Origin of the sequence: Coprococcus sp. TM115-187 (assembly GCF_027679115.1) — a bacterium.
GTDB lineage: Bacteria > Bacillota > Clostridia > Lachnospirales > Lachnospiraceae > Allocoprococcus > Allocoprococcus comes.
In genome coordinates, this window is record NZ_JAQEKS010000019.1 from 220 (window position 1) to 57,778 (window position 57,559).

General features: G+C 41.2%; 49 protein-coding genes and 1 riboswitch. Of the genes, 35 read left to right on the plus strand and 14 right to left on the minus strand.

From position 1 onward, the window contains the following. Nucleotides 1–68: 68 nt before the first annotated feature. On the minus strand, nucleotides 69–671 hold the full coding sequence (gene thrH, locus PGW42_RS11620) for a bifunctional phosphoserine phosphatase/homoserine phosphotransferase ThrH (RefSeq protein WP_270202981.1): 603 nt from the start codon (nucleotides 669–671) through the stop codon (nucleotides 69–71). Between the two features lie 481 nt (nucleotides 672–1,152). Between thrH and PGW42_RS11625 the strand changes: the two genes are divergently transcribed. After that, nucleotides 1,153–2,322, plus strand: coding sequence for an iron-containing alcohol dehydrogenase (locus PGW42_RS11625; RefSeq protein ID WP_270202982.1), 1,170 nt, complete (start codon nucleotides 1,153–1,155; stop codon nucleotides 2,320–2,322). A gap of 54 nt (nucleotides 2,323–2,376) precedes the next feature. Then, nucleotides 2,377–2,562 carry a MerR family transcriptional regulator gene (locus PGW42_RS11630; RefSeq protein ID WP_270202983.1) on the plus strand — a complete coding sequence of 62 codons (186 nt, stop codon included), beginning with the start codon at nucleotides 2,377–2,379 and terminating at the stop codon, nucleotides 2,560–2,562. On the opposite strand, the gene PGW42_RS11635 is transcribed toward PGW42_RS11630, so the two are convergent. Together PGW42_RS11635 and PGW42_RS11640 are read right to left on the minus strand one after the other, a co-directional pair. Continuing rightward, the gene (locus PGW42_RS11635) at nucleotides 2,537–4,435 is read right to left on the minus strand and encodes an HD domain-containing phosphohydrolase (RefSeq protein WP_330677040.1); all 1,899 of its coding nucleotides are present in this window, start codon (nucleotides 4,433–4,435) and stop codon (nucleotides 2,537–2,539) included. The two genes, PGW42_RS11630 and PGW42_RS11635, sit on opposite strands and share 26 nt — an antisense overlap. Before the next feature lie 113 nt (nucleotides 4,436–4,548). Next, nucleotides 4,549–5,409, minus strand: coding sequence for a hypothetical protein (locus tag PGW42_RS11640; RefSeq protein WP_270202984.1), 861 nt, complete (start codon nucleotides 5,407–5,409; stop codon nucleotides 4,549–4,551). 273 nt (nucleotides 5,410–5,682) lie between these two features. Between PGW42_RS11640 and PGW42_RS11645 the strand changes: the two genes are divergently transcribed. The 6 genes from PGW42_RS11645 to PGW42_RS11670 all read left to right on the plus strand — a co-directional run bounded on the left by PGW42_RS11645 (nucleotide 5,683) and on the right by PGW42_RS11670 (nucleotide 10,464). Continuing rightward, complete coding sequence (locus PGW42_RS11645; RefSeq protein WP_008368677.1) at nucleotides 5,683–6,177, plus strand: NUDIX hydrolase; 495 nt, start codon at nucleotides 5,683–5,685, stop codon at nucleotides 6,175–6,177. A gap of 122 nt (nucleotides 6,178–6,299) precedes the next feature. Continuing rightward, nucleotides 6,300–6,752, plus strand: coding sequence for an AfsR/SARP family transcriptional regulator (locus PGW42_RS11650; protein ID WP_118198615.1), 453 nt, complete (start codon nucleotides 6,300–6,302; stop codon nucleotides 6,750–6,752). A 275-nt stretch (nucleotides 6,753–7,027) separates the two neighbouring features. Continuing rightward, nucleotides 7,028–8,536 (plus strand): SpaA isopeptide-forming pilin-related protein, encoded by a 1,509-nt coding sequence (locus PGW42_RS11655; protein ID WP_270202985.1) that lies wholly within the window; start codon nucleotides 7,028–7,030, stop codon nucleotides 8,534–8,536. Continuing rightward, on the plus strand, nucleotides 8,533–9,360 hold the full coding sequence (locus PGW42_RS11660; RefSeq protein ID WP_270202986.1) for a class C sortase: 828 nt from the start codon (nucleotides 8,533–8,535) through the stop codon (nucleotides 9,358–9,360). The genes PGW42_RS11655 and PGW42_RS11660 overlap by 4 nt, the downstream gene beginning before the upstream one ends. 21 nt (nucleotides 9,361–9,381) lie before the next feature. Continuing rightward, nucleotides 9,382–9,879 carry a hypothetical protein gene (locus tag PGW42_RS11665; RefSeq protein WP_270202987.1) on the plus strand — a complete coding sequence of 166 codons (498 nt, stop codon included), beginning with the start codon at nucleotides 9,382–9,384 and terminating at the stop codon, nucleotides 9,877–9,879. An 81-nt stretch (nucleotides 9,880–9,960) separates the two neighbouring features. Then, complete coding sequence (locus PGW42_RS11670; protein ID WP_118218577.1) at nucleotides 9,961–10,464, plus strand: NUDIX hydrolase; 504 nt, start codon at nucleotides 9,961–9,963, stop codon at nucleotides 10,462–10,464. A gap of 115 nt (nucleotides 10,465–10,579) precedes the next feature. Here PGW42_RS11670 and PGW42_RS11675 read toward each other — a convergent pair whose 3' ends face one another. Further along, nucleotides 10,580–13,114 (minus strand): GAF domain-containing hybrid sensor histidine kinase/response regulator, encoded by a 2,535-nt coding sequence (locus tag PGW42_RS11675; protein WP_270202988.1) that lies wholly within the window; start codon nucleotides 13,112–13,114, stop codon nucleotides 10,580–10,582. 183 nt (nucleotides 13,115–13,297) lie between these two features. Here PGW42_RS11675 and PGW42_RS11680 point away from each other — a divergent pair, with 183 nt between their 5' ends. From PGW42_RS11680 to mgtE, 9 genes are all read left to right on the plus strand, one after another. Further along, nucleotides 13,298–14,782 carry a C69 family dipeptidase gene (locus PGW42_RS11680; RefSeq protein ID WP_117557277.1) on the plus strand — a complete coding sequence of 495 codons (1,485 nt, stop codon included), beginning with the start codon at nucleotides 13,298–13,300 and terminating at the stop codon, nucleotides 14,780–14,782. 58 nt (nucleotides 14,783–14,840) lie between these two features. After that, the gene (locus PGW42_RS11685; protein ID WP_055155489.1) at nucleotides 14,841–15,881 is read left to right on the plus strand and encodes a LacI family DNA-binding transcriptional regulator; all 1,041 of its coding nucleotides are present in this window, start codon (nucleotides 14,841–14,843) and stop codon (nucleotides 15,879–15,881) included. A gap of 203 nt (nucleotides 15,882–16,084) precedes the next feature. Continuing rightward, complete coding sequence (locus PGW42_RS11690; RefSeq protein WP_117824424.1) at nucleotides 16,085–17,587, plus strand: sugar ABC transporter ATP-binding protein; 1,503 nt, start codon at nucleotides 16,085–16,087, stop codon at nucleotides 17,585–17,587. Beyond that, entirely contained in the window at nucleotides 17,580–18,536 is a 957-nt protein-coding gene (locus tag PGW42_RS11695) for an ABC transporter permease (RefSeq protein ID WP_022219944.1), read from the plus strand. The genes PGW42_RS11690 and PGW42_RS11695 overlap by 8 nt, the downstream gene beginning before the upstream one ends. A 17-nt stretch (nucleotides 18,537–18,553) precedes the next feature. After that, a complete protein-coding gene (locus PGW42_RS11700) occupies nucleotides 18,554–19,531 on the plus strand; it encodes a sugar ABC transporter substrate-binding protein (protein ID WP_117824425.1) in 978 nt (325 codons plus the stop codon). 73 nt (nucleotides 19,532–19,604) lie between these two features. After that, nucleotides 19,605–22,007: a glycoside hydrolase family 3 N-terminal domain-containing protein gene (locus PGW42_RS11705; protein ID WP_270202989.1), complete on the plus strand. Its 2,403-nt coding sequence runs from the start codon at nucleotides 19,605–19,607 to the stop codon at nucleotides 22,005–22,007. A 14-nt stretch (nucleotides 22,008–22,021) separates the two neighbouring features. Continuing rightward, nucleotides 22,022–24,385: an alpha-xylosidase gene (gene yicI, locus PGW42_RS11710; RefSeq protein WP_270202990.1), complete on the plus strand. Its 2,364-nt coding sequence runs from the start codon at nucleotides 22,022–22,024 to the stop codon at nucleotides 24,383–24,385. 565 nt (nucleotides 24,386–24,950) lie between these two features. After that, on the plus strand, nucleotides 24,951–25,136 hold the full coding sequence (locus tag PGW42_RS11715; RefSeq protein WP_195502196.1) for a hypothetical protein: 186 nt from the start codon (nucleotides 24,951–24,953) through the stop codon (nucleotides 25,134–25,136). 360 nt (nucleotides 25,137–25,496) lie between these two features. Beyond that, nucleotides 25,497–26,906 carry a magnesium transporter gene (gene mgtE / locus PGW42_RS11720; protein ID WP_022219946.1) on the plus strand — a complete coding sequence of 470 codons (1,410 nt, stop codon included), beginning with the start codon at nucleotides 25,497–25,499 and terminating at the stop codon, nucleotides 26,904–26,906. Nucleotides 26,907–27,042: 136 nt separating this feature from the next. Here mgtE and PGW42_RS11725 read toward each other — a convergent pair whose 3' ends face one another. From PGW42_RS11725 to thiS, 5 genes are read right to left on the minus strand one after another with little or no spacing between them, the layout of a single operon-like run. Continuing rightward, entirely contained in the window at nucleotides 27,043–27,606 is a 564-nt protein-coding gene (locus PGW42_RS11725; RefSeq protein WP_117836143.1) for a thiamine phosphate synthase, read from the minus strand. Beyond that, on the minus strand, nucleotides 27,599–28,813 hold the full coding sequence (gene thiH, locus PGW42_RS11730; RefSeq protein WP_022219951.1) for a 2-iminoacetate synthase ThiH: 1,215 nt from the start codon (nucleotides 28,811–28,813) through the stop codon (nucleotides 27,599–27,601). Before thiH ends, PGW42_RS11725 begins: the two co-directional genes overlap by 8 nt. Before the next feature lie 12 nt (nucleotides 28,814–28,825). Further along, nucleotides 28,826–29,602: a thiazole synthase gene (locus tag PGW42_RS11735; RefSeq protein ID WP_118198621.1), complete on the minus strand. Its 777-nt coding sequence runs from the start codon at nucleotides 29,600–29,602 to the stop codon at nucleotides 28,826–28,828. Between the two features lie 26 nt (nucleotides 29,603–29,628). Beyond that, nucleotides 29,629–30,270, minus strand: a complete 642-nt coding sequence (gene thiF / locus PGW42_RS11740; protein ID WP_008368611.1) for a sulfur carrier protein ThiS adenylyltransferase ThiF — start codon at nucleotides 30,268–30,270, stop codon at nucleotides 29,629–29,631. Nucleotides 30,271–30,276: 6 nt separating this feature from the next. Beyond that, nucleotides 30,277–30,474 (minus strand): sulfur carrier protein ThiS, encoded by a 198-nt coding sequence (gene thiS, locus PGW42_RS11745; protein ID WP_008368609.1) that lies wholly within the window; start codon nucleotides 30,472–30,474, stop codon nucleotides 30,277–30,279. 468 nt (nucleotides 30,475–30,942) lie between these two features. Next, nucleotides 30,943–31,047, minus strand: a riboswitch (TPP riboswitch). A gap of 339 nt (nucleotides 31,048–31,386) precedes the next feature. On the opposite strand from thiS, the gene PGW42_RS11750 reads away from it, so the two are divergent. The 11 genes from PGW42_RS11750 to PGW42_RS11800 all read left to right on the plus strand — a co-directional run bounded on the left by PGW42_RS11750 (nucleotide 31,387) and on the right by PGW42_RS11800 (nucleotide 43,267). Further along, nucleotides 31,387–33,081 carry a carbon starvation CstA family protein gene (locus PGW42_RS11750; protein WP_270202991.1) on the plus strand — a complete coding sequence of 565 codons (1,695 nt, stop codon included), beginning with the start codon at nucleotides 31,387–31,389 and terminating at the stop codon, nucleotides 33,079–33,081. 179 nt (nucleotides 33,082–33,260) lie between these two features. Further along, entirely contained in the window at nucleotides 33,261–34,220 is a 960-nt protein-coding gene (locus tag PGW42_RS11755) for a sugar-binding transcriptional regulator (RefSeq protein WP_117557289.1), read from the plus strand. A 96-nt stretch (nucleotides 34,221–34,316) separates the two neighbouring features. Further along, nucleotides 34,317–34,967 (plus strand): deoxyribose-phosphate aldolase, encoded by a 651-nt coding sequence (deoC, locus tag PGW42_RS11760; RefSeq protein WP_117557291.1) that lies wholly within the window; start codon nucleotides 34,317–34,319, stop codon nucleotides 34,965–34,967. 295 nt (nucleotides 34,968–35,262) lie between these two features. Then, nucleotides 35,263–36,288: a LacI family DNA-binding transcriptional regulator gene (locus PGW42_RS11765; protein ID WP_195368797.1), complete on the plus strand. Its 1,026-nt coding sequence runs from the start codon at nucleotides 35,263–35,265 to the stop codon at nucleotides 36,286–36,288. A gap of 360 nt (nucleotides 36,289–36,648) precedes the next feature. Then, nucleotides 36,649–37,572 (plus strand): ribokinase, encoded by a 924-nt coding sequence (gene rbsK / locus PGW42_RS11770; RefSeq protein WP_270202992.1) that lies wholly within the window; start codon nucleotides 36,649–36,651, stop codon nucleotides 37,570–37,572. A gap of 31 nt (nucleotides 37,573–37,603) precedes the next feature. Then, nucleotides 37,604–38,044, plus strand: coding sequence for an RbsD/FucU family protein (locus tag PGW42_RS11775; RefSeq protein ID WP_173688332.1), 441 nt, complete (start codon nucleotides 37,604–37,606; stop codon nucleotides 38,042–38,044). A gap of 69 nt (nucleotides 38,045–38,113) precedes the next feature. Continuing rightward, nucleotides 38,114–39,190, plus strand: coding sequence for a substrate-binding domain-containing protein (locus PGW42_RS11780; protein ID WP_330677038.1), 1,077 nt, complete (start codon nucleotides 38,114–38,116; stop codon nucleotides 39,188–39,190). A gap of 97 nt (nucleotides 39,191–39,287) precedes the next feature. Beyond that, nucleotides 39,288–40,796 carry a sugar ABC transporter ATP-binding protein gene (locus PGW42_RS11785; protein ID WP_270202993.1) on the plus strand — a complete coding sequence of 503 codons (1,509 nt, stop codon included), beginning with the start codon at nucleotides 39,288–39,290 and terminating at the stop codon, nucleotides 40,794–40,796. An 11-nt stretch (nucleotides 40,797–40,807) separates the two neighbouring features. Continuing rightward, complete coding sequence (locus PGW42_RS11790; RefSeq protein ID WP_117557297.1) at nucleotides 40,808–41,773, plus strand: ABC transporter permease; 966 nt, start codon at nucleotides 40,808–40,810, stop codon at nucleotides 41,771–41,773. A gap of 224 nt (nucleotides 41,774–41,997) precedes the next feature. Next, nucleotides 41,998–42,135 (plus strand): hypothetical protein, encoded by a 138-nt coding sequence (locus tag PGW42_RS11795; protein ID WP_022219980.1) that lies wholly within the window; start codon nucleotides 41,998–42,000, stop codon nucleotides 42,133–42,135. 196 nt (nucleotides 42,136–42,331) lie between these two features. Beyond that, nucleotides 42,332–43,267, plus strand: a complete 936-nt coding sequence (locus PGW42_RS11800) for a GTP-binding protein (protein WP_118218595.1) — start codon at nucleotides 42,332–42,334, stop codon at nucleotides 43,265–43,267. A gap of 142 nt (nucleotides 43,268–43,409) precedes the next feature. Here PGW42_RS11800 and PGW42_RS11805 read toward each other — a convergent pair whose 3' ends face one another. Genes PGW42_RS11805 through PGW42_RS11825 form a run of 5 tightly spaced genes read right to left on the minus strand, consistent with a single transcriptional unit; the run spans nucleotide 43,410 to nucleotide 48,656 of the window. Then, complete coding sequence (locus tag PGW42_RS11805) at nucleotides 43,410–44,948, minus strand: serine hydrolase domain-containing protein (protein ID WP_270202994.1); 1,539 nt, start codon at nucleotides 44,946–44,948, stop codon at nucleotides 43,410–43,412. Between the two features lie 24 nt (nucleotides 44,949–44,972). Next, nucleotides 44,973–45,971, minus strand: coding sequence for a dipeptidase (locus PGW42_RS11810; protein ID WP_270202995.1), 999 nt, complete (start codon nucleotides 45,969–45,971; stop codon nucleotides 44,973–44,975). Between the two features lie 13 nt (nucleotides 45,972–45,984). Next, nucleotides 45,985–46,578, minus strand: coding sequence for a helix-turn-helix domain-containing protein (locus tag PGW42_RS11815; RefSeq protein ID WP_117836131.1), 594 nt, complete (start codon nucleotides 46,576–46,578; stop codon nucleotides 45,985–45,987). 36 nt (nucleotides 46,579–46,614) lie between these two features. After that, nucleotides 46,615–47,778, minus strand: coding sequence for a MalY/PatB family protein (locus PGW42_RS11820; protein WP_270202996.1), 1,164 nt, complete (start codon nucleotides 47,776–47,778; stop codon nucleotides 46,615–46,617). A 23-nt stretch (nucleotides 47,779–47,801) separates the two neighbouring features. Continuing rightward, complete coding sequence (locus tag PGW42_RS11825; protein ID WP_270202997.1) at nucleotides 47,802–48,656, minus strand: M55 family metallopeptidase; 855 nt, start codon at nucleotides 48,654–48,656, stop codon at nucleotides 47,802–47,804. Between the two features lie 221 nt (nucleotides 48,657–48,877). Between PGW42_RS11825 and PGW42_RS11830 the strand changes: the two genes are divergently transcribed. From PGW42_RS11830 to PGW42_RS11860, 7 genes are all read left to right on the plus strand, one after another. Then, a complete protein-coding gene (locus PGW42_RS11830; protein WP_117824448.1) occupies nucleotides 48,878–50,614 on the plus strand; it encodes a peptide ABC transporter substrate-binding protein in 1,737 nt (578 codons plus the stop codon). Between the two features lie 68 nt (nucleotides 50,615–50,682). After that, complete coding sequence (locus PGW42_RS11835; RefSeq protein ID WP_117824449.1) at nucleotides 50,683–51,600, plus strand: ABC transporter permease; 918 nt, start codon at nucleotides 50,683–50,685, stop codon at nucleotides 51,598–51,600. Between the two features lie 15 nt (nucleotides 51,601–51,615). After that, the gene (locus PGW42_RS11840) at nucleotides 51,616–52,953 is read left to right on the plus strand and encodes an ABC transporter permease (RefSeq protein ID WP_117824450.1); all 1,338 of its coding nucleotides are present in this window, start codon (nucleotides 51,616–51,618) and stop codon (nucleotides 52,951–52,953) included. Between the two features lie 14 nt (nucleotides 52,954–52,967). Further along, entirely contained in the window at nucleotides 52,968–53,999 is a 1,032-nt protein-coding gene (locus PGW42_RS11845; RefSeq protein ID WP_173825205.1) for an ABC transporter ATP-binding protein, read from the plus strand. Further along, nucleotides 53,989–54,966, plus strand: coding sequence for an ABC transporter ATP-binding protein (locus PGW42_RS11850; protein WP_008373311.1), 978 nt, complete (start codon nucleotides 53,989–53,991; stop codon nucleotides 54,964–54,966). Before PGW42_RS11845 ends, PGW42_RS11850 begins: the two co-directional genes overlap by 11 nt. A gap of 26 nt (nucleotides 54,967–54,992) precedes the next feature. Further along, nucleotides 54,993–56,174 carry a MalY/PatB family protein gene (locus tag PGW42_RS11855; protein ID WP_117836124.1) on the plus strand — a complete coding sequence of 394 codons (1,182 nt, stop codon included), beginning with the start codon at nucleotides 54,993–54,995 and terminating at the stop codon, nucleotides 56,172–56,174. Between the two features lie 18 nt (nucleotides 56,175–56,192). Next, nucleotides 56,193–57,470, plus strand: a complete 1,278-nt coding sequence (locus PGW42_RS11860) for an L-cysteine desulfidase family protein (protein WP_117836122.1) — start codon at nucleotides 56,193–56,195, stop codon at nucleotides 57,468–57,470. Nucleotides 57,471–57,559 lie beyond the last annotated feature (89 nt).

Genomic DNA, 57,559 nt, shown 5'->3' on the forward strand with positions numbered 1-57,559 from the left:
TTCAGACGTAAAAACTGAAAACCGGTAAGGTTTTTTACGCATATCGCCATGCAATATGCAATTATCTTTTATTTCATTGCATCTTTAATTGCGCCAAGCAGCTCTTCATAGGTTTCATATGCCGGGATCTGCGGATAATCCGTTTTGATCTTGTCGGTTGAACGGAATAAGAATCCTGCCTTACTTGCCTGGATCATACCCAGATCGTTGTAAGAATCCCCACTTGCAATTGTTTCAAATCCGATGGACTGCAGTGCCTTCACGGTTGTTAGTTTGGAATTTTCCACACGCATCTTGAAGTCTGTGATCTCACCATTTTCCGCAATTTCCAGACTGTTGCAGAAAAGTGTCGGATGATCAAGCTTTTCCATGAGCGGCATTGCAAATTCGGTGAAGGTATCACTGAGAAGGATTACTTGGGTGAAGGAACGTAGCTCATCCAGGAAGTCTTTTGCGCCCGGAAGCGGATCAATCTTGGAAATTGTTTCCTGAATTTCTTTGATTCCGAGACCATGCGCTTTTAAAGTATCCAGTCTCCAACGCATCAGTTTGTTATAATCAGGTTCATCTCTTGTGGTTCTTTTCAGTTCTGGAATTCCACTTGCTTCTGCAAATGCAACCCAGATTTCCGGTACAAGTACTCCTTCGACATCCAGACATGTAATATACATATGTTAACCCTCCTGTACTTTCTGTTTTTTGCTTTCTATCATACCATATATCTGTTTATTTTGCATGTTTTTTTAAAATTGAAGTAACTGTTCAGAGCCAACCTCCAAAATGCTACGCATTTCGTCAGTGTGGCGTATCCGCCAAATAAAATTTCAAAAACAGTCTTAAAAATGCAAGCATTTTACACCTGTTTTATGAAATTTTGCTTGGCTCTGAACAGTTACAAATTGAATAAAAACTGCTGGAGAGAAACCTGTATAAACTACATGATGGCATGGAAAACCATGTAAAGAAGTCATTAGGGAAAATTGCGGGTTCCATTTTGGAATGTGTGCAAACCGGAAAGATGTTGACGATAAATTTTTTCAGGGACTATAATATAAGTATCTGTGGAAAAAGAGGGATGTTTCGGAATAGATCATTGAAAAAAGAAAATCTGCCGAAACATATTTTGCTTAAATTACATAAAGGAGAAAAAGGATGAATAACTTTATTTTTGAAAATAAAACGAAAGTATATTTCGGGAAAGGGTGTGTCGGCGAATACCTGCCGGAAATCGCTGCGACGCATGGAGACAAGGTTCTGCTTGCCTATGGCGGCGGTTCGATCAAGAAAAATGGAGTTTATGAGGAAGTCACAGCGGCACTTGAAAAAGCCGGGAAAACGATCATTGAATTTCCGGGGATCATGGAAAATCCGACTTATAAGAAGGTGCTGGAAGGCACAAAGCTGGTAAAGGAAAAACAGGTGGACTGGATCCTTGCAGTCGGCGGAGGCTCGGTTATGGACTGCAGCAAGGCAATTTCCATGGCAGCGGTCAGTGAGAAAGATGTGTGGGATGAGTACTGGGCGAAGAAGGGTGTTATGGATTTTGAACCGATGCCGCTTGGTGTGATCGTAACAGCGTCCGGAACAGGCAGCGAGTGCAACGGGGGAGCAGTCATTACCAATGAAGAGGTCATGATCAAGACAGACCGGGATTATCCGAAATGCAATCCGGAATTTGCATTAATGGATCCGACTTACACTTATACTGTTCCGACAAAACAGATGGTGGCAGGAAGCTTTGATATCCTGTCTCACGTTATGGAGACTTATTTCAGTGAGCCGGACGAGGATAACGTATCAGATGATATTTCGGAAGCTCTGATGCGCGGCGTGATAACAAGTCTTCGTGCGGCATTGGTAAATCCGGAGGATTATACAGCAAGAAGTAATCTGATGTGGCTGTCTACCATGGCGGAGAACCGGATCATCAAGCTCGGCAAAAAATGTGATTTTGAATGCCATCAGATGGAGCATCAGATCAGTGCTTATACCAACTGCAGTCATGGATGTGGACTTGCTGTGCTGCATCCGGTTTATTATCGGCATATCTGTCAGGCAGGCGCAAAGAAATTTACCCGGTTTGCGGAAAATGTATGGAAAATTCCGAGAAATGGACGTACCGATGAAGAGATGGCTGAAGCTGGCGTAGAGGCATTGGCTGATTTTATCAGAGAGATCGGACTTCCGACAACACTTCGGGAAGTAGGCGTGGAGAAAAAAGAGGATCTGAAAGAAATTGCGGATTCTTGTTATCTGGTGGATGGAAGTTATAAGAAGATGACACATGAGGAGATTCTGGAAATATTTCTGGAGTGCTTCTAAGGACAATAGCTAAAAGGTGATATTGATTCACTGGGGCTTCAGAAGCCGTGCTATGTGGATGAACAGACGCACTACCGCTATTATGAGATTAAGCAGAATGCCTGTCTGGATATGATCCAGTATATGAAAGAGCTTGGAATGGAACTGAAAGAGATTAAAGAGATCCCTGTGCCGGAAAGGGTACGGGGATCTCTTGTTTCAGGTAGTAAAATTTCTATACTGGATGGATATCTTGATTAAGGTGATCTGAAGTGTTTTGAGGATTTGTTTCCTTCGAGTGTTCATTCACCGGAAGATATTCATACTTCGGAATGAAATCCCGTTTATCGTACAGTTTATAATACTGAATGAAAATACGGTCCATAACTTTTGGAATCTGACTTTCATCTGATTCAAATAAAATGATCAGATACTGCATGGCACTATACCGTGTACACACGTCAATCCTACGGATCTTGTGACGGATCGCTTCCTCCATGTATTCCAGTGCCTGTTCAATATTTTCAATATACATCATAGAATCCGGAGCGGTTTCCATTGTGACCATGACCAGGAAACAATGGTATTTATGTCGTTCTCCAAGTTGGTTGATGTACTCATAAATCTTAGAAAATTCACGGTAATTAAGATTAAGTGCTCCGGAATAGTTTCCGCTGTTGCGAAGTACTTTTGCCACAAGGGAAAGATCTTTTGCCACGCTGGAAACCGGGAATACGGTATTGCCCATCTGCTGATAGAAAAAGAAGTTGTGTTTTCCGTTTCGCTTGACATAATAGAGTGCTTTATCTGCTTTGGAAGAACACTCGTCAAAGGAATCTCCTTTGGTACACATGCAAAGTCCGGCAGAAATGGATGCAACACGGATCTCAAGATCTTTTTTCTTTTCGGAATCAAAGCGGGAAAACAGAGTTTCCATAAGCTCGGTTATTTCATTTTTACCGGCATCCGGTACAAAAAGAAGGAATTCATCGCCACCAAGCCTGCAGCCAACCGAATTTCCGATATGTTCGGAGAGGAGAGTTCCAAGTGCTTTCAGTGCACGGTCGCCGGCTTTATGACCGTAGATATCATTGATCTTTTTCAGATTATCCATATCCATAAAGATCAGACAGCCATTGTGCTCCTGCATCAGCCGTGCAATCATTTTCTGACCGGTATTTCGCATAGGGAGTCCGGTAAGAAGATCAAAATTTTCTGCTTCTTCCTGGTTCTTCATCGTATTCATAACATTGGAAATGAAGTTGCTGATTTCAAATTCCATGCCAGGAAGAGCTGGCTCGTCATCAATTTCCAGATAAGTATCTGTGATCGTCAGACGATTCTCATTCAACAGCCTGAGAAAAATATCTGCAATTTCCGGATCGAATTGAGTTCCTCTGTTTTTGCGTATTTCTTCATAAATTGTTTCTTTTGGAAGAGAATTACGGTAAATACGGTGGGAATTCATTGCGTCATAGCTGTCGGCAACAGCAACGATCCGCGCATGGATCGGAATCTCTTCCCCTTTCAGACCGTCTGGATAACCATGGCCATCATAACGCTCATGATGAGATCGGGCGACTTCGGTTACATGATTGATGATCGAAACATTTTTCAAAATCTCAGCGCCAATAACCGTATGTTCCTTAATAACATCGTACTCTTCGTTTGTCAGTCTGGATGGCTTGTTTAAAATAATATCAGGGATGCCGACTTTGCCGATATCATGCAGATGAGCTGCATGTCGGAGATTGACGATTTCAGAGCGATTCCAACCCATTTCCTGCGCAATCAGTGCAGAGTATTCCGCAACACGATGGGAGTGCCCTCTGGTGTAGTCGTCCTTGGCCTCGATGGTTGTAGAGAGAGTCTGCATCATCTGTAAGGAAATTTTTTCCATCTGCCGTTTACGTTTCAAAAGCTCCTCTTTTTGACGATGTATTTCAATGGTATGCACATGCTTTATTGTACGGATAATGTTAATGAAAAGAAGGATCAACATACCGACACCAATAAAAAGACCGGAAATCAAAACTACAAAATATGTAGAAATGGATTCGATGGCGATGGCAAGCATTGCAATGATCAGACCAATCAGCACCAATTTGTTTTTTCGGTATTCTTTCTTTCGCATATCCAGACAGAAAGTCAGGAAAATCAGAAAGAAGGTGACTGCAAGAATCACGTGGGCGCCCGGCAGAGTTTCAATAAAATCAGCAATGCCAGTCAGATGAAGAACCAGACAGATCAAAAAGTTACCAAATGCCGCACAGCCAAGGTAAAAGTAAGGCTTTTTATAACGCCCCTGCTGAATGAGATCTGCATAAAAAGTACCGGGATCGGAACGAGCATGATCATCACAAAGCATAAAGTCCCCAGTGCAGATGGATTCGGAACTATAAGCTGTCTGAGCTTGGATTCGCCGAGCATCCATGCAGCTCCCATGGTCATGCACCATCCAAGATATTCCATATCGAATTTTCTGTCATAGACAATTCCGAGTGCGATACTGAAAAGGATGGTAATGATACCGGCGAACAAGATAAAGAAAGCAATAATAGTCTCAAGCCCGTAAGATTCAAAAATATATTCCCAGATATCACTCTTGTCTCCGGAATAGATCTCATTGACTACACCGGAATAGTTAGAGGTATTGGTAGTCAGCTCAATACGGAGTTCTTTTCCTGCATCTGCTGCTGAAGTAGGACAGAAAACATAACAGCTGGCAGAATTTTTCCCAGTCAGTCGATGGTCTTTGGTTGTGTATTCAGTGCGAAGCACTCCGTCAATATAGAAACGGATATCCTGCAGAGAGGAACGTATAGCAAGTGAACTTTGCGTATAATTTTCAGGAAGTGTTGTGGTAATGACCATAGTTTCTTTTGCAGGAACATTGTAATGTCCGGGGACGGCAATCTGTTCTTTGCTCCCATCGGAGTGAATCCAGGTAAAAGTACCACGATATGTGATGTCGCTGGATTGGATTCTGGCATTGTGATTGTTAATTCCTGTGAATTGTATTACCAGAAACCAGATAAGTATCAGGAACATCAGAAGATAGTAAAATCCGATCTGGATTTTGCTTATTTTATAGTTTTCTTTTGTCAAAACAGAGACTCCTTATCTACAATTTTGGTCTATTTGAAGATATTATACGATGTGAGTGTCAAAAGTGAATTTTGCCACTTACTGATGTAACCGGATTGCTCCATTGCTACGCAATTCCCACAATCCTTAAACATCATTATACTATTTGCGGACAATATTTGCAATTAAAGAGAAGGAGGAATGGTGGAAAAAGACAGGTCATGGAAGTTGAGAAATACCAGAAGATAGATTATAATTTTCATAAAATATTTTGTGTATGAAAGGGAACGTAAAATGGTAAAATTAAGCACACTTTGTTATATTGAACAGGATGGAAAATATCTGATGCTTCACCGGACTGTCAAAGAAAATGATATCAATAAAGACAAGTGGATCGGAGTAGGCGGTCATTTTGAAAAAGGGGAAAGCCCGGAGGAATGTCTTCTTCGTGAGGTATGGGAAGAGACGGGATACACGCTGACATCCTGGAGATATCGTGGGATTGTAACCTTTGTATATGGCGAAGATGTAGTAGAATATATGTCGCTTTATACGGCAGATGGTTTTACAGGAACGCCGATTGCGTGTGATGAAGGAGAACTGGAATGGGTAGAAAAGTCTAAGATCGGAGAACTGGAATTGTGGGAAGGGGATCGGATCTTTTTTGAACTCCTTGAAAATGAGCAGCCGTTTTTCTCATTAAAGCTTGTATATAACACAGATGATGTTCTGGAATATGCAGCGTTAGATGGAAAAGAGATGAAAGATTTCAGAAGAAGAGAGTGTTAAAGTGGAATGTCGAATAGTGTGAAAAAGTTACGAAAGTAATGTTTTGGCATGGAATGTTGAGTCTGCTCATTTGGATAGTGTATGATGATAAAGATTCTCATTAAATGAAGGGGGAAAAGAGAATGTACAGTGAGTTGACAAAGATGGAAGGGAAAAGGATTGTAATCCGCACATTCGGTTATTTTGATATTTTTGTGGATGGGGAAACGATTCCTTTTTCATGTAAGAAAGCCAAAGAACTGTTGGCACTTCTGGTTGACAGAAGAGGAGGATTTGTGACGACGGGGGATGCGATCAGTTATTTATGGGAGGATGAATGTACAGAAAAAAGAATAAAAGATAAATTCCGCAAAGTGATAAAAGAACTTCGGAGAACGTTAAATGCATACGGAATCGAAAGAGTCCTGCATCGGGTAAATCAGGAGAGCCGTATCCGCACAGAGCATGTGGAGTGTGATCTGTATGACTACCTGGAGGATGAGGAAAAACATAAAAAGCTGTTCAAAGGAGTGTATATGACGAATTACAGCTGGGCGGAAAACACTTTGGGAACGTTGTTGAATCAAAAAGAATAATGGGGAATATAGCAAAAATCGGGAGACTGTTATCAGACAGCCTCCCGATTTTTTTGAAGAGATTTTATTGGACTACACATTTTTTGTACAGTTTTTTGATTGTGAATGTCTGCTGTAAAAGGAATAAAAAATGAATGGTTCAAAAGATTTTGTAAAAGAAACGAAAAAAGGATGAAAAAGAAACGGTTTCTGGACGGAAAAGAAACGGAAATCGGTTGTAGGGATGTGTAAAATGAGGAAAGGATCCGAAAATAAAAAGAAAGAGAGGAAAAAGAATGAGACAATTGAGACGGCTGTTATCCGTTTTGGTAATGGCAGTAACGATCGTGGGGATGTCAATGACGGCATTTGCACAGGAAAAAGATTCAGGGGTAGGAGGACTTGGAAGCCTGACGATAGCGAATGCATCAAAAGGAGTGGTGTATTCTGTTTACAAGGTGTTTGATGCGAAAGTAAATGCTGATGGAACTTCAGTGGCGTATACCAAAAAGAATCTTGCTGATAATCCATATTTTGAGAAAGATTCAGCAGGGAATGTATTTACAAAAGAGGAAGCTTATCGACCAGAGTCAAAAGAACAATTATCCGAAGGTGCAATTGAATGGATTAAGAAGAATAGTACAGAAATATCGAGTGTGACATCCGATGGCTCTATATTAAAATTTACCGGTCTTCCATACGGCTACTATTATGTCACCAGCACTTTAAAAGATGGCGGTATGATCATGGTAACGAGTGTTGCAAAAGACGCGCAGATCGTGGACAAAAACAGTAAGGAGCCGCAGTGGACTCCGGGGAATGACGGGAATGCCGGAGGGAAAAGTATTGTACTTGACGATGGTAAACAGGTAAAGGAAAATAATGTCAGTATCGGTGAAACGGTTCATTTCCGTTTACAGATCAACACCTCGAATTATGTTGCAGACAAGCAGATCAAGGAATTCATCATTGAAGATACTCTTCCGACCGGATTTGATGCAGCAAAGATCACATCTGTGATGATTGAAGAAGAACCGCTGGAACAGTTTGAAAATACAACTTTCCCGGTTACGATCCCTTGGGCAGCGGATGAAGGAGAAAATGGCTGGAAAAATCTTTATGATACCGGGGCAAGAATTACCATTGATTATACGGCTGCGTTAAACGATAAAGCAGTGATCGACGGTGAAGGAAATAAGAACAGTGCCAGATTTTCATGGAATTATACGACAGAGGAACCGGGAAAAAGCTCGATAGAGGATTCTACAACAACAGATACCTATGCGGTTGTGATCCAGAAGGTCAATGAAAAAGGAGAGGCACTTACCGGAGTGGAATTTGAAGTGCCGTTCCCGGTTCAGGCAGAAGAAGAAAGCGGTGTGTATACTGTAAAAGGCGGACAGACCGGAAACGGAAAGGTGAAAGCCGGAAGTGATGGAGCTGTGGTGATCAAAGGTCTGAAGATGGGTGATTACAGAGTTACAGAAACAAAAGCACCAGAAGGATATAACAAGCTGACGGAGTCATTTCTGGTAAGTGCCGAAAAGATCAGGGCGACAAGGACGGACGCCAGTACATATCTTGATGAAAACGGAAATGTTACAGAAAGCGAGACTGAGACAAAGGTAACTTATACAAATGCAGATTTTGCAGCAAAGGTAAAAGTTGTTGTAAATAAATCAGGAAAACTTCTTCCGGGGACAGGTGGAACAGGTGAAATGATCTTTACGGTCAGTGGAGTACTGATTGCAATTGTTGCAGGAGTTGTCCTGTTGAATACAAAAAGACGAAAACGAATTGTATGATAGTGAATGAGTCGAAACGAAGGGGAAGACTTTTCTTTTTTATATGGACAGGAATCCTTCTTGTGGGAATCGCGGTCATGCTCTATCCAAAAGTCGGAAAGATCTGGAATGCCGGTCGGCAAAGCAGGGTGGTAGATGGATATGAAAGGTCAGTGGAGAAGCTGGATGCCAGGAAGGAAGAGGAAATAATCGCACAGACAAGAGCGTATAATGTGATGCTTCTGGAACAGAATAACCCAGTGCCGAATGACAAAAATGCTGATAGTTATGGAGCACTTTTGAATATGACATCTGACGGTGTGATGGGATATCTGGAAATTCCGGAAATTCGGTTGAAACTTCCGATTTACCATGGAACGGGTGATTTTGCAATCTGCAATGGCGCAGGACATGTGGAAGGAAGCAGTTTCCCGATAGGCGGAAAGGGAACACATGCGGTGCTTTCTTCCCACAGAGGACTGCCGGGGGCGAAACTTTTCTCGGATCTGGACAAGCTGAAGGTGGGAGACTATTTTACAATTACAGTGCTCCGGCAGACGATTTTCTATCAAATCGATCGGATCGATATTGTAGAACCGGAGGAAACGGGACTGCTTGCCCTGGATAAGGAGAAGGATTACTGCACATTACTGACATGTACGCCTTACGGTATCAATACCAAACGGCTTCTGGTGCGGGGCGTACGCTGTGAGGTGACGGAGAGAGCGGAGCCGATCCGGACAGGCGAGAAGACGTATCGGGGATGGTACGCTGTGATCGGACTGAATCTGTTTGTGGCAGGCGTGATCTTGTGCTGGAAAAGGAAGAAAAAAAGAAGAGGATAAATATAAATGAGGGGGATAAAAATGCAGACAGTATTTGCTGAAAAAACAGAAGACCGGTCGCTGGATGATAACAGACATATCGGGGAGCTTTTCTTTATCCGGATGTACTGGGAAAAAGGGAGGATTCCGTCTGGAAATATTCTGTACTGGAAGGATGCCAAAAGAGAGAATGCACAGATCAATTTCACAGGATTTGACGGACTTTTGCTGTATCTGGATGAAACTTGCGAGCAAAATGGTGTATTACTGAGGAAAGCACAGGTCAGAAGAAATCAGAAAAGAAGACGGTATCTTGAAGCGGGAAAGGAACTGGAGCTGGTAAAAAAATCGGAGCATGCAGCTGTTTTCTGGTTAAAAGTAATGGGACGGGAGTTCGCATCTTTTCAGGGAATAGTGCATATCTGGGGAAGAGATTATCCGTACCGGAGCGGATTTGAACTGATTATACTGTTGAAAGATATTGTAGGATTTACAGAGAGAAGGAGTGTAAGGAAAAACTGGAAGGCAGAGAGAAACTGACGATAAAGGATTGTGAAGTTCTGAAAGACATATTATAATGACATAAGAAACTACAGACAAGAAGAACAGGAGATGCAGACAATGGAATTATGGGATATTTATGATGCAGATAAGAAACCAACAGGAAGAACGATGAAGCGCAATGACTGGTGTCTGAAGAACGGGGAGTATCACCTTACTGTTCTTGGCGTTGTAGCAAGACCGGACGGGGAATTTCTGATCACTAAAAGGGTAATGACGAAAGCCTGGGCACCGGGCTGGTGGGAGGTATCCGGCGGTGCTGCGCAGGCGGGAGAAGCGTCTTACGATGCTGTATTAAGAGAAGTCAGAGAAGAAACAGGACTGGATGTAAGCCGGGCAGACGGAGGTTATCTTTTCACTTACAAGAGAGAGAATCCAGGGGAAGGAGATAATTATTTCGTAGATGTGTATCGTTTTGTGATGGATATTGATGAAAAAGATCTCCGTCTTCAGGAGGCAGAGACAGATGGTTATATGTTTGCAACATTAGATGAAATTAAGGCATTTGCGGCAGAAGGAAAGTTTCTGCATTATGACAGTATAAAGAAAGCATTTGAGATGTAAGTAAAATAAAAATCGGATTATCGGGGAAATGACAGATCGCCTGATAATCCGATTTTTTATAAAACAGAAACTCTGAAAAAATATGCAATACATAGCGAGTATCTGTTTCTTTCTGCTACTTGCAATATGATGCAATCACTTTCAACACCTTATCCATTTCCAGTGGCTTTGCGAGATGCTCATTGATTCCGGCATTCTTTGACTTCTGGATATCTTCCGCAAAAGCATTGGCGCTGAGGGCAATGATTGGAACCGTTGTGGCATCAGGGCGGGAAAGTCCGCGGATCGCCTTTGCGGCATCCAGACCATTCATAACCGGCATCATAATATCCATAAGAATGATGTCGTATTCATATGGCTTTGATTTTTCAAAAAGCCGGACGGCTTCCAGTCCGTTGATGGCTGTGGATACATTAAGTCCTGCGGCTTCCAGAGAGAAAACAGCAATCTCAAGGTTCAGTTCATTATCCTCTACAACAAGAATATGAAGATCCGTAAGATCTGCGGGAGTATCAGTGGCAGTTTCCGCAGAGGCGGAAGGTTGATGCTCGTCAATGGTAAATGGCAGGATCAGAGTAAAAGTTGAGCCGACATTTTTTTCACTTTTCAACTGGATCGTACCGCCCATTTCCTGTACCAGTCTGTGAACGATCGCCATACCGAGCCCGGTCCCTTTGTAAATCGTCCGGGCACCGGTATCTTCCTGTGCAAAAGGTTCAAAAATATGCTTCTGAAATTCCGGACTGATACCGATACCGGTATCAGAAATTATAAATTTGTAAATAACATTCTGATGTACCTGCCTGATGATCTTTGCGTGTACAGAGATCGAACCACCGGGCTTATTGTATTTAATTGCATTGCTTAAAAGATTCATGAAAATCTGACGGATATGTAATGGACTTCCGATCAGATAAGGATATTTTAAACTGCCCGGTTTTATTTTTTTCAGAGTGATATCAAGCCGGGAAGCCTGTGCCTCCAGCATACTCCAGCAATTGTCAAGGATCTCGCGGATGTCGAATGGTATCTGTTCAAGGAAGAATCGGTCTGTTTCCATCCGCTGCATATCCAGGACATCGTTGACAAGAGCTTTTAAGTGAAAAGCAGCAGTACGCATTTTCTCATGACACTCCAGCAGTGCTTTGGGATTTGTTTCATTTTTCTGTGCAATATCAAGCATTCCAAGAATTCCGTTAAGAGGGGTGCGGATATCATGTGACATCCGGTTGAGGAAGTCGGTCTTGGCTGTATTTGCCTGATTTGCGGATTCGACCGCCTTAACCAGCTCCTGCTGGTAAGCCAGTTCTTTCTGCTTGTAATCATCGATGATCTGGGTTACATAAAGAATTTCTGTAACATCGTCATCAGTGTCGCGGTTCTGGACGATAAAGGTGGCACGGCGCCAGATCCCCTGTGGAGATGGATACTCCCGGCTTATAAAAAGCTTTCCGTGCAACCGGTCATTTACCGTTGTCAGATCAAAGAAATACTGCATGATCTCGTGATGTGACGGTGCAACCAGTTTCTCAAGGATATCATTTAACTGCGCAGTGGCGGAAGTGACAACTCCGGTCGGTGTATAGTTCTGGTTGGCACCGGCAAGCTTTTCAATCCGGTCTTGAATCAGATCGATATGGTAAATTGCATGATAAATCTGGCTGGTTGCAGCGGTCAGGTTCTGATATTTACGTTCATTTTCGATATTACGGGTGACATCCTGATGGTATCCACGGATGCATATTCCATTTCCCTGATAATCCGGATAGAGGATACCGCCACATCGTATCCAGATCTGTCCAAGTAACGGATGATTCCATGGGTATGTGATTTCTGAATAACTTTCGTGAATGACCTTCTGTATATAATCAAGCACCGGGGTTACGTATTTGGGAGGAAGCCGGTGATACCAGAACTGATAAACTTCTTCAGGAGACATCTCTTGTGACACACCAAGAAGAGTACACATTGTAGGATTTGGGTGCAGCCGGGGAGCTTTAACGCCATCCATCTCAAGCGTCCAGATACCGATCTGTGCGCCACGAAGAATTTCGTCCATCTCCAGCTGATAATCCAGACGGGATTTGGAGGCAACAACCTCCAGGCGCATCTGCTCATTCTTATGATCTTTGATCATGGTTCCGACATATTTTCCAAGAAGGGACAGCAGGCGGTGGAGCAGGTTGGATTTCTCCATATCCGGATTATCTACGCCAACGAAACCAATCAGCTTTTCGTGTACAGAAATAGGAAAGGCGATCAGGGTAGAAACGTTCTGAACTTTTAACAGTTCATATTCCAGAGGCATAGATTCACGGTAAGCCTCCAGATCTTCGATCAGAATATTTTCACCATGAAGAAAAACCTCGATCCATTTTGGCATGCTTTCAAAAGGAATATCATGCAGATTCCGGATCTGCGGGGTGACTCCTGCGGCGCACCACTCATAAGTATTGGTAGAAGTATGATTTTCACTGGTTTCAAATACATAAGCACGGTCGGCGTCTGTAAATTCTCCGAGCGATTTGAGCATAAAATTGATACCGTCAGCCAGATCCTCTGCTTCATGAAGCAGGGAAATCTGATCTGTCATAAAACGTTCGGCTTCCAGCTCAGCATATAAAGTTGCATTATCCTTGTCATTATTCATAAGGAAATCCCTCTCAAGTAAAGTGTAAAGTTTATAAAATTACTTTACCTTGTTTTTACGAATTCGTCCACGAAAAATTTAAAATATAAACAAATTGTCTGGTGGTTGAAAAAAAGAAGGAATGATTCTATAATTTCAATTAGACGAAAAGATTTTGTCAGGAGATAACAGGAGGAAGATAAAATGGCTTGTACAACAATACTGGTTGGAAAAAAGGCATCGTATGACGGCTCCACGATGATCGCAAGGAATGATGATTCACCGTCAGGCGCTTATATGCCGAAAAAATTTGTGGTGATCCATCCGGAAGATCAGCCGAAGGTATATGAATCGGTGATTTCGCATGTGAAAATAGAATTACCGGAGAATCCGATGCGTTATACCGCCATGCCGAACGCAGTCAAGGGGGAAGGAATCTGGGCGGCAAGCGGGGTAAATGAAGCGCAGGTAGGAATGACGGCAACCGAAACGATCACATCCAATCCACGTGTGCTTGGAGCGGATCCGCTGGTTACATATCAGCCGAAGTCAGACGACCAGGAAGAAATTGCAGGTGGAATCGGGGAAGAGGACATTGTATATATCGTGCTTCCTTATATCCACAGCGCAAGAGAAGGCGTGCAGAGACTTGGAAGTATTCTCGAGAAATACGGTACTTATGAGATGAATGGAATTGCATTCGAGGATGTAAATGAGATCTGGTGGCTGGAAACAATCGGTGGACATCACTGGATTGCCAGAAAAGTGCCGGATGAGGTTTATGTGGTGATGCCGAACCAGCTTGGAATGGATGAATTTGATCTGGAAGATGCACTTGGTGAGCAGAAAAATTATATGTGTTCTCCGGATATGAAGGAATTCATTGAGAAATATCATCTGAATCCGTCCATGGATGGAACCTTAAATCCAAGAGATGCTTTTGGAAGCCATGATGACTCGGATCATGTATACAATACACCGAGAGCCTGGTTTATGGAACGTTACCTGAATCCAAATTCATACAGCTGGGACGGACCGGATGCAGATTATACACCAGTATCCGATGATATTCCGTGGTGTATGGTTCCGGAAAAGAAGGTTACAGTAGAAGATGTAAAATATGTTCTGTCTTCACATTATCAGGGAACACCTTATGATCCGTATGGAGCTTACGGGGACAAATCAATGAATGGTGCTTATCGTTCCATTGGTATCAATCGAAATGATTTTATGTCTTTGATCCAGATGAGACCGGATCAGCCGGAAGATTCCCGCGCAATTGAATGGGTGGCATTTGCATCAAATGCATTTAATGTAATGGCTCCATTCTATGCAGATATTGATGAAACACCGGAATATTTTGCAAATACGACAGGGGAAGTTTCAACAGAGAACTTCTACTGGTCAAGCAGAATGATCGCTGCGATGGCAGATGCTTCTTATAAAAAGTCTATTTTCCATATTGAGCGTTACCAGGAACATGTGATGGCAAAGGCACATCAGATCATAAACCGGTATGATGACGATCTTACGAAAGAAAGTGATATAGCAAAGCGTATGCAGATTAAACGGGAAGCGAACCGGGAGATTGCGAAGATGGTGAAGAAGGAAACTTCGGATACACTGTCTAAGGTTTTGTACGAACTGAGTAATCAGATGAAGAATTCTTATGCGAGATCGGATGCATAAATAAAATACGAGTGGGGAAAGAAGAGGGCAGAAAAATAACTGGAACGGAATAGAAAATATGGGAATTACAATTAAAGATATTGCAAAAGAGTGCGGTGTATCGGTGGCAACGGTATCCATGGCATTGTCAGATAAGCCGTCACGGGTTTCGGAAAATACAAAAAAGAAAGTGCGGGAAATCGCCAAAAAACATAATTATCGTCCGAATAATGCAGCGGTCAGTCTTGCAAATAAGAAAAGCCGTCTGATAGGCATTGTTTTCAATGATTTGAGAAATACGCATATTTCTTCGCTTTTCATGGCGATTAACGGAGTGCTTGAAAAAAACGGATATTCTCTGGTATGTCACATTATAGAAGACGGTCAGACTATCGATACAGATATTATCCGTGATATTGCTGCGGATAATATCGGAGCACTAATCTGGTCAAAATCAATGGAAATGAATGATATGGAAAAACCTGATTTTTTGAAAAATGCGATGAGAAATCTTAGTATTCCGGTCATTACAATGGAAAAATATGGGTTTGACTGTCCAGGGGTAGATATTTTATTCGATTATGAAAAGGGCGGTTATATGGCAACCAGACATCTGATAGAATGCGGACACAGAAGAATTGGATGCGTGGCTGGAAAACAAAGTTTTCATGTTACGATGCAGCGCCTGAATGGATATAAAAAGGCACTGGAGGAAAGTGGAATTTCATATGATCCGGACTTAGTGTACTTTGGAGATTACACGATGGAAAGCGGTTATGAGGCGTTTTCGTATATACTGGGACAGAAAGTAACAGCGATTTTTTCGATGAATGATGAAATGGCATTTGGAATTTATCGAGCTGCAAGACTGTATGGTGTTTCAATTCCGGAAGATATTTCAATTATTGGATTTGATAATGTTCCGTTTGCGGATGTGATGCAGGTTCCGCTGACAACAATAGGGGTTCCTGTTATTGAAATGGGGAAAAAACTGGGCGAAAAAGTAGTTGAGCTGATTGATAATAAAGAAAAACTGAAAGAAAGAGAAGAAATTTTGTATACACCAAGGCTGTTGGTAAGAGGAAGTACAAAGTCGATTCCGCCGGTTACCGTTATTTAAAAATCTAAACCATATAAAACTATCTAAATCAAAACGCTTCAACATTTTGTTGAAGCGTTTTGATTTGTGCATTAACAACGAAAATGCATAAAATAGCAATGGAATATTGATATTTGTTTGTGAAAATGGTATGATGACCATGTCGAAAACGATAGGCAAGAATAAAAACAAGTTAAACGATTTAACACAAAGGAGGAGGAAAAGTGGAGAAGGAAACAATTATCGAACTCAAGAATATTCGGAAAGAGTTTCCTGGTGTAGTTGCTCTGGATAATGTAAATATGAAGATACGGGCTTCTGAAGTTCATGCACTTGTAGGAGAAAATGGAGCTGGAAAATCGACCTTAATGAAGATACTGTCCGGTACTTATTCAAACTACGGTGGATCCGTAATCTGCAAAGGTGAAGAGATTCATATGAAATGTGAAAAGGATGCATTTAAATATGGAATTTCTATTGTAGCGCAGGAATTGAACTATGTTTCAGAATTAAGCATTGCAGAAAATCTGTTTCTGGGACGTGAGCCGAAAAAAGGAAAAGTCTTTGTGAATAAAGCAGAACGACTAAAGGAAACCCAGAGATTACTTGATGAAATGGGACTTGATTATAATCCGAGGGAAAAGATGGGAAATCTAAATGTGGCACAGCGTCAGATGATAGAAATCCTGAAATCTTTATCGCGGGACAGCAGAGTGATCATCATGGATGAACCTACATCTGCACTTACCTCAAAAGAGTCAGAGATTCTTTTTAGTAAGGTAAATGAATTAAAGCAAAAAGGAATTGCGTTTATTTTCATATCACACCGACTGGAAGAGGTCTTTGAACTGTGTGACAGCTATACTGTATTAAGAGATGGAAAATGGATTGCATCTGGAGATATCAAAGATGTAGATACAGATAAACTGATTGCAATGATGGTGGGACGTGATATCAAGGATATTTACCCTCCGATACCGCAAATCGGAAAAGACATTCGCCTTGAAGTAAAGAATTTAGGAAGAAAGGATGTGTTTCAGAAAGTATCTTTTCAGGTTCATAAAGGAGAAATCTTTGGTTTGGCAGGAATGGTAGGTGCAGGACGAAGCGAGATTGTTGAAACTCTTTTTGGGCTTGCAAGGGCAAATGAAGGGGAAATCATCCTGGATGGAAAGCCGATAAAAATTCGATCTGTAAAAGATGCAATCCAAAATGGAATCGCAATGGTAACAGAGGACAGAAGAACTTATGGATTTGTCGGTGTCAGATCAATCAGTGATAATATCATTCTTCCAAATGGAGATTTATTTGCAAAAGGTGGCATTTGGGATAAGAAAAAAGTACAGCAGAAAGTTGCAAAAATCTGTAAAAGATTATCTGTAAAAGCACCAGATGCAAATACATTGGTTGGAAATTTAAGTGGTGGAAACCAGCAGAAAGTAGTACTTGCAAAATGGCTGGTAAGAAATATCAAACTTCTGATCCTGGATGAACCTACCAGAGGAATTGATGTAGGTGCAAAGCAGGAAATATATTCTCTGATAACAGAATTTGCAGAACAGGGACTGGCAATCATCCTGATTTCATCTGATATGCCGGAAGTACTGTCAATGAGTCACAGAGTTGGTGTTGTCGGCGGAGGAAAAATGCTTGGAATTCTGGATCGGAATGAAATTTCACAAAATAAGATTATGAAGATGATAGTGGAGGCAAAAGGCGATGAATAAGAAAAAAGCATTATCTTCAGGTGAGCTTTACAGAAAGTACGGAATCGTAATTATTATGATCATTCTGTTTGTTGCATCGGCAGTGATCAATCACAACTTTCTGAAACCTCAGAACCTGCTCAATATTTTAAAACAGATTTCAGTTGTAACAATTATAGCATGTGGTGAAACAATGCTGATCGTATCAGGAATGATTGATTTGTCAGCAGGTTTCCTGTGTACGACATCAGCCTGTGTATCGGCCGGAGTTCTTGCATCAACAGGACATTTATCACTGGCTCTTCTAGTAGGAATTGTAATTGGATGCGTATGTGGATGGATTAATGGTTTTCTGATCACCTATTATAAGCTTCAGCCATTTATTGCAACACTGGCAATGACTTATGTATTAAAGGGTATTGTTCAGATATACACCAACGGTCAGACAATTGGGGGTGTGAACAAAGCGAGATTTTTAGGACATGGCTCTATTTTGGGGATTCCGGTTCCGGTTCTCATTATGCTCCTTTCTGTAATTGTGATCGCTGTTCTGATGAAATCAACAAAGTTTGGAACTTATATTTATGCGATCGGTGGAAATGAGCAGGCAACAATTGCATCCGGAATCAATACAAACAGAACGAAACGTCTGATCTTTACACTTAGTGGTGCACTTACAGGACTTGCGGGTGTAGTACTGATGGCAAGACTGATGGCAGGTATGCCGTCTGTTGGTGAGGGATATGAATTTGATGCGATCACTGCAGTTATTGTTGGTGGAACCAGTTTCCTTGGTGGAATCGGAACGGTTACAGGAGCGCTGATCGGTTCAATTATTGTAGGTCTTATCAACAACATTCTGAACCTGCTTCATGTATCAACACAGTATCAGTTAATTGTAAAAGGTCTTTTAATTGCAATCGCAGTTATTATCGATATTAAGACAAAAGAAAACAAAAAGAGTAAATAAGTAAAAGGAGAAGGAAAATGAAAAAGAGATTACTTTCAATTTTAATGGTAACAGCAATGTGTGCAACAATGGTGGTCGGCTGTGGAACAGCAGATGATACAAAGGACAGCAGTAGTTCTTCAAAAGGGAAAAGCGATTATCTGGTAGGATTTGCAAATAACAGTGATACATATAACTATTGTGCAAAGTTCAGATCTTATCTGAAAGATGCCACAGAAGCAAAAGGAATTTCAATCACAGTAACAGATGCAGGCGGTGATACAAATGTTCAGAACGGACAGATCGATGATTTTATTGTGCAGAATGCAAATGTTGTATCTGCAATCAGTAATGACCTTGACGGTTCAATTCCGGCACTTGAGGCAGCAAAAGATGCAGGACTTCCGTATGTATCATTCCTTACTTCTGTATCTGGTGGAGACGACTATGACGGATATATTTATGTGGGTTCGCCAAATGAAGATGCAGGAAAAGCACAGGGTGAGTATCTGTGTGATGCATTCCCGGATGGAGCTTCAATCTTGTATTTTACCGGTGCACCAAATGATCAGCAGTATGTCGATCGTAAAAAAGGACTGGAAGAAGCACTTAAGAAAAATCCAAATATCAAAATCCTTGATGAATATAACGTAGAAAATTCAAAAGACCTTGGTATGAGTACTGCAGAAGACAGTCTTCTTTCTTATGACAAGATTGATGCAATTGTATGCCAAAACGATGATGGAGCACTTGGTGTTGTAGAGGCGCTTAAATCAGCAGGAAAACTTGACAGTATTCAGGTACTTGGAATTGACGGAAGTGATGATGCTCTGCAGTCAATTCAGGATGGAGAAATGACAATGACTGCACTTCAGGATGCAAAGGCACAGGCAGAAGCAGGAGCAGATATTTTTGAAAAACTGAAAAAAGGAACAGATCCGGCAGATATCGAAGATGTCAATATTCCATTTAAAATTGTAACAAAAGATAATGTAGCAGATTATTTAAGTAAATAATAAAGAATGAAATTCTCCCCTTGTTAGATGTGATGGCACAAAAGGCAAGGGGAGTGCTGTAAAGGGGACTACTATGGAAAAATACAGGAATAAAGATCTTCCCGTAGAAGAGAGAGTGGAGGATCTGCTGGACAGAATGACTTTTGAAGAGAAAATTGACCAGATTACATGTCTGGTAACTATTGCTGATGATATTCCGGAGTTTGAAAATTATATACCGAATGGCATTGGAAATGTAGGTGCATTTACAGTAGCAGATACGGTAGAGCCAATTGTGGAATATGCGGATAAGTTGCAGAAATATCTGGTAAATCATACACGTCTTGGAATACCGGCACTGATTCACTGTGAGGCGAGTGCTGGGGCACAGTTTACGGAGGCGGATGTATTTCCGAGTGCAATAGCGCAGGCGTCAACGTTTGATACGGAAGTGGTTGGCGAAATGACAGATATTATTCGCAAACAAATGTATTATGTTGGGTTCAGACAGGCACTTTCACCGGTAGTAGATATTACAAGAGATCCGAGATGGGGACGTATTACTGAGACATACGGGGAAGATGCAGCACTTACATCAGCCATGGCATCTGCCTTTGTAAAAGGAATTCAGGGAGATGAGCTGAAAGAAGGGGTTTTGGCGACTGCAAAACATTTTGCAGGTCACGGTATCACAGAGGGCGGTCTTAATATGGGGCGTAATATTGTTTCAGAAAGAGATATGCGGGAGATACACTGTAAGCCGTTTCAATGCGCGATCACGGAAGCAGGACTGAAAAGTGTAATGAATTCCTATTGCTCAGTGAATGGAGAACCGGTTGTAGGATCAAAGAAGATGTTGACAGATATTCTGCGTGGAGAAATGGGATTTCAGGGTTTTGTGGTTTCTGATTATTTGTCACTTGACCGCCTGGTGGATCCGTTTGCTGTCGCTGAGAATTTTGAAGAGGCCGGAATTCGTGCAATCCAGGCTGGATTAGATGTAGAGTATCCAAGATCAAAAGGATTCAGCTATAAAATGAAAGAGTCGATTGAAAGCGGCAGACTCTCTATGGATATAATAGATCAGGCAGTACGGCGTGTTTTGACACAGAAATTTGAACTTGGTTTATTTGAGAATCCTTATCCGGATCTTGAAAAGCTGAAAAAATATCTTCATCTTAAATCAGCAGATGAACTGAATGAAAAAATTGCAGCAGAAAGTTTTACACTGCTTAAAAATGAAAATAAAACACTTCCACTTTCTAAGAAAATTAAGAAAATCGCGGTAATAGGGCCTCATGCGGATAATATTCGAAGTCTTTTTGGTACATTTTCTTATCCGGCTGTACTTGATATGACCATGTCGAGAGAAGAAGATGGGCAGGAATTTGAAGAGCCAGGACTGATTATTTATGATGTTGAACAGAAATATAAAGGTGAGATTCGAGAAGTATCACCACGGGTAAATCGTAAGATTCAAAAGGAATTTCCAAACTCGAGAACATTATGTGCAGCATTGAAGGAATATCTTCCAGAAGCGGAAGTGGTTTATGCACAGGGAATTAACTGCTCTGGAGACAATACAGGTGGCATGGAAGAAGCACTACAGGTGGCAGCAGGGGCAGATGTGATTCTTTTGACTATTGGTGGAAAAAATGGATGGGGCGTAACTTCAACGGTTGGAGAAGGTATAGATTCTACGGATATTGATCTGCCGGGACGACAGGAAGAATTTGCAAGAAGGGTTTATGATCTGCATAAAAAGACAGTGGTTCTTCATTATGATGGCAGACCGCTTTCAAATGAATTTGTGGCATCACATTTTGATGCGATTATGGAAGTATGGCAGCCGGGAGAATATGGCAGTCAGGCACTGTGCAAGGTATTGTTTGGTGAACAGTCACCATCAGGACACCTTCCGGTTACAGTAGCAAGAAATGTAGGACAGCTTCCAGTATACTATGGTCTTCCAAGAGGAAGCGGATATGTATCAGCCGGACATACAGGGATGATTCGCAATAAAAATGGTTATATCAATGATACGGCAGAACCGCTGTATTATTTTGGACACGGTCTAAGTTATACAGAATTTACCTATTCAGATTTGCAGACGGATAAGAAAAACATAAATCCGGATGATACAGTGAAAGTTACTTTTACAGTGAAAAACACAGGAGAATATGATGGCGCGGAAGTCGCACAATTATATTTTTCAGACAAGGTTGCATCAATGGTAAGACCAACAAAGGAACTGGCAGGCTTTGTAAGAATATTCCTGAAAAAAGGGGAAAAGAAGAAAGTTGTATTTGAAATAAAGGTGTCACAATTCGCCTTCCTTGACGAAGAAATGAAGTGGAAAGTAGAAAAGGGTGAAATTGAACTTCTGGTAGGAGCTTCTTGCGAAGATATTCGACTTTCTGATATAGTCAGCATTTCAGAAGATGATTATATTGATGGAAAAACACGGGGATTTTACGCAAAAGCAGTTGTTTGTTAAGAAAGGCTGTGAGTATGAAATTTACAGAAGGATATTGGGAAAAAAATGAAAGAGCCAATGCTTTGTATGCTGTGCAGGCCGGTTATGCAGAAAAAATAGCGGCTGGTATGCGTGTGATTGCAACGTTTAAACCAATCCTGGGAAGAGCGGATGAACTGGATGTCGGTACAATGGTAATGGAATTTACTGCAGCCGGAAAAGATCGGATTCAGGTGACATACACACATTTTCTAGGGTATGAAAACAGAGAGCCACGATTTGAACTTTTTCTGGAACATCAGGAAGCGGAAGTTATAATTTCTGAGGAGGAAGCTGTATTAAAAAGTGGAAAAATGACGGTTCGGGTAGGACTGAAAGAATTTTATATCCGATTTGAGAGAAACGGGAAACTTCTTACCGGTGCAGCTTTTAAAAATGTCGGTTATATGCGCTACAACAGAGGGTATGCAACAAAATATCCAGAAGAAGAGTATATGGCAGAAACCGGGGAACCGTATATGTTAAATGAGTTGCTTCTAACAGCAGGAACGAACGTATATGGATTGGGAGAACGTTTTACAGCATTTGTTAAGAACGGACAGCAGATTGACTGCTGGAATGAAGATGGAGGAACAGCTTCGCAGATCAGCTATAAAAATATTCCATTTTATATCACCAACAGAGGTTATGGCGTTTTTGTTGATCATACTTCCAATGTTTCATTTGAAGTTGCCAGTGAGAAAGTAGAATATGTAGGGTTTTCGGTAAAAGGAGAAGAACTTCGCTATTATGTAATCGGCGGGGATGATATGAAAGAAATTATTCGGAATTATACGGATATGACAGGAAAACCGGCACTTCTTCCAGCGTGGTCTTTCGGTTTGTGGCTGAGTACTTCATTTACAACAGACTATGATGAAAAGACAGCAACAGAGTTTATTGAAGGAATGGAAAAAAGAGATCTTCCGCTGGAAGTGTTTCATTTTGACTGTTTTTGGATGAAAGCATTACACTGGTGCGATTTTGAATGGAACAATAAAATTTTTCCGGAACCGGCAGAAATGCTGAAACGTTATAAAGAAAGAGGACTGAAAATCTGTGTATGGATCAATCCGTATATTGCTCAGAATTCTACACTATTTGCAGAGGGAAAAGAAAAAGGATATTTTCTTTTAAGAAAAGATAGGTTCGGAATCAAGCAGGTAGACAACTGGCAGCCGGGAATGGCAATCGTGGATTTTACGAATCCGGAAGCTGTAAAATGGTATCAAAGTAAATTAAAAATATTGCTTGATATGGGAGTAGACTGCTTTAAAACAGATTTTGGAGAACGAATTCCGATAGACGTAGAGTATCATGATGAAAGCAATCCATGGGGAATGCATAATTATTATACATTTTTGTATAATCGGGCAGTATTTGAGCTTTTAAAAAGAGAACGTGGCGAGAAAGATGCAGTTGTGTTTGCGAGAAGTGCGACAGCAGGCGGACAGCAATTCCCGGTTCACTGGGGTGGTGACTGCACAGGTACATTTGAGTCAATGGCAGAATCTTTAAGAGGAGGCCTTTCTCTTACTCTTTCGGGATTTTCTTATTGGAGTCACGATATTGGGGGATTTGAAGAAGCTGCCAATCCTACGGTATATAAAAGATGGCTGCAGTTTGGAATTTTATCTACTCACAGCAGACTGCATGGTTCCAAGAGTTACCGGGTTCCGTGGACGTTCGATGAAGAGGCAGTTGAGGTGTGTCGGAAGTTTACAAAATTAAAACTTCGTCTGATGCCGTATATCTACGAAGCGGCTGTACGGTCAAATAAATTTGGAATACCTGTTATGAGACCAATGATCATGGAATTTGAAAAAGACCCTGCAGTGCGATATCTGGATCAACAGTATATGCTTGGGGAGCAGATTTTGGTTGCACCGATTTTCAATGAAGAGGGTATTGGTGAGTATTACCTTCCGAAGGGAAGATGGACACATTTGCTCAGCGGAGAAGAAAAAGAAGGTGGACGCTGGTATACAGAAGTGTATGGATTTGATTCTCTGCCGTTGTTTGTCCGTGAGAACACGCTTCTTCCAATTGGTAATAATGAAAAAACGGCAACATATCATTACCCGGAACAGTTACAGATTCTGGTATATCCACTAGAAGAAGACAAGATTGCGGAATGTATTGTTCCAGATGAAAAAGGAAATGAGGTTCTGGATATTACTGCCAGATATAAGGATGAAAAAATTGTTCTGTGCAGTTCAGGGGAAAATGAAGAAATTACATATCTTTTGGTAAATGTTCATGATGTAAAAGAGGTTTGCGGAGCAGAATGGAAAAACACAAAACGCGGAACAGTGATATATCCGAAATGTGATATTGTTGAAATTGTTTTTAGAAAATAAAGAGCAACATGAAAAGGCAGAGATTTTAACAGAATGAAATCTCTGCCTTTTTTGATAGAAAATAATAAATAATATTCATGTTTTCTTCAAAATCGCATATAATGTAATGATAATAAAGCGGAAGGATAGTTGTAAAAAGATGGAACAGTATACGATCCAGATTTATTTGGTTATATTAGCAATATTGGTCATGAGCCTTATGATTGAAAGAAATGACCTGATTGAAAGACAGAAGAAAAGAGAATTTTTGCGTTTCTGGTAGGTGGATATGCACTGATTGAAATTTTATCCGTATATTTCGGATAGATTTATTATATTGATGCGCAGAGCAATTATCATCATGAAAGATTTTATTGGGCATATATTGCTTTTTATCTCGGCTGTAGTTTATATTTTGTTGTTCAGGCATGGAAGTTCGGAGGGAGATATCAGAACAGTAATCGTATTGTATTGGGAACGATACTCTTTTCTTAATCTCTGGTGTTATGTTTGGGATGATAAGCAGTAAGGTACGGACGGATTATATTTGCCTGGCGATGGTTATATTTATTATAGCAGTATTATCGTGAAGACAGATGTAATAACAGGACTTATGAACAGACAGAGCTATGAGGGAAAGATTCCGTATGTATCTGTCGGCTACAGCAGATTTGATCCGGATAAGAATGATTGTGAAAGCTATGTAAAAGAAGAGGATTTACAGATGTATGAGTGGAAGCAGAGGAGTAAAGAGGAGCGAAAAAACAGTTGATTTTTATTTCATGTTAAAAATAAGAAAAAAGCTGATAAAAAAATAATTTTATAAACAGAAAGGTTTGAATTTTGTAGACTAAGGTATTATAATAGCGTAGGAAGTTGAAAACTTCTTAATCAAATTCAAACAAAAGGCAGGTGAACAGAATGGACAGTTGTGATAGTCATGGGCGAAGTATATACGCAGGATGGGAAAATGGCAGCAGTTCATTCTGTTTGTTCGTATAGCATTTCTTATCCTGTTTTCCCGTATTGACATTCATAATTGAATATTGGATGAAAGACAGAAATGTGGAGAATTTTAGACTTTGATTCTGCATGTTTTTGTGCTGGAAAAAGGATAAGGAGGGCGAAAGTTATGGAAAATACACAGGATTATCAGGACTACCAGGACTATAGAGCTGAGATCCTGGGCATTGTAAGAAGCAATGCCTCTCCGGGAATTATGAGAAACAAACTGGAAGACTACCATGAGAATGACCTTGCAGATGTATTCCCGGATCTCTCCGTTGCAGAGCGGCGGAAATTGTGCCGGATTCTGAATCTGGACATGCTTGCGGATATCTTCGAGTATATCGATGAAAAGCAGGCAGCTGAATATCTGGATGAGATGGATGTGCGAAAAGCAGCAGCAATTCTTTCCAGAATGGAAACAGATGCGGTTGTAGATGTACTGCGGATGATTCCAAAAGAAAAGAGAGCTCTTTTGCTAGAGCTGATGGATGATGAAGCCAGAAAGGATATGGCAGTTATTGCTGCATTCGATGATGAAGAGATCGGTTCAAGAATGACCACGAATTACATTGAGATCAGAGAGAATCTTACTGTAAAGCAGGCGATGACCGAACTTGTCAGTCAGGCAGCAAAAAATGACAATATTTCTACAATTTTTATGGTGACAGCGGATCACACCTTCTACGGTGCGATGGATCTGAAGGATCTGATCACGGCAAGACAGGATACACGTCTTGAGGATCTGATCGTGACATCATATCCATATGTATACGGTCACGAGCTGATCGATGACTGTATCGAAAAATTGAAAGATTATTCGGAAAATTCTATTCCGATCCTGGATAACGATAATAAACTTCTCGGTGTTATCACATCCCAGAGCATTGTAGATCTGGTCGATGATGAGATGGGTGAAGATTATGCGATGTTCGCTGGTCTGACTGCAGAAGAAGATTTGAAAGAGCCACTCAAAGAGAGTATGAAAAAACGTCTCCCTTGGCTGCTTGTTCTGCTGGCACTGGGAACAGTTGTATCTTCTGTTGTAGGTGTATTTGAGCAGGTAGTAAGCCAGCTGACGATCATTATGTGTTTCCAGTCACTGATCCTGGACATGGCAGGTAATGTCGGTACCCAGTCACTGGCGGTAACGATTCGTGTTCTGATGGATGAATCACTGACAGGAAAGCAGAAAGTAGAACTGGTATTCAAAGAGATGCGGATCGCATTTTCAAATGGTGCGATTCTTGGAATTTTGTCATTCCTCGTATTAGGACTTTATATTGCACTTTTCAAAGGAAAGACCTGGACATTCGCGTATGCGGTATCCGGCTGTATCGGTCTGTCTCTGATGGTGGCAATGGTAATTTCCGGTGCGGTGGGTACACTGATTCCTCTGTTCTTCAAGAAGATCAATATCGACCCGGCGGTAGCGTCCGGACCACTTATTACGACCATCAACGACCTTGTTGCGGTTGTAGCTTACTATGGACTGTGTGGTATTCTGCTGATCGGAGTGCTTCATCTGGCGGGATAATTATAAAAGAGAGTAAAAAAGAAGCTGGCAAAGAAGTGCAGTTTCGGGTGAAATAAAAAAGACACTGTGCAAGGTGACAATATCAGTTTGATATGCTACCCTGCATAGTGCCTTTTTTATTTTGAGGAATGACCGGTCAGACGTGCATCATCCCTGACATCACACAACCTCCTGCAGCACCGGCATTTTTCAGTTCGTGCAGTTGTGCTTCATCAATTTTGATTCCGCCAATGCCATAAACCGGAATCTGTACAGCTTGGCATACATTCTGCAGAAATGGAAGTCCCCGTGGCGGGAGCCCTTTCTTGCAGTCGGTAACATAAATATGTCCTGCTGTGAGATAGGAAGTTCCCAGCTTTTCCGCTTCGACTGCTTCAGAAACAGAATGGATGGAAGTTCCAACTGTATGAAAATCGGAAACCACTTTCGGATTTTCAAGCAAAAGTGGAAGTGGTAAATGTAGCCTGTCGCAGCCGAGTTCTCTCGCAACGGCTGGATAAAAATGCGGAATAAACGGAACTTTAAACTGTTCACAGATTTCCTTCACCTGCCGGGCAAGAGAAAAATATTCCTCTTCCGGCAGATCTTTTTCACGCAGGATCAGAGCTTTCGGATGCAGCTTGCAGACACGGGTAATCTGTTCTGTAAAAGGACGGGAACAGAGATGGCGGTTTGTTACGGCAATAAGATCTCTATACATAGATATAATCACTCATAACCGGCTGCATATTGTTGGAAAGAAGTGCCTGATAAACCTCATCTACGGAACGTCCGTCAGAAATCTCGAACTGGTCATCTCCCTTATCCTCAATATCATCCACATGGCTTCCGATTCCGGTGCTGACTCCGGCAGAGATTTTTGTTGCAGAAATCTGTACCAGATTGTCTCTTACACGCGCACATTCTCTTGTGGATACCGTAATGCTTGCAAATGGCATAAACAGACGATAAGCGCAGACTACCTGAAGGAGCTGTGGCTCATGGACGTCCATCGGATTGATCCGGTCGTTGTTGATGATCGGACGAAGTCTCGGACAGGAGAAGGCGATTTCGGCATGTGGGTATTTTCTCTGCAGGAGATAAGCATGGTATCCGGTTGCAAAGGCATCCTTGCGGAAATCATCAAGTCCGAGAAGTGCTCCGAATCCGACACCGCGCATGCCGCCCATCAGTGCACGTTCCTGGGCATTGACACGGTATGGGAAGATCCGTTTGTGTCCGGCAAGATGCAGGGTTTCATATTTGTCAGAATTGTAAGTCTCCTGGAATACGGTTACATAATCGGCACCGCACTCGTGGAGGAATGCGTATTCGTCCGAGTTGACCGGATAAATCTCAAGTCCGATGACTTTAAAATATTTACGGGCGATCTTGCAGGCATTTCCGATATATTCCACCGTGGATTTGCTACGGCTTTCACCGGTCAGGATCAGGATCTCCTGAAGACCTGTTTTGGCGATGGCTGCCATTTCTTTTTCAATTTCTTCCTCATTTAACTGTGCACGGTTGATCTTGTTGTGGCAGTTGAAACCACAGTAAATACAATAGTTTTCGCAGTAGTTTGCAATGTAGATCGGAGTAAACATGTAGACGCTGTTTCCGAAATGTTTTCGTGTCTCTGCCTGTGCAGCCTGTGCGATCTCCTCAAGAAGAGGAAGTGCGGCAGGTGAGAGAAGTGCAGCGAAATCCTCCGGTGTACGGATGTCATGCGCAATGGCGCGTCTTACGTCAGCTTCGGTATATTTTTCATAATCATAAGCGTTCATGGCACTTATGACCTGATCCATTACGTCAGATCCGATATCTTCCATTCCCGGAAGGTAAGTCATATGATCAATGCGGTTTTTCTTCTGGTCCTCCAGAATTTCCTCACTTAAAATACTTTCGTTGATATGTGAATTTTCCATTTTGACTGCCTCCTAATTCTCTAAGAATCCTGTCAGAGGTGAGGATGCGCTTGCGCCTCTTTCGATGGTGCGTCCCAGTCCGGAAAGATAAGCACTGCGTCCGGCTTCGATGGCTTTCTTGAAAGCTTCTGCCATGGCAGGAACATCTCCTGCAGTTGCGATAGCAGTATTTGCCATGACAGCGGAAGCACCCATTTCCATGGCTTCACAAGCCTGGGAAGGGCGACCAATTCCGGCATCAACGATAATCGGCAGATCGATCTCATCAATCAGGATCTGGATGAAATCCTTTGTGCTGAGCCCTTTGTTGGAACCGATTGGAGAGCCGAGTGGCATAATGCAGGCAGCTCCGGCATCAGCAAGTGCTCTTGCAGCATTCAGATCCGGGTACATATACGGCATGACAACAAAGCCTTCTTTTGCAAGGATTTCTGTTGCTTTGATGGTTTCGTAGTTGTCCGGAAGCAAGTATTTGGAATCATGAACGACTTCGATCTTTACAAAGTCGCCGCATCCGACTTCACGGGAAAGTCTGGCGATACGGACTGCCTCCTCAGCATTACGTGCACCGGATGTATTTGGAAGCAGGGTTACATTGTCCGGAATATAGTCCAGGATATTTGCAAGACCGCCTTCATTTGCGCGACGCAGGGCAAGTGTGATGATCTGAGCTTCTGCTTTTTCGATACAGGCTTTTACAAGATCCAGAGAAAATTTACCGGATCCGAGAATAAAACGGGAAGTGAATTCATGACCTCCCAGGATAAATTTATCTTCATTTGTACTCATAATAAAGTTCCTTCTTTCTTATATTTTTAAATTTCTTCTTCACCGAGGATCAGCCGCGTGATCATGTTGGCTTCATGTGCGGCACAGATGGCAACACGCGGCGCCATCAGTCCATGACCGTAAGTTGGTGCTGTCACGCCATCACCACACAGATAAAAGTTTTTCATGATCCGTTTTGTGATAATGGTATTGCTACTTCCATAGCCGGCCATTCCGGTTGCGGATACGAGCTTTTTCTCTGGGAAATGTTCCAGAATTCCATTGACCAGCATTGCTTTGGCTTCCGGATTATCAAAAGCTTCGCAGACAATTGTGGCATCTGCAAATAATTCCTGCAGATTATCGTCCGTAACTTTTACACAGTCCGTGCGGATATCCAGATACGGATTGATCTTCAGAAGCAGGGATTTCAGGGCATCGGTCTTGTACATTCCGATATGCTCCATGAAATATTGCTGGCGGTTCAGATTGGTAATGTCAACTACGTCAAAATCAATCAGGTGAAGATGACCGACACCGATCCGTGCAAGCGCATAAGCAACATTAGAGCCAAGGCCGCCAAGCCCTGCGATCGCTACATTTCCTGCCGAGAGAAGCTTCTGCGTCTCCGGTGAATGTCGCTCGTCAAGGGCGGTGTAGATTTCTTCTTTTGTAAGTGTATGATACATGATTTCTTAGCCTCCTCCTACAAAACTTACAACCTCCAGACGGTCCCCGTCTTTGAGCATGGTGTCAGAATAGCTGTATTTTGGTAAAATATCACCATTCATTTCAACGGCGATTCGTTTGATCTGATAATTGTTTTGTTCCAGATAATCCGCAACACTGAGCGGTCCGGTCAGAGTAACTTCTTTACCATTAACTGTAATCATGGAAAAACCTCCTTTCAAAACGGAAAAGTTCTTGAAAATGAAAAAAGAGTCCACAAAGAATTACACCCGTGGTGGTGTACCCCTTCATGAACTCTCGCCCAATCTCAACTTTACCTTATTCATTTTCGTGTAAACCCTGGTTGAATGTGGAATTTCATGATGTTGGGGTCAAAAGGTATTTTGACCCCTTTGATACCAGATTGCTACGTGCTTTGCACTCTCGCAATCCTCAAAAACATTCGTAATCCGCTCATTTTTCTTTGAAAAATGGCTACTTACTCATGTTTTTGGCGGGTCAAGAGGTCAAAAATCCTCTTGCAAGCAAGCTTGCATCAGCTTTCTGACCTTTTGACCCTGGTATCATTTCATATTATTATAAGAAATCCTGTTTCTCAAATATCATCAGAGTATGCTGATGGTATTTGACGCCGTATATCAAAAAAAGAGAGATACCAATGTATCTCCCGTTATCATCAAAATATACGTTCCTACGTTGGCATTATCCAAATCAGGTATATGGGTCGAAGTTCTGAACTTCCTCTCAGCCTGTCAAACAAGCTCCCCGTTTCATTTACAAAATTCAGTATAGTTCGGTTGAGGAAAAATGTCAATATCAATATAAAAATATATCCGGGCATATTCTGGAGTCAGATACAGGTGCCACGGACAAGTTGTATATTACAGGAGTGCTTTTATAGAACGGTCATATGTTTTTGTAACGCGGAGCATGGAAAAATGCACAAAAAAACAGAGCGTACTCTAAAAAATCATGTGAACGTGCCGAAATTGCGTGAAGTCCATTGACAAATAGGCTTTAAAGAGTTAAAACACCACTATAGTAATTTGATAAAATTTTTATTTATCTTATTAAAACTTAATTATATTAACTGGAAGAGAAAGAGAGGGATTAGTATGAATACATTAGTTATCGTATTGATCGCAGCAGTACTTCTTAGCTGTGCATATGTATTCTACGGCCGCTGGCTCGCTAATAAGTGGGGAATCGATCCAAAAGCAGAGACTCCGGCAAAGAAATTTGAAGATGGAAAGGATTATGTTCCGACAGACGGATGGACCGTGTTCAGTCATCAGTTTTCGTCAATTGCAGGTGCAGGTCCTGTTACCGGTGCAATTCAGGCAGCAGTATTTGGATGGGTTCCGGTATTCCTGTGGATCATCGTTGGAGGTATTTTCTTCGGTGCTGTTACAGACTTCGGTGCACTGTATGCCAGTATAAAGAACGAAGGAAAGTCTATGGGACTTCTGATCGAAAAATATATCGGTAAATTCGGACGAAAAGTATTCCTGCTTTTCTGCTGGCTGTTTACACTTCTTGTAATCGCAGCATTCGCAGACATGGTTGCAGGTACATTTAACGCTTACACAGAAGTGGACGGTGTCGTAAAACTTGCAGATGCATCAAAGACAAACGGAGCCGCAGGAACCATTTCCCTGCTGTTTATCGTATTTGCTATGATTTTTGGCCTGGTACAGAAAAAATTCCGGTTCCACGGATGGAAAGAAACAGTTGTCGGTCTTGTATTTACAGTAGCTGCTCTTGGCCTTGGTATGTTAGCACCGATCACAGCAACAAAAGCTACATGGACTTACATTACATTTGTATATATCTTCTTTACAGCAGTACTTCCGATGTGGATCTTAAAGCAGCCTCGTGATACCATGACAACTTATATGTTCATCGGTATGATCGTAGGAGCTGCACTGGGACTTCTGGTTGCACATCCAACCATGAACCTTCCGGTATTTACAGGCTTCCACAATGATACACTTGGAGATATGTTCCCAATCCTGTTCGTTACGGTAGCATGTGGTGCCGTATCCGGATTCCACAGCCTGGTTTCATCCGGTACTTCTTCAAAGACAGTATCCAATGAAAAAGATATGCTGAAGGTTGGATATGGAGCCATGGTTCTGGAAAGTCTTCTTGCAGTTCTCGCACTTTGCGTAGCTGGTGCAGCCGCAGCAGCAGACGGAACACCGGCAGCAGGAACACCATTCCAGGTATTCTCAAGCGGTGTTGCAGGATTCTTTGAAATGTTCGGAGTTCCGGTTTATGTAGCACAGTGCTTCATGACCATGTGCGTATCTGCACTTGCACTTACCAGTCTGGATGCAGTAGCACGTATCGGACGTATGAGTTTCCAGGAACTCTTCAGTGTAGATGATATGGAACATGCAGAAGGATGGAGAAAACTCCTTTGCAATACATATTTCTCAACAATCGTGACTCTGTTATGTGCTTACGTTCTGACACGTATCGGATATGCAAATATCTGGCCACTGTTCGGATCAGCAAACCAGTTACTGTCAGCACTTGTACTTGTAACACTTTGTGTATTCATGAAGGTAACAGGAAGAAGCAACAAGATGCTGTTCGCACCGCTGATTATCATGCTTTGTGTAACAGGAACCGCACTGGTAGAGAGAACCATCGGACTTGTAAAAGCATATGCAGCAGGTTCCGCTACTTTCCTTGTAGAAGGACTGCAGCTGATCATCGCAGTTCTGCTGATGGCACTCGGACTTGTTATTGTGATCAATTCTCTGAAGGCTTACTTTGGAGCTAAGAAAGAGTCTGAAGCGTAGGATTTATAAAATATGACGAAAAGGGATGGCTTGTCAAAATGATGGGCTGTCTCTTTTTTAGTGAAATGAGAAGGCGTTTAGACGTATATTCTTTCGGAAAAAGTATACGGAGACTTTGAAAATGTGATATGATTTGGATAGATTTTGGGAATAAAGTATGAAATGGCGGTTAATGTAATATGGAAAAAAAGGATTATGGAGATAAAAAGACGGAGTTGCTGGTGAAAGTCGCAAGAATGTATTACGAGGACAGCATGAGCCAGGAGGAGATCGCGAGTGAAATTGCCTGTTCCAGACCGTATGTATCCAGACTTCTGACGGATGCAAAAGAGATGGGAATCGTCCAGTTCAAGGTTGTGCCTCCAAAGGGATATGAACTGGAGATGGAGAGAAGACTCCGGGAAAAGGGTAGCCTTGAGAAGGTTATCATTGTGCCGAAAAAAAGTAATCTTCCAAAGCTGACAGCGGTGGCAAAGGCGGCTGCAGAATATCTTGAATCGGTTGTGGAAAATGGAGATATAATTGGATATTCGTGGGGGAATACGGTGTATTCTGTGTCGAATTTCCTGAGCCAGAAAGAAGATCTATCAGATGTGACAGTTGTGCAGTTGTGTGGTGGAGTCAGCAATTTACAGAATAATATCTATTCAACAGAAATCGCGAAAAATTTTGCAAAGGCGTGGGATGCGAAGCCGTATGCAATGATGTGTCCGGCTATGGTAGACAGCAAAGAGATAAAGGACGTTTTCGTCAGTGATTCCAATGTAAAGAAGGTGCTGGAATATGGCGATGAAGCCAATACACTCCTGATCACCATGGGAGCCTATGGTGTGCAGAATGCAGTATGCCGGGCAGGATATCTGAAAGAAGAAGAGATGCAGGAGCTGATCGTGAAAGGCGCAGTCGGGGACATTTGCGATCATTTAATCAATGACCAGGGAGAACTTTGCGATGAAGCGTTGGATGAACGGACGGTTTCGGTTCCACTGGCAGAGCTGAAAAAGAAGAAACGGAGGATTGGAGTTGCTTCAGGACAGAGTAAAGTAGAATGTATTTGTGGGGCGATCAGAGGGAAGATTATCAATGTTCTGATCACAGACGAAGATACGGCAGGAAAAGTCATTGAAAGATTAGAATAGCCATTGACAGGGTGGAATCCATGTGCTAATATCAAGGCATGAACAAAAGTTACTGAGCTGTTAACAAATGTAACCACAAGAAAAGGAGATATGGACATGGATAAAAAAGAAATCGCAAAATATTTAGATGATACCCTTTTAAAGGCAGATGCAACACCAGAACAGATTGTAAAGATCTGCGAAGAAGCTAAGACATACGGATGCGCATCTGTTTGTGTAAACTCAGGATATGTACCGCTTGTTTCAAAAGAACTTGCAGGATCAGAAGTAAAGACATGCTGTGTAATCGGATTTCCTCTTGGAGCATGCACATCAGAGGCAAAGGCTGCAGAGACAACAGACAGCATTGAAAAAGGTGCAAACGAAGTTGATATGGTAATCAACGTAGGACGTGCAAAAGCAGGCGAATGGGATTATGTAAAGAGCGACATCGAAGCAGTTGTAAAAGCGGCAGCAGGAAAAGCTCTTGTAAAAGTAATCATCGAGACATGTCTTCTGACAGATGAAGAAAAAATAAAAGCATGCCAGGCTGCAAAAGAAGCTGGAGCAGATTTTGTTAAGACATCTACAGGATTTTCAACAGGTGGAGCAAAAGTAGAAGATATCCGTCTTATGAGAGAAACTGTTGGACCAGATATGGGCGTAAAAGCTTCAGGCGGAGTACGTGATTTTGAAAAAGCACAGGCTATGATCGAAGCTGGTGCAACAAGAATCGGTACAAGCAGCGCTGCAGGAATCGTAGAATAGACAGATAAATAAGCGATAATAATAAATTGAGTCATTTTTAGAAGTAAATTCTATGAATGGCTCATTTTTTACGTCACAATAAAGAGAGAATCCAGTTTTGCAAGTGATTTTATGTTTAACAGGAGAAGTTGAGCGTTTTTTGTACATGCATGAAATCAGCTTTTGGATAAAATCTATGAAATAAATTGAAAAAGTTTCTTGAAAATATTTGACAAAATATGTCTGAAATGCTATGGTATACGCAAAGAAACCGGTTACAAAACTAAAGTGCCAATATGAGGAGAAAATGGGGAAAATGAACATATACGATATTGCAAAAAAAGCAAATGTTTCACCGGCAACCGTATCGCGTGTGCTGAATGGGAACCAGAGCGTGAGAGAAAAAACGAGAAAAAAGGTACAGCAGATCATAGATGAGAGCAATTATGTGCCAAATTCACTGGCACGGAGCCTGAGCGTGGGGGACATCCGGAATATTGCATTTCTGGCGCCGGATATCGAGAACTCATTCTTCAGCAAGATCTTGCACGGACTTTCAGATACGGCAAGTCAGTATGATTATAATGTATTCATGTATGGAACCAATGATGATCTGGAGGTAGAACACCGGATGTTGGAAGGAATCCGGAAGGAAATGGTGAAAGGGGTTGTGTTGATTCCTGTCACAGATAATGATGAAAAGACGATAGAGCTGTTGAAAGAGCTGGAAAAGAATCAGATCCCGGTTGTACTGCTCGACCGTGATATCCGCGGAGAAAATTTTGATGGCGTCTATTCGGATGACTGCCAGGGAGCGAAAGATGCGGTGAACTGCCTGATTGAAGAGGGGCATAAAAAAATCGCAATTGTCACAGGTGATGAGAATACAAGACCTGGAAGAGAGCGACTGAAAGGATACAGAAAAGCCCTGAAAGAGGCGGGGATTGAGGAAAAACCAGAATATATCGTGAATGGACATTTCAAAGAAAATATGTCCTATAAAGTTTGCCAGAAGCTGATGGAGCTTCCGGATCCGCCGACGGCAATCTTTTCATCGAACAACCTGACAACGCTTGGATGTCTGAAATATATGAAGGAACACAAGATCCGTATCGGAAAAGATATTTCTCTGGTGGGATTTGATGAGATTCATGAGTTGACGTATACAGAGCTGGAACTGACAGTGGTTGACCGTCCGATCTATGAGATGGGCTGTGCGGCGCTGGAATTATTCGAGATGAGTGTCCGGTCTATGGAAGAAGGCAGGAATAAGGTTCTGAAACATACAAGTCTTGTAGAAACAAAATTGATCCGCAGAGGATCTGAGATGCTGAAAAAATAACAGAAGAACAGAGACATGAAACAGGGTATTGGTTTTCCGGTACTCTGTTTTTTTACTTTTTTGAATGAAAATAAATTGGACGAAATATATCCGTCTTGTTTCTGAGTTTTCAGATAGGAATACTTTTTGATAAATAATCATCAATATGCAACCGGTTTCTCGTTCGGATAAATAAAGATAATGGTAAAAATGCACTAAAAATAGTTGATAAAACTAGATAAATAAACAAAAACGTGCATATAAGCAGAAAAAACATTGACATTACAAGGTGGACAGGTTTAGAATGAAAACAAATAAAAGAAACCGCTTTCAAAACGAGAAAGCAAAAAATAGACTGAGAAAAGAAAGAGGAAAAATAAAATGAAAAAGGTTGCAGTATTCGGAAGCTTCGTAGTAGATCTGATGGCAAGATCACCACACCTTCCGGTTCCGGGGGAAACAGTAAAAGGTTCTATGTTCAAGATGGGACCTGGTGGAAAAGGATTTAACCAGTGTGTTGCAGCACACAAAGCAGGAGCAGACGTTGTGATGATGACAAAGGTTGGAACCGATACATTTGCAAATGTAATGCTCGATACCATGACAGAGTTGAACATGTCAAAGGACAACATTTTCATCACCAAAGAAACAGAAACAGGAATCGCACTGATCCTGGTAGATGAAAATTCAAGCCAGAATGAGATTATCATCGTACCTGGCGCATGCAACACCATTACTGCAGAAGAGGTAGCAAGTGTTGAAAATGTAATCAAAGAATGTGAATACGTTTTGTTACAGCTTGAAGTTAATCAGGATGCTAACGAGATGATCGTAGACATGGCAAATAAATATGGATGCAAGGTCATCATGAACACAGCACCATATGCACCGATGACAGACGAATTCCTTTCTAAATGCTATATGGTAACACCGAATGAGGTAGAAGCAGAAGAAATCACAGGCGTTGAAGTGAAAGACCTTGATTCTGCAAAACAGGCAGCTGCTTACTTCAGAGAAAAAGGTGTCACAGATGTAGTTATCACCCTTGGATCAAGAGGAGTGTTCGTATCATCAAAAGGCAAAGAAATCGTTGTACCGGCATACAAAGTAGATGCAATCGATACAACCGGTGCAGGGGATGCATTTAACGGAGGACTTCTTGCAGCACTTTCCGAAGGAAAAGAACTCTGGGAAGCAGTAAGATTTGCGAATGGACTTGCAGCACTTTCCGTACAGAGACTTGGAACAACACCGGCTATGCCGACAAGAGAAGAGATTGATAAATTCCTTGCAGAACACGAATAAGAAGGAATTTACAAATAAAGGAGGAAGAAAGATGTTAAAAGGAATACCGGAAATTATTGGATCAGATTTATTGAAAGCACTGGCAGACATGGGACACGGTGACATTCTTGTTATCGCAGATCATTTTTATCCGCCGTATTCAAAATCACCAAATGCAGTAAGCATTCAGGCAAAAGGCAACACAGCACCGGAAATGATCGATGCAATCTTAAAACTTATGCCGCTGGATACAGAATACTGCGCAACACCATTAGAGTACATGGTTCCGGATGCTGATTCAGGAGTTGAGATGGAACAGTGCGATACATGGGATGAAGCGATCGAAGCAGCAAAGAGAAATGGTTATGAGAACTGTGCAGGACCAATCGAACGTACAAAATTCTATGAAAAAGCAGGAAAAGCTGTTCTTACAGTTTGTACAAGCGAAACAAGACCATATGGATGCTTTATGTTACAAAAAGGGGTTATGTAAATAAAGCACGTGAGAATGAAACGTTTTAAAGTGTAACTTATATAAGAAACATCAAGGAGGAAAAAAGTTATGAAAATGAAAAAGGTAGTATCAATGTTACTGGTCGGCGCAATGACACTTTCGTTAGCAGCTTGCTCAGGCGGAAAATCATCAGGATCTTCTGATGACAAATCATCAAGCAAGGGAGGATCAGATAAGAAATCTTATCACGTAATTTATTTAACACCTTCTACAGCATCCCAGTTCTGGACATATGTTGGAATCGGTATTGAGAACGCTATGAAAGATATCGAAGAGAGCGAAGGAATCACAGTTGATTATGAAGTTGTCGGACCAGCTGAAGAAAGCCAGACAGAAGACTATGTAACAACATTTGAACAGTGTATCGGAAAACAGCCAGATGCAATCGTTACAGCTACACTTGCAATTGATGCAACTGTACCGAAGGCTCAGGAAGCTACAAATGCAGGAATCGTTCTGAACTTCGTAAACTGCGGTATCGGAACTGGCGATGACGGTGCAAATGAAGATTACTACAACGAATTCTACTACTGTTCAAATGATACAATCGGTGAAATGGCAGCAGAAGCATTCAAGGACGCTATGGATGCCAAAGGTGTTACAAGCGGTGTCCTTGGTATGAACACAAACGTTGAAAATGAAGCTCTTAACCACAGAATCGATGGTTTCAGAAACAAGATCGCAGAGATTGCACCGGAACTTGAACTGACAGATACATATTACAACGGTAATGATGTAGAAACAGCTCAGAAGAATGCAGAAAATATTATTTCTACATACGGAGACAAGCTGATCGGTATGTATTCAGGAAACAACATTACAGGTGATGGTGTGTGCAATGCAGTTGCAGATTCTAACGTAGGCGATAAGTTTATCAACGTAGCAGTTGACTCAGATGATATTGAAATCCAGGCTCTGAAAAATGGTGTCTTAGATGCAATTATCGTTCAGGATGCATACGCTCAGGGATACAAATGTATGGAAAATGCACTTCGTACACTGATCGATGGAAAAAACCCTGAATCTAAGAAACAGGTTAACTGCCCACCAGTTGTTATCACAAAAGACAACATGGACGACAGCGATATGCAGGATCTGCTTGATCCTACAAGACTTCAGAAATAGTCTTAATAGAACAGTAGTTACACTTTAATAATAAGAATAAAGGATTGATGTAAGGGGCGGTTTACATCGCCCCTTACTTATAGAAGAGGTATGGGTTATGCAGGACACGATTTTAAAAATTCAAAATATCAGTAAATTCTATCCTGGTGTAACAGCACTTAATAACGTAAGTTTCGAGATCAAAGCCGGTGAAGCGAGAGCACTCTGCGGTGAGAACGGTGCTGGAAAGTCTACGTTGATAAAATGCATCATGGGTGTTGAAAGACCGGACGAAGGAAAAGTTTTAATGAATTACAATGGCGACTGGATTGAAAATACCAGTGCACTTGAAGCGCAGAGTCATGGAGTATATGCGAACTATCAGCATGTAAACATTGCGCCGGATCTCAGCATTGCTGAGAACTATTTCCTTGGCAGACAGCCAAGAACAAAATTAGGCATGGTTGACTGGAAGAAGATGTATGATGACAGTCAGAAAATTATCGATAAATTTGGGATGAATGTTGATCCTCGCCAGAAAATTTCGAGTCTGCCGATTGCTATGCAGGCAATGGTAACGATCAGTAAAATTTCTGTAAGCGATGATTTGAGAATAGTAATCTTCGATGAGCCGACAGCTCTTCTGGAGAACGAAAAGGTTGAAACGCTGTATAAGTTCATTGATGAACTGAAATCTAAAGGTGTAAGTATTATTTATATTTCACATCGTCTGGAAGAAGTCATGGATATCTGCGACAGTGTTACAATCCTGAAAGATGGAACTTATATTGAAACAAAACCGATCGAGGAAGTTACAAAAGACTCCCTGATCAAGATGATGGTAGGACGTGAACTTTCTGATATTTACAATATCAAACGGCAGAAACCGGGAAAAGAAATCCTCAGAGTTGAGAATTTCTCAGACAGTAAGCATTTCAAAAATATCAATTTTAATCTGCATGCAGGAGAAATTATAGGTTTTGCAGGACTTGTAGGTGCAGGACGAAGCGAGATCATGAGAGCCCTCTGTGGTGTAGAAAAGAGATTAAGCGGAGATGTCTATGTAAAAGGTAAAAAAGTTGAGATCAAGGATCCGGCAGGAGCGTTAAAAAATGGTATTGGATTCCTGACAGAGGACAGACGTGCAGACGGACTTGCCCTTGCCCTTCCAATCAAGACTAATATCAATATGAACTCTTATGAAATGATAAGCAAAGGTGGAATCATTTCTCTGAAGAAAGAAACAGAAAGAGCGGAAAAATATTCAAAAGATGTCCGCGTAAAAACACCGAGTGTTATGCAGCTTTCAGGTAACCTGTCAGGTGGTAACCAGCAGAAAGTCGTTATCGCGAAACTGCTTTGCAGAAATCCTGATATTCTGATTTTTGATGAGCCAACAGTTGGTGTCGATGTAGGAGCGAAGGAAGAGATCTACAAGATTATGGAAGAGCTTACTGCACAGGGCAAAGGTATCATTTTAATTTCTTCTTATCTGCCGGAGGTTATGGGATTATCAGATCGTCTGTTCGTAATGGCACAGGGAAGAATTACCGGAGAATTTAATTACGATGAAATAAAAGTACTGAAGGAAGAAGATGTCTTGAAGAAAGCATCTGTTGAGGGCTAAGGAGGATTATTATGGCTAAGGAAAATAAAATCAAAAAGACAAGTATATTCCAGCAAACAGAATTTACATTAGGTCTGATCATTGTCATTCTTTTTGTTGGTGCATCACTTTTTACAGATAACTTCTGTACACTTTATAATGTAACAAACTTAATGAAACAGTGCGCAATCATCGGTGTTATGGCTGCGGCACAGACCATGATCATTATCACAGGCGGAATCGATATCAGTGGTGGTGCAATCACAGGACTTTCTTGTATGGTTCTCGCATTACTGCAGAGAGATACACACATGAACATGTGGATTACGTTACTTATTGCGGTTATTATTGCGATTGCAGTTGGTTTCCTGAACGGAATTATCATTTATGATTTACAGGTTCCGCCAATGATCGCAACACTTGGTATGCAGACAATCGTTCGTGGTTTTGTAAAAATCATCAGTAACGCACTTACAGTTACAGGTATCGATCAGAGAATCCTGAGCATGGGAAATACAAACGTATTCGGAGTACTTCCGGTTCTGGCAATTATCTGGGCAATCGTAGCAGTTATTATCTGGTTCATCCTGAAATATGCAATCTTCGGACGTAGCCTCTATGTACTTGGTAGTGGTGTTGAAGTTGCAAAATTAAGTGGTATTAAAGTAAGAAAAATGTTCTATGCAACATATGCTGGAGCTGGTCTCCTTTATGGTATCGCAGGTATCATGCTTGCAGCACGTGTTCAGAGTGCTCTTCCAACCGGTGGTGAAGGATACGATATGAATGCAATCGCAGCAGCAGTAATCGGTGGCGCATCATTAGCAGGTGGTAAAGGAACCGTTACAGGTACAGTACTTGGTACAATCCTGATGGTACTTATCAACAACGCCGGTGTACAGTTCGGATTAAATACACATGTACTTGAAATTACAAGTGGTGTCCTGATCATCTTTGCTGTAACAATGGATATGCTGAAAAACAGAAAGAAAGCATAATTAAATACGAGAAAACTTTTTTCATGGGGGCTAGCCTTTTTGGGGTGGCTCCTTTTTATATTATGAGAAATAAATACCAGAGTCAGTGTTATTAACAGACATGCATTTAATTTTACAGACATGAAATTAGGTATAAATTTGGAAAGAATCATTGCGGACACGCATATAATAGTCAGGTACAGGAAATAATTCATCTGAATAAATGTAAGAAAGAGAGGCTGTTTATGGAAGAGCGGGATGATCTGGAACAGATGGCATTTATACAGAAGTGGAATGACGGAAAGGCAGAACGGGAGAAAAAGCGGGAGCAAATGTGGAATGGGATTCTGGAGAAGGCTGGGATAAAGAAAGAAGAAAAGTAAAAAGGAAAATGATTTTTTAGAAAAAATGAAAAGAACTCAAATAGGAACTCAAAATTTAAGTTTCTGTTTGAGTTCTTTATTTGAGTTCCTTTAAGAAATTAAAAAAATATGCTATTATCTTAAAAGTAGAGAGAAGGAAGTAAAATTACAGCAGAAAATTTTTGAAGAACTAAAAAATCAAAGGGGAAGATTAGCGATGGTAAAAATAGATTTAATCACCGGCTTCTTAGGTTCCGGCAAGACAACGTTTATTAAAAAATATGCAAAATATCTTCTGGATAAAGGAATGAACATTGGCATCCTTGAGAATGATTTTGGTGCGGTAAATGTAGATATGCTTCTTTTGCAGGACCTGATGGGAGATAACTGTGAGCTTGAAATGATTTCCGGTGGGTGCGACAAAGAGACGCACAGGCGGCGTTTCCGGACGAAGCTGATCGCAATGGGAATGTGCGGATATGACAGAGTAATTGTTGAACCGTCCGGGATTTATGATGTAGACGAATTTTTTGACGTTCTTCACGATGAACCACTGGATAAGTGGTATGAGATTGGCAATGTGATTGCGATCGTTGACGCAAAACTGGAGCCGGAATTGTCAGAAGAAGCAGACTATCTGCTTGCGTCCGAGGCTGCAAATGCAGGAAGCATTATCCTCAGCAGGGCAGAAGAAGCAACAAAAGAACAGATTGAAAATACAATTGAACATTTGAACAGAGCGCTTGAACAGGTTCAGTGCAAGCGAAGGCTGGATCAGGAAATCATGAGAAAAGATGGAGCAGAGCTTTCGGAAGAGGATTTTGATAAGATCTTAAAGGGCGGTTATGTTGCAGAAAATTATCGGAAGATGGATATAGATGAGAAAAAAGGTTTTGATTCGTTGTATTTTATGGAATTAAAAATTTCTGCAGATGAATTGAAGACGCAGGTTGCGAAGATGATGCAGGATCCGGAATGTGGCGGTATTTTCCGGGTGAAGGGATTTGTGAAAGATGATGCAGGAAGCTGGATGCAGCTGAATGCAACCGGTCATGAGATCAGTATGAAGCCGATCGGAGACGGGCAGGAGGTTGTGATCGTGATTGGGGAACAGTTGAAGGAAGATCGGATACGGAAGTATCTGGAGAATTAGAAAGTGTAAAAGAGCACATCAAAAGCGATGTGATCCGGTCAGTATGCTGAAAACAGTTTTGTTTGTGTAATACAGCTGTTATTGTATCCATAAGCAACAGGACGCATGAAAAAGCTTTCGTTTTTTCATGCGTCCTGTTAATTTATTGTTTTTGATAAATGATATGTTTTACACGACCGCCATCCATAATGATGGTATCATTTTCAGCTTTTACATACATTACAAGATTTGCATCCATTCGGAAGATAATACTTCCTGATCCTGATTGATAAAGTGTTGTTTTCCCATAACGACGCATATGGATTTCGCATGTATTTCCAACTTTCACTAATTTCATGAAGGAATCGGTTTCATCGTTGTAATAGGTTCCTTCCTGGAAAAGTGCCGGATCTGCAGGTTTGGCAGGGGTCAATGTAAGTACACGACCAGGAAGCCGATAAAGGATTCCGTTATCTGTGAAGTAGATCTTTTCATCCAATGAACCAATGCGATAACCGCCATCCTCTTCTTTTACCAGTTCTGTGCGGCACCATTCTCTTTGCATATAGAAAGTACCGTTTTGCTCTGTGATATCAACAAACATTGGATCATCCGGAAGTGCTGTCAGGAATACACCGCTGCGAGCGGGTGCATTTTCATGTTCCGGCACGACTGGTTCGGTACAATCCGGTAATCCGAGTACGATGCAGGCAGCTTTATCGGCAAGCTTAGACATTGCGTAAGTTGTGGTGTTACTGATCAGTACAAGCTCCAGTTCTTTTTCCGGAATGCAAATAATTTCACCACGGTATGCAGCATCGGCACCGCCATGTCCGAATACATCCAGACCATGAAGCTTATGGGTGATCAGTCCGCCGCAGTATTCAGCCGTTTTGCCATTGCTGAGAAGGACAGGTTTCTTCATAAGCTCGATAATTTCAGGATCGATCACATTTGGATGAATGTACTCATCTAATACTTTGCAGAGATCAGAAGCACAGGTATTTACAGAGGTTGGTCCGTAAAGTGCGTAGTTCAGTGGATTATAGTAGAAAGTATCATCGCCTTCGTCCTGGTAAGAGTAAGTAAGATCCGGAACAATCTGTGTAAAGCTTTCACGAACAAAAGAATGTGTCATTCCGAGTGGATTGAAAATACGTTCTTTTACAAACTGTGGGAAGCTCATTTGTGATAGCTTTTCAACGATAAGTGCCAATAAGTGGAACCCGGTGTTACTGTATAAATACTGTGACTGTGGTTCAAAGTTCAGCGATTTCTGAAGAGATATCGTTGTATTGATATCATCCATGTCAATCTGATCGTTGATCTTGATACCGCGTAAAAATAAGAGTTCCCATTGGTCGCGAAGTCCGCTGACATTATTCATCATCTGGCGGATCGTGATCGGTGTTTCAATGTTGATATATTCATCTAAATATTTTCTTATGTCGTCTTCTAAATCAAGTTTTCCTTCTTTCCAGAGAAGAAGAATAGACATAACAGTAAATTCTTTGGAAATCGATGCGACATGGAAAATACTTTCTTTATGGATTTTTAATTTATTTTCAAGATTTCCATATCCAAAACATTTTTCGTAAAGAGTGTTACCGTGCTGGCGAATCAATACCTGAGCGCCAGGGCAAAGACCGCGATCCCACATACGGAAAAGCTGATCTAATTGTTCTGTCATATTTGAATTCATTACAAAAATACTCCTTCTGATAAACTATTTTTTTAGGATTTTTTCGAATGCATAAAGCCAGTTTTTGCCTGCAAGCAGAGAAATCCGTTCATCTGAATAATTATGTTTCTTCATATCCTGCAAGAAATCCGGAATGTCCGCATGACCGCCGGAGAGAATGTCGAAAGGAAACTCCGGCATCAGGGATAAGTCTTGTGCGGAACTGTTCTTTAAGAAGAGATCGCAAAAGTCAAATCCGAAACCGACATGCTGTTCTCCCATTACCTCAATCATGTAATCTAAGTGTGCAAGCATTTGCCGGCGGTCAGGTGTGCTGTCGGCATCTGCATTAATGATACTGCAGGCATTCAGTCCCACAACACCGCCACGTCTGGCGATTTCTTTTAAATGCTCATCCTTCAAATTCCTGTTATTATGAGCAACTGCCCGTGCATTAGAATGCGATGCGATTAGTGGGCAGGAGGTAATGGATAAGACATCATCCACGCCCTCGTCACTTAAATGACTGAGATCAATGATCATGTTTAAGGATTCAGCTTCTTTTACAAGCATTTTTCCAAAGTCGGTCAGACCACCTTTTTTGGCGTTCCCGGTAAAATCACAGCCGTCAGCTGCCATATTTCTGCGGCTCCAGGTAAGTCCCAGTCCTCTTACGCCTGCGGCGTAGAAAGCATGTAACATGAGGCAGGAGCTTATCGGTTCTGCTCCTTCAAACGAGAGAAGGATACCGACTTTATTTTCCGAAGCGGCTTTTACAAAGTCATCTGCGCTCGTGCAAAGCATAAGAAGGTCCGGACTTTCGCTTATCTCACAGTGGAGAGCGGCAATCTGTTCCATAGCGATTGAAATACCTCCATAAGGCAGGTACTGGCTATCTACAAAGAGGGAGGCAACGACTCCCGTCACGTTTCCTTTTTTAAAAGCTGGATAGTATAATCTTTCAATGACCTTATGCTCGCCGTTTTTGCGGCGTACAGCGACATCACTGAGTAAGTCAAAATGTCCATCAATAATATATTTCATAATCGTGTTTTCCTTAATAAACTAATTGTGAAAAGTAAACAATTATAGTAGCTTCTTCATCTGATGTATTCATGTAGTTATGTAAACAATTTTTAGGAATATAGAAACTGTCACCCTCGTGGATTACATAAGTACTGTTATCCATACGGAGTTCCAGTTCCCCTTTCAGGAGCAGGAGACTCTCGTCATAATTACCATGTGAAATCATCTGCTCAGTCACCCAGGTGTTAGGGTTTAATCTCACAATAAGTCCGGTCATTTGTGCTTCTTTTGAGTCCGGAAGTTTAGAAGGTGTAAAAATGGAGTAGGAAACATCGATTTCCGGGATTTTCATTGGAATTCGTTTTTCTTTTCTCACTAAATAAGTTTCTTTTGAATTATTTTTCTCTTCAGATGACTCAACAGAGAGTTCAGAGTCACCCATGATTAACCATACTTCTGAACAATCTAAGCAGGCTGCAATTTTTCTAAGTGCTACGAGTGAAGGAGATTTTAAATCTCTTTCAATTTGTGATATATGACCTATTGTGTATCCGGTAGCTTCAGCTACCTCTTTGAGCGTGAGCCCTCTTTTTTTTCGCATTTCGCGAATTCGGCTTCCATACATGGTCCCGCCCCTCCTTTCGCAATTCAAGTATAAAAACTAGCAGTTTTTGATTGCTTTTTCAATACGGGTAAGAGCTTCCTGAAGTTGCGCGCGTGGACAGCCAATGTTTAATCGCATATAAGTGCTGCACTGGGCACCGAAACGATATCCAGGATTCATTTTTACCTTTGCTTTTTCTAAGAAAAATTGATTTAACTCGTCATTTTCCAGATTAAGTTTTGAACAATCAAGCCACAGAAGATATGTTCCTTCAGGTGACCAGACGCTGATTTCCGGAATATTTTCTCTGATATATTCCACGGTGAAATCTCTGTTAGCTTCGAGATATTGAAGCATTTCTGTAAGCCATTCCTCGCCTTTTGTATATGCGGCAGTCAACGCTGTCATACCGAAAACATTATCTCCTAGATCAAACGCATTATAGGTTGCGTCATACGCATTGTATAATTTCTTGTTCGGAATAACAACATAAGATTGACAAAGACCGGCAACATTAAAGGTTTTACTCGGTGCAAAAGCTGTGATTGTATGTTCCATAGCATATTCTGATACGGATGCCATCGGAGTATGGTGTTTTCCGCCATATACGAAATCGGCATGGATCTCATCTGAAATAATATACAGCTCATGGCGTTCGGCGATTTTAGCAACTTCCAAAAGCTCTTCTTTTGTCCATACACGACCAGCCGGATTATGAGGATTACACATCATGATCGCTTTGCAGCGGTTGTCGATCTGGGCTTCCAGACGCTCGAAGTTAATGGAATAACGTCCGTTTTCATCACAATCTAACTGGTGATTAATGATAACACGTCCATTTTCTTCAATCGAAGAGTAGAATGGATGATAAACAGGTGTCATGATCACAATACGATCCCCAGGTGTTGTCAGAGATAAAAGACTCATAACAAGAGCAGGAACAACGCCGGGACTGAAACCTAACCATTCGCTCTGGATATCCCAGTGATAACGTCTTCCTACCCAGGATACGATGGCATCTTTTAATTCTTTGCTGTGATGAGTATATCCATAAACAGGATGATCTAAACGTTTCTGCATTGCTTCGCGAATTTCCGGAGCTGCTGCAAAATCCATGTCTGCTACCCACATCGGAATGACATCTTCCGGAATATTGTATTCCCATTTATTACAAGATGTGCCGCGTCTGTCGATGATTTCATCAAAATTATATTTTCCCATTTTCTTTTTCTCCTTCGAAATTTTTAGTTAGCTGTTCCTGCAAGACCGGTAATTGCAGAGATGCCACATTCTAATTCATGCATGTTATCGCATGTGATTTCTACTTCTGTACCGCTTAAGCGTTTCATGCGAGGAATTTGTGCAACAGTGTCGGCCATTGCTGTTGATTTGAATTCAAATCCCAGTTTGATCGGAGTTGTAACTTCATATAAAGGAATTTTGCTCAAATCGGAATCAAGAACTTCCTTTACTGCAGAAATCGTGTTTTCCCTGAGAACTTTTTGCGGAGGGAATTTTGCTGCGTAGCGGGATAAAGCTTCTTTTGTTGTTACAAATTTTATCCATGGCATCATTTCTTTGTCTATAAGCTGTTTGCGAAGACCGGAATCACCGATGATAAGACCGACCGGAACCTTATAAGAAGCAGCAAGTGCTGCGTTCGTTGTGCTTTCGTTCATATAGGTCCCGTTGATCTTAAGGCTGGAAACAACTCTTCCGTAGAAGCTGTGATCCATATTGGCGAAATCTTCTCCCGGACCGGCATGATATCCGGCCAGAAATACAACATCGTAGGTTTCATCCAGGCAAGACATCATGTACTGTCTTCTTGGAGAACCGCTTACTAAGCTGATACGTTCATCCATCTGGCAAAGTTCATCATAAGAAAGGTTCGTTCCGCTTCCATGAGAATCAGAAATGGTGATTTCCCCGATTTCATCATTTCTGGAAGAAGCATGAATTCCTTCGATGATCCAGCGTACCTGATTGTGTAAAGCGCGGCGGAAGGAAGGAACCTCATCGCGTTCCTGGGATGGAGAAGTGATACCAGCCATTCCTTCCATGTCTACAGAAATGTAGATTTTTAGTGCTTTCTTCATAAGAAAATCCTCCTTTATGTAATTTATTTGTTTTCTTATAGAAAAACAAAACATACAGTTGTTGAAATATTATAAAACAATAAAAGAATGCTGTCAATATCTTGACATAATATACAAAAAGAATTATACTGTCAGTAATATTTATACTGTGAGTAAAAAACACAGAAAAAATCTTTTTCGTAAAACGAAACTCAAAAAAGGATGTAAAGGAGGAGAAATGTATGAAAAAGAAAAAATTAGCGTTGTTTTTAGCACTGACGATGGTTGTCGCTAGTTTTGCGGGGTGCGGTGGCAAAAAAGAAAAAGCTTCTGACAATGGATCAGCAAAACAGGAAGCAGAAACGGAAACTGAAGGATCAGAAGAGGGAAGATACCTTATGTGGAGATTGTATTCTGAACCAAAGCAGTGGGACCCAACGAACAACTCTGAATCTGTATCAGATGCGATTTGTAAGCAGTTGTTTGAAGGCCTCACCGTATCAACATCCGATGGCTTTAAACCGGGTATCGCGGAAAAATGGGATGTTTCAGAGGACGGAAAAACATATACATTCCATTTAAGAAAAGATGCGAAATGGTCAGACGGAAGTCCGGTGACAGCAAAAGACTTCGAATATTCCTGGAGAAGAATTTGTGATCCGGATTTTGCATCTGAAGCACTTCAGGCTATCACAGATTATGTTGTAGGTGCTACTGAATATTTTGAAGGAACAGGTGAGTATGATGATATCAAAGCAACAGCAATTGATGATTATACATTTGAAGTTGTTTTGAAGAATGCAACACCGTTCTTCCCGCAGTTAGTTGCCAATGACGTTTATCTTCCTATTAAAAAAGAAGCAGTGGAAGCAGCAGGTGAAGGATGGGAGAAGAAACCGGAATCAGCAATCAGTAACGGAGCATTCTACTTAGAAGAATATCAGGTTGGATCTCATTTATTACTGAAAAAGAATCCTTACTACTATGCAGCAGACGAAGTAAAACTTCCTGGTATCAAAGCAGTATTTATTACAGATGATAATACCGCATATCAGGCATATCAGGCAGGTGAGATCGATGTTATGGATCACCTTCCGGCAGAACAGATTCCACAGATTGTTGCTGAAGATCCATATGTAATTGTCAGTGCCGATACAGGAGCACAGTTCCTGAATTTCAACGTAGATAAAGCACCATTTGATAATGTTCATGTAAGAAAAGCAGTTGCCAAGGCAATCGACAGAAAGCAGATCACAGAACAGGTATTAAAAGATGGTTCTATCCCGGCAAGTAACTTTATCGCTCCGACATGTCAGAAAACAGATGGAACACATTTTCGTGAACTTGAAGCAGATGGATATCCGGCAGAAGAATATGGAATCGATCCGCGTCAGGCTAAGGTAGAAGATGCGCAGGCAGAACTTGCGGAAGCAGGTTATCCAAACGGAGAGGGCTTTCCGGAGGTGGAAATCACATATGCGAATACTGAAAAGAACAAGAGACTTTGTGAAGCAATTCAGCAGATGCTGGAAACAAATTTAAATATCAAAGTTAAACTCCGCGCAGAAGAATCAAGTGTATTCAGCTCTACAAAGAGTAAAGGTGATTATCAGATGGCTCCTGGTGGCTGGACAAATAACCCATACGATGCAAGTGGACTTATTAAACTTTTCTATTCTCAGAATGGTAATAATACATGCCAGTGGAGATGGAGAGAATACAAAGGCGCTCCGAACGATACAACATTAAATCCTGGTAACAAAGCATTTGATGAAGCATTTGATAAAGCAATGGCTTCATTAGGCGAAGAAAGAGATGCAGCCTGGGAAGAAGCGAATAAAGCACTTATGGATGATATGCCGATCACAGCACTTTATTATCCGTCATTTGTGGCTCTTGTAAATGAAGATCAGGTAGAAAACGTTGAACTTACATTGGGCAATTCATTTATGTTCAGCCATGCTGAAATCGTTGAGTAGTTGTTGACTTTAGGAAGACCGAAAAGTACCTTGCTTTTCGGTCTCCCTATTATTAGAGGAGAAGTAATATGCTGAGATATATAGCGAAAAGAGTACTTTCTGCGATTATTACGATCTGGTTCATTATGACACTGACATTTACATTAATGAATGCAATTCCAGGTGACCCATTTGCCAGCGAGAAAATGAACGATCCGGTAATTATTGCAAATATGAAAGCAAAATATGGTCTTGATAAACCGTTTATTGAACAATATGGAACATATATGCGGAACTATATGCATGGGGATTTTGGTATTTCCTTTATGAAAAAAGGAATCACAACCAATGATATTATTTCAGCAGGATTTCCATATTCTTTAGCAATCGGTATTTGGGCTTCGTTAGTTATTTTAGGTTTCGGAATATTTTTTGGTATTATTGCCGCATTGAGGCAAAATAAATTTGTAGATCGAGTCTTGATGGTGCTATCAACCCTAGGGGCGACAATCCCAAGCTTTGTATTTGCAACAGGATTCTTATATCTGTTCAGCAAGATTTTAGGATGGGTACCATCGTTTGGTGTGAATAGCTGGAAGGGATATATTGGACCGGTTATTGTCAGCGCATTATTCTCACTTGCGTATGTTGTACGACTGACAAGAACTTCCACATTAGATGTTTTGAATCAGGATTATATTCGTACAGCAAGGGCAAAGGGACTTCCTGAATGGAAGGTACTTGGAAAACATGCATTAAGAAATGCATTGCTTCCGGTTGTAACTTATATCGGACCAATGTTTGCTGCATTGATTACAGGATCTTTCGTAGTAGAAAAGGTATTTGGTATTCCTGGAATCGGAAACTTATTTACAAACAGTATCCTTAACCGAGACTATACATTGATTATGGGTATTACTGTATTTTTCTCAGTTATTCTTGTAATCTGCATTTTAGTAGTCGATATTCTGTATGTATTAATTGACCCACGTATTAAATATCAGTAAAACAGGTGAGAAAATATGAGCGAAAAAAATAACGTTATCTCTCCGGAATTATGGGCACCGTTGGAACAGGAAGAAAAAAATGCTGAGAAAATGGAAAGGCCTAGTCTTACTTTTTTACAAGACGGATGGAGAAGATTAAAATCCAATAAAATAGCGATCCTTTCTTTGATCGTAATTGCTTTGATTACAATCGGAGCTATTTTTATCCCAATGTTTTGGAAATATGATTATAAGACACAGAATCTGGAATTAGCGAATATTCCGGATGTAATGAAAGTATATCCGCTTGACAACGGAAAAAATATTTATGTAACACCACAGTATACAGTTGTTGTGGTTGACAAAAAAGGAAATCTTGAAGGACTTGCAGAAGTAAAGAATAAAGATGTCAATGGAAAGAAAAATTTCTTTACGGTCGGAAACAGTGAAATCTGTGTTGATTATAGTGGTTATTCAGATGCAAGTAAAGAGTATAAAAAATTAGAAAAGAAAGCAGCAAAAAAAGATTTAGATACAGTAGCGATCAAAGGAATTAAATATCTTGAAAACTATTATGCAGGAAGCGATGTGACAGAGGTTACAATTGAAGAAGCCAAAAGTATTTTGGAAAACAAGATAGAAAGAACAGTGATCACTTGTGATGGTGAGAAGCTCACAAAGCAGGAGAAGATAAAAAATAAAACTTATCTGCTTGGAACAGATGGTCTTGGGAGAGATTTGTTTATCCGTATTGTATATGGTGCACGTATTTCTCTTTTGGTTGGTCTGTTTGCGGCATTTATCAACTTTGTGGTTGGTGTATTCTACGGCGCGATTGCAGGTTACTGCGGTGGAACAGTTGATAATATCATGATGCGTATTATTGACGTTCTGGACTCCATTCCGATGACGCTGTATGTTATTTTGATCATGGTTGTAGTAGGACCTGGTATTTCTTCCATCATTATTGCATTAGGTTTGACATTCTGGGTTAAAATGGCCCGTATCGTCAGAGGGCAGGTTCTGACGCTGAAACAGCAGGAATTTGTTAAAGCTGCCATCGTAACAGGAGCAGATACAAAGAGGATTATTGTGAAACACCTAATCCCGAATATGATGGGACCTATCATGGTAAATATGGCAATGCAGATTCCAAGTGCAATTTTCAATGAAGCATTCCTGAGCTTCGTAGGTCTTGGTATTTCTGCACCGATGGCTTCCTGGGGTACTTTGTGTAATGACGCTTTAGCAGGAATTTATGTATATCCATATCAGATGGTATATCCGGCGATTGCCATTTCAGTTACAATCCTTACATTCAACTTATTAAGTGATGGTTTAAGAGATGCATTCGATCCAAAACAGCGTAAATAAGGAGGAAAAAGCAAATGAGTGAAAAATTATTAGATGTAAAAAATTTACATACCTCTTTCTTTACGCATTTAGGAGAGGTGCAGGCGATCCGTGATGTTAGTTTTGGATTAGATAAAGGCGAGATCATTGGTATTGTAGGTGAATCAGGCAGTGGGAAGAGTGTTACGTCACTTTCTATTATGGGACTGCTTGCATATCCGGGAAGAGTAAAAGACGGGGAGATTCTCTTTAACGGAGAAGATCTTTTGAAGAAGAAAAAAAGTGAGATGCGTAAGATTCAGGGGGATCACATTGCTATGATCTTCCAGGATCCGATGACATCATTGAATCCGTTATTTAAAATTGGTGATCAGATTACAGAAGCCATTCTGACACATCATAAAATTAAAAAAGAAGATGCAAAAAAACGTGCACTTGAAATGTTGAAACTGGTAGGTATTCCTTCACCGGAAAAAAGATTTCATTCCTACCCACATGAGTTTTCAGGCGGTATGAGACAGAGAGCAATGATTGCGATGGCACTTTCTTGTGAGCCAGAGCTTCTGATTGCGGATGAGCCGACAACGGCACTGGATGTTACCATTCAGGCACAGGTACTGTCTCTTATGAAAGAATTAAATGAAAGACTGGGAACAGCTACTATTTTGATCACACATAACTTAGGATGTGCATCAAGTATCTGCGATAGAATCATCGTTATGTATGGTGGAAAGATTATGGAGGAAGGAACAACGGAAGAAATTTTCTATGAACCGCATCATCCATATACGATGGGACTTTTGAACTCTGTACCAAAGGTAACCGGAGAGGCATCTAAAGAGAGACTGGTTCCGATTCTTGGAACACCGCCGGATATGCTTCATCCACCGACAGGATGTCCGTTTTATCCGCGCTGCAAATATGCAATGAAAGTATGTGCATCTATGCCGGTGCCGGAACAGTATATCAGTGATACACATCGTGTAAGCTGTTTTATGTGCCATCCGCAGGCACCTCGGAACGAAGAGTACGAAAGTCAGAAAGGAGGAATCCGACATGCCAAATAATACACTTCTGGAAGTAAAAGACCTGAAAATGTATTTTGAGAATAAAAAAGGATTTTTAGGTAAAAAAATCGAGTATGTAAAAGCAGTGGACGGAGTTTCCTTCAAAATTCAAAAGGGAGAAACAATCGGACTTGTAGGAGAGTCCGGATGTGGAAAATCTACAACCGGATATTCCATCATGCGTCTCTATAAACCGACAGCAGGAGAAATCATATTTGATGGGAAAGATATTGCACAGTTGAGCGCAGCCGAAGTATGGCCATATAGAAAAAGAATGCAGATGATCTTTCAGGATCCATATGCATCTCTGAATCCTCGTATGACGGTTTCAGATATTATCGGTGAGCCACTGGATATTTATCATCTTTATGAAGGTAAGGAAAGACAGGAACGCATCTATGAATTGTTGAATACAGTTGGTCTTGGAAAAGACCATGCCAGCCGTTATCCTCATGAATTTTCAGGTGGACAAAGGCAGCGTGTCGGGATTGCAAGAGCACTTGCGGTAAATCCGGATTTTGTAGTCTGCGATGAGCCTATTTCGGCACTTGATGTCAGTATTCAGGCACAGGTAGTAAATATGCTTGAAGATCTGCAGGCAAGTCTTGGACTTACTTATTTGTTTATTGCACATGATCTTTCTATGGTCAGACATATTTCCCAAAAAGTAGGTGTTATGTATCTTGGATCTCTGGTAGAATTTGCGGAGACAGAAGAATTGTACGAACAGACACTGCACCCATATACAAAAGCATTGATGTCAGCGGTTCCTGAACTTGATCCTGCGATCAGTAAAACTAAGAAACCGGTTATGCTGCAAGGGGATGTCCCAAGTCCGATTGATACACCGGTTGGATGTAAATTTGCATCCAGATGCCCATATGCTACCAAACGCTGTCATGAAGAAAGACCAATCTTCAGAAACGTTGGAAATGAACATTATGTAGCCTGTCATCTGGTAGAATAATGCATAATTAAAGAGGAAATGAAAATATGAAATACAATTTTGATGAGCCTGTTGACAGAAGCAAAAACCGTTCTGCAAAATATGATGAAAGGGTAAAGAATTTTGGGACAGATGATGTGATTCCGCTTTGGATTGCAGATATGGATTTCAAGACAGCGCAGCCTATTATTGATGCATGTAAAAAGAAAGCGGAAGAAGGAATCTGGGGTTATACATCCCGCCCAGATAGTTATTTTAAAGCGTATGCCGACTGGCAGTTAAGAAGAAACGGATGGGCACTTGATACAAACTTATGTAGCTGGTGTTTAGGTGTGGTTCCGGCTCTTGCAGCGATCATTAAGCTATTTACAAAGAAAGAAGAAAAGGTTTTAATTCAGCCACCGGTTTATCCGGAATTTTTCGAAATCACAGAAAATACAGGGAGAGAACTTGTACAAAATAACTTTCTTGAGCATGACGGAGTGTGGGAAGTAGATTTTGAAGATTTTGAAAAGCAGGTAAAAGATCCCGCAGTGAAACTCTTCATTTTATGTAATCCACATAATCCGCTTGGACGCGTATGGTCCCAAGATGAGCTGTCTAAAATGCTGACACTTTGCTTTGAAAATGATGTTCAGGTAGTTTCGGATGAAATTCATTCGGATCTCATATTTCATGGAAAAAAACATATTCCGGCAGCAATTGTTGTCCCAGAAGCAGCTGATAAGGTGATCACATGTATTTCCGTGACAAAAACATTTAACCTGGCAGGACTTCAGGCATCAACCACGGTATTCCCAAATCTGGAAATGAAGAAAAAGTTCGACGGATATTGGGGTGGAATGGATATACATAGAAACAATGCGTTTAGTTCTGTTGCAATGGAAGCAGCATTGAATGAGGGCGAAGAGTGGTTGGAACAACTCCTTGCGTATATTTCTGGAAATCTTGATTATATATGTGATTATTTTGAAAAAAAGATTCCTCTGATCAAAGCAAATATGCCGGATGCAACCTATCTTGTGTGGCTGGACTGCAGAGCACTGCATATGGATAATGAAGAATTAAAGGATTTTATGATTTATAAGGCAGGGCTTGGATTAAATGACGGTTCGTCTTTTACAAGGACAATGAACGGCTTTATGCGGTTGAATGCAGCTTGTCCGAGAGCTGTTTTGGAGAAAGCTTTAAAGCAATTAGAGGATGCAGTCAATAATCTGAATATCTGATTAGAGGAGAAAAAGAAAATGCATGAATTAACACAATTAATTAAAGAGGATATGCGTCCGGCTCTTGGGGTAACAGAGCCGGGAGCGATCGCGTATGCGGTTTCAAAGGCAAAATCTTATGTTCCGGGAGAACTGGAACAGGTTACGCTTTTACTAAATAGTGGAATGTATAAAAATGCATATACATGTGGTATTCCGAACAGTCATTTTTACGGAAATGAATACGCAGCAGCTTTAGGGGCGGTAGCAGGAAAACCGGAAAAAGAGCTGGAGAGCCTTGCTAATGTAACAGAAGCCGACAATGTGGCAGCAGAGCAATTGGTAAAAGACGGAAAAATCGTTGTGAAAATGAGCGAGATTACGAGTCGTATTTTTATCGAAGCCCGCGTAAAGACAACAGGCGGAGAGGCTATGGTTCGGATCCGCGATGCACATACAAATATTGTTCGTATTGAGGCAAATGGAGAGGTGCTTCTTGAGAAGGAAGAAGCTTCTGTGGAAGGTGGACACGAAGAAAAACCATTGATCCACAATTATACATTAAAACAGATTTACGAATACGCAAAAGAAGTTCCGGCAGAGGAAATTGAATTTATCAAGGCTGCCTATGAGATGAACTATGCTCTTTTTGAAGAAGGAATCCAGAACCCGAGAACAACCTATGCACGGTATCTGCTTGAGAAAAATGGCGGAAAGATTATTTCGGATAATGAGTTAAAGACTGCATCTTTACTTTGCAATGCAGCAATTGAGGCCCGTGTGATCGGACTTGACAGACCAGCCATGAGCATTACCGGTTCCGGGGCACATGGAATCATTGCAACCATGCCTCTTTACGGTGTTTGCAAGATCCGCGGATTAAGCGATGAAACCTTATATCGTGCCACCGCATTAAGCTATCTCATCTGCATGTATATCAAAGAATATTCCGGTAAGCTTTCTGCTTTCTGTGGCTGCGGCATTGCTGCCGGTACAGGAATGGCCTGTGCGTTGGTTTTCCTTCATGGAGGTGATGAGCATGCAATGGCAAGAACGATCAACAACATGTCCAGCAGTATTACCGGTATGATCTGTCATGGCGGAAATAAGGGCTGTACGATGAAAGGTGTTGTGGCAGTGAACGCTGCATTCCAATCGGCAGACTTTGCGATGCATGATATTTTTATTGATGATATTCATGGAATCAATGGTTTTACACCGGAAGATACGATGCGGCATATGGGAGAAATCGCTTCGCCAGGCATGATTGGAACTGAGAAGACAATCGTGGATATTCTGCAGGAAAAAGGAGAATAGAAGATAGAAAAAGAAAAAGCCTTTGAATTGTGAACTGCTTCCCGTCAAGTAGACAATTAAAAAAATAAAATTTATTTCTGCCACTAGAT

Coding starts and splice junctions, on each gene's coding strand:
- thrH (WP_270202981.1), bottom strand. CDS start 671: ATGTATATTACATGTCTGGATGTCGAAGGAGTACTTGTACCGGAAATC.
- PGW42_RS11625 (WP_270202982.1), top strand. CDS start 1,153: ATGAATAACTTTATTTTTGAAAATAAAACGAAAGTATATTTCGGGAAA.
- PGW42_RS11635 (WP_330677040.1), bottom strand. CDS start 4,435: ATGCGAAAGAAAGAATACCGAAAAAACAAATTGGTGCTGATTGGTCTG.
- PGW42_RS11645 (WP_008368677.1), top strand. CDS start 5,683: ATGGTAAAATTAAGCACACTTTGTTATATTGAACAGGATGGAAAATAT.
- PGW42_RS11650 (WP_118198615.1), top strand. CDS start 6,300: ATGTACAGTGAGTTGACAAAGATGGAAGGGAAAAGGATTGTAATCCGC.
- PGW42_RS11655 (WP_270202985.1), top strand. CDS start 7,028: ATGAGACAATTGAGACGGCTGTTATCCGTTTTGGTAATGGCAGTAACG.
- PGW42_RS11660 (WP_270202986.1), top strand. CDS start 8,533: ATGATAGTGAATGAGTCGAAACGAAGGGGAAGACTTTTCTTTTTTATA.
- PGW42_RS11665 (WP_270202987.1), top strand. CDS start 9,382: ATGCAGACAGTATTTGCTGAAAAAACAGAAGACCGGTCGCTGGATGAT.
- PGW42_RS11670 (WP_118218577.1), top strand. CDS start 9,961: ATGGAATTATGGGATATTTATGATGCAGATAAGAAACCAACAGGAAGA.
- PGW42_RS11675 (WP_270202988.1), bottom strand. CDS start 13,114: ATGAATAATGACAAGGATAATGCAACTTTATATGCTGAGCTGGAAGCC.
- PGW42_RS11680 (WP_117557277.1), top strand. CDS start 13,298: ATGGCTTGTACAACAATACTGGTTGGAAAAAAGGCATCGTATGACGGC.
- PGW42_RS11685 (WP_055155489.1), top strand. CDS start 14,841: ATGGGAATTACAATTAAAGATATTGCAAAAGAGTGCGGTGTATCGGTG.
- PGW42_RS11695 (WP_022219944.1), top strand. CDS start 17,580: ATGAATAAGAAAAAAGCATTATCTTCAGGTGAGCTTTACAGAAAGTAC.
- PGW42_RS11700 (WP_117824425.1), top strand. CDS start 18,554: ATGAAAAAGAGATTACTTTCAATTTTAATGGTAACAGCAATGTGTGCA.
- PGW42_RS11705 (WP_270202989.1), top strand. CDS start 19,605: ATGGAAAAATACAGGAATAAAGATCTTCCCGTAGAAGAGAGAGTGGAG.
- yicI (WP_270202990.1), top strand. CDS start 22,022: ATGAAATTTACAGAAGGATATTGGGAAAAAAATGAAAGAGCCAATGCT.
- mgtE (WP_022219946.1), top strand. CDS start 25,497: ATGGAAAATACACAGGATTATCAGGACTACCAGGACTATAGAGCTGAG.
- PGW42_RS11725 (WP_117836143.1), bottom strand. CDS start 27,606: ATGTATAGAGATCTTATTGCCGTAACAAACCGCCATCTCTGTTCCCGT.
- thiH (WP_022219951.1), bottom strand. CDS start 28,813: ATGGAAAATTCACATATCAACGAAAGTATTTTAAGTGAGGAAATTCTG.
- PGW42_RS11735 (WP_118198621.1), bottom strand. CDS start 29,602: ATGAGTACAAATGAAGATAAATTTATCCTGGGAGGTCATGAATTCACT.
- thiF (WP_008368611.1), bottom strand. CDS start 30,270: ATGTATCATACACTTACAAAAGAAGAAATCTACACCGCCCTTGACGAG.
- thiS (WP_008368609.1), bottom strand. CDS start 30,474: ATGATTACAGTTAATGGTAAAGAAGTTACTCTGACCGGACCGCTCAGT.
- PGW42_RS11750 (WP_270202991.1), top strand. CDS start 31,387: ATGAATACATTAGTTATCGTATTGATCGCAGCAGTACTTCTTAGCTGT.
- PGW42_RS11755 (WP_117557289.1), top strand. CDS start 33,261: ATGGAAAAAAAGGATTATGGAGATAAAAAGACGGAGTTGCTGGTGAAA.
- deoC (WP_117557291.1), top strand. CDS start 34,317: ATGGATAAAAAAGAAATCGCAAAATATTTAGATGATACCCTTTTAAAG.
- PGW42_RS11765 (WP_195368797.1), top strand. CDS start 35,263: ATGAACATATACGATATTGCAAAAAAAGCAAATGTTTCACCGGCAACC.
- rbsK (WP_270202992.1), top strand. CDS start 36,649: ATGAAAAAGGTTGCAGTATTCGGAAGCTTCGTAGTAGATCTGATGGCA.
- PGW42_RS11775 (WP_173688332.1), top strand. CDS start 37,604: ATGTTAAAAGGAATACCGGAAATTATTGGATCAGATTTATTGAAAGCA.
- PGW42_RS11780 (WP_330677038.1), top strand. CDS start 38,114: ATGAAAATGAAAAAGGTAGTATCAATGTTACTGGTCGGCGCAATGACA.
- PGW42_RS11785 (WP_270202993.1), top strand. CDS start 39,288: ATGCAGGACACGATTTTAAAAATTCAAAATATCAGTAAATTCTATCCT.
- PGW42_RS11790 (WP_117557297.1), top strand. CDS start 40,808: ATGGCTAAGGAAAATAAAATCAAAAAGACAAGTATATTCCAGCAAACA.
- PGW42_RS11795 (WP_022219980.1), top strand. CDS start 41,998: ATGGAAGAGCGGGATGATCTGGAACAGATGGCATTTATACAGAAGTGG.
- PGW42_RS11800 (WP_118218595.1), top strand. CDS start 42,332: ATGGTAAAAATAGATTTAATCACCGGCTTCTTAGGTTCCGGCAAGACA.
- PGW42_RS11805 (WP_270202994.1), bottom strand. CDS start 44,948: ATGAATTCAAATATGACAGAACAATTAGATCAGCTTTTCCGTATGTGG.
- PGW42_RS11810 (WP_270202995.1), bottom strand. CDS start 45,971: ATGAAATATATTATTGATGGACATTTTGACTTACTCAGTGATGTCGCT.
- PGW42_RS11815 (WP_117836131.1), bottom strand. CDS start 46,578: ATGTATGGAAGCCGAATTCGCGAAATGCGAAAAAAAAGAGGGCTCACG.
- PGW42_RS11820 (WP_270202996.1), bottom strand. CDS start 47,778: ATGGGAAAATATAATTTTGATGAAATCATCGACAGACGCGGCACATCT.
- PGW42_RS11825 (WP_270202997.1), bottom strand. CDS start 48,656: ATGAAGAAAGCACTAAAAATCTACATTTCTGTAGACATGGAAGGAATG.
- PGW42_RS11830 (WP_117824448.1), top strand. CDS start 48,878: ATGAAAAAGAAAAAATTAGCGTTGTTTTTAGCACTGACGATGGTTGTC.
- PGW42_RS11835 (WP_117824449.1), top strand. CDS start 50,683: ATGCTGAGATATATAGCGAAAAGAGTACTTTCTGCGATTATTACGATC.
- PGW42_RS11840 (WP_117824450.1), top strand. CDS start 51,616: ATGAGCGAAAAAAATAACGTTATCTCTCCGGAATTATGGGCACCGTTG.
- PGW42_RS11845 (WP_173825205.1), top strand. CDS start 52,968: ATGAGTGAAAAATTATTAGATGTAAAAAATTTACATACCTCTTTCTTT.
- PGW42_RS11850 (WP_008373311.1), top strand. CDS start 53,989: ATGCCAAATAATACACTTCTGGAAGTAAAAGACCTGAAAATGTATTTT.
- PGW42_RS11855 (WP_117836124.1), top strand. CDS start 54,993: ATGAAATACAATTTTGATGAGCCTGTTGACAGAAGCAAAAACCGTTCT.
- PGW42_RS11860 (WP_117836122.1), top strand. CDS start 56,193: ATGCATGAATTAACACAATTAATTAAAGAGGATATGCGTCCGGCTCTT.